This is a genomic window from Spirosoma utsteinense (assembly GCF_014282275.1).
Lineage (GTDB): Bacteria > Bacteroidota > Bacteroidia > Cytophagales > Spirosomataceae > Spirosoma > Spirosoma utsteinense.
This window is the reverse complement of record NZ_VFIA01000011.1, coordinates 115,344-173,014: the sequence shown is the minus strand read 5'-3', so window position 1 is coordinate 173,014 and position 57,671 is coordinate 115,344. Positions and strand designations below refer to the sequence as shown.

The 57,671-nt window shown below is 55.2% G+C and carries 45 protein-coding genes (1 of these 45 only partly in view); 17 read left to right on the top strand and 28 right to left on the bottom strand.

Translation table 11 applies throughout. The features are described 5' to 3' along the window. The 4 genes from araA to FH603_RS11130 all read left to right on the top strand — a co-directional run. Window positions 1-213, top strand: partial view of an L-arabinose isomerase gene (gene araA, locus FH603_RS11145; RefSeq protein WP_186737568.1) — the final stretch only. 1,278 nt of this gene lie to the left of the window's left edge; the window shows 213 of its 1,491 coding nt (coding positions 1,279-1,491); the start codon falls outside the window, past its left edge; the stop codon is at window positions 211-213. Between the two features lie 89 nt (window positions 214-302). Next, window positions 303-1,844, top strand: coding sequence for an alpha-N-arabinofuranosidase (locus FH603_RS11140; RefSeq protein WP_186737567.1), 1,542 nt, complete (start codon window positions 303-305; stop codon window positions 1,842-1,844). 131 nt (window positions 1,845-1,975) lie between these two features. Then, a complete protein-coding gene (locus FH603_RS11135; RefSeq protein WP_186737566.1) occupies window positions 1,976-2,674 on the top strand; it encodes an L-ribulose-5-phosphate 4-epimerase in 699 nt (232 codons plus the stop codon). A gap of 114 nt (window positions 2,675-2,788) precedes the next feature. Next, on the top strand, window positions 2,789-3,895 hold the full coding sequence (locus FH603_RS11130; protein WP_186737599.1) for an aldose epimerase family protein: 1,107 nt from the start codon (window positions 2,789-2,791) through the stop codon (window positions 3,893-3,895). A 148-nt stretch (window positions 3,896-4,043) separates the two neighbouring features. On the opposite strand, the gene FH603_RS11125 is transcribed toward FH603_RS11130, so the two are convergent. From FH603_RS11125 to FH603_RS11075, 11 genes are all read right to left on the bottom strand, one after another. Continuing rightward, window positions 4,044-5,498 carry a TolC family protein gene (locus FH603_RS11125; protein WP_186737565.1) on the bottom strand — a complete coding sequence of 485 codons (1,455 nt, stop codon included), beginning with the start codon at window positions 5,496-5,498 and terminating at the stop codon, window positions 4,044-4,046. After that, window positions 5,476-8,694, bottom strand: a complete 3,219-nt coding sequence (locus tag FH603_RS11120; protein ID WP_186737564.1) for an efflux RND transporter permease subunit — start codon at window positions 8,692-8,694, stop codon at window positions 5,476-5,478. The genes FH603_RS11125 and FH603_RS11120 overlap by 23 nt, the downstream gene beginning before the upstream one ends. Before the next feature lie 102 nt (window positions 8,695-8,796). Next, window positions 8,797-9,933, bottom strand: coding sequence for an efflux RND transporter periplasmic adaptor subunit (locus FH603_RS11115; RefSeq protein ID WP_186737563.1), 1,137 nt, complete (start codon window positions 9,931-9,933; stop codon window positions 8,797-8,799). 450 nt (window positions 9,934-10,383) lie between these two features. After that, entirely contained in the window at window positions 10,384-12,222 is a 1,839-nt protein-coding gene (locus FH603_RS11110) for a glycoside hydrolase family 9 protein (protein ID WP_186737562.1), read from the bottom strand. Window positions 12,223-12,335: 113 nt separating this feature from the next. Next, window positions 12,336-14,504, bottom strand: coding sequence for a plastocyanin/azurin family copper-binding protein (locus tag FH603_RS11105; protein WP_186737561.1), 2,169 nt, complete (start codon window positions 14,502-14,504; stop codon window positions 12,336-12,338). Between the two features lie 28 nt (window positions 14,505-14,532). Next, entirely contained in the window at window positions 14,533-16,419 is a 1,887-nt protein-coding gene (locus FH603_RS11100) for a 3-keto-disaccharide hydrolase (protein ID WP_186737560.1), read from the bottom strand. A 189-nt stretch (window positions 16,420-16,608) separates the two neighbouring features. Next, window positions 16,609-17,850 (bottom strand): glycan-binding surface protein, encoded by a 1,242-nt coding sequence (locus tag FH603_RS11095; protein WP_186737559.1) that lies wholly within the window; start codon window positions 17,848-17,850, stop codon window positions 16,609-16,611. 119 nt (window positions 17,851-17,969) lie between these two features. Continuing rightward, a complete protein-coding gene (locus FH603_RS11090) occupies window positions 17,970-19,622 on the bottom strand; it encodes a RagB/SusD family nutrient uptake outer membrane protein (protein ID WP_186737558.1) in 1,653 nt (550 codons plus the stop codon). Window positions 19,623-19,635: 13 nt separating this feature from the next. Further along, window positions 19,636-22,848 (bottom strand): SusC/RagA family TonB-linked outer membrane protein, encoded by a 3,213-nt coding sequence (locus tag FH603_RS11085; RefSeq protein WP_186737557.1) that lies wholly within the window; start codon window positions 22,846-22,848, stop codon window positions 19,636-19,638. A 281-nt stretch (window positions 22,849-23,129) separates the two neighbouring features. Beyond that, window positions 23,130-27,302 carry a hybrid sensor histidine kinase/response regulator transcription factor gene (locus FH603_RS11080; protein ID WP_186737556.1) on the bottom strand — a complete coding sequence of 1,391 codons (4,173 nt, stop codon included), beginning with the start codon at window positions 27,300-27,302 and terminating at the stop codon, window positions 23,130-23,132. A gap of 280 nt (window positions 27,303-27,582) precedes the next feature. Continuing rightward, the gene (locus tag FH603_RS11075; protein WP_186737555.1) at window positions 27,583-28,206 is read right to left on the bottom strand and encodes a hypothetical protein; all 624 of its coding nucleotides are present in this window, start codon (window positions 28,204-28,206) and stop codon (window positions 27,583-27,585) included. Window positions 28,207-28,435: 229 nt separating this feature from the next. Here FH603_RS11075 and FH603_RS11070 point away from each other — a divergent pair, with 229 nt between their 5' ends. From FH603_RS11070 to namA, 4 genes are all read left to right on the top strand, one after another. Further along, on the top strand, window positions 28,436-28,699 hold the full coding sequence (locus FH603_RS11070; RefSeq protein ID WP_186737554.1) for a hypothetical protein: 264 nt from the start codon (window positions 28,436-28,438) through the stop codon (window positions 28,697-28,699). A gap of 79 nt (window positions 28,700-28,778) precedes the next feature. Further along, entirely contained in the window at window positions 28,779-29,768 is a 990-nt protein-coding gene (locus FH603_RS11065; protein ID WP_186737553.1) for an alpha/beta fold hydrolase, read from the top strand. 108 nt (window positions 29,769-29,876) lie between these two features. Beyond that, window positions 29,877-30,908 carry an SDR family NAD(P)-dependent oxidoreductase gene (locus FH603_RS11060; protein WP_186737552.1) on the top strand — a complete coding sequence of 344 codons (1,032 nt, stop codon included), beginning with the start codon at window positions 29,877-29,879 and terminating at the stop codon, window positions 30,906-30,908. A gap of 18 nt (window positions 30,909-30,926) precedes the next feature. After that, the gene (namA, locus tag FH603_RS11055) at window positions 30,927-32,012 is read left to right on the top strand and encodes an NADPH dehydrogenase NamA (RefSeq protein ID WP_186737551.1); all 1,086 of its coding nucleotides are present in this window, start codon (window positions 30,927-30,929) and stop codon (window positions 32,010-32,012) included. 98 nt (window positions 32,013-32,110) lie between these two features. Here the strand turns inward: namA and FH603_RS11050 are convergent, their stop codons facing one another. From FH603_RS11050 to FH603_RS11015, 8 genes are all read right to left on the bottom strand, one after another. Beyond that, window positions 32,111-32,686, bottom strand: a complete 576-nt coding sequence (locus tag FH603_RS11050) for a phosphatase PAP2 family protein (protein WP_186737550.1) — start codon at window positions 32,684-32,686, stop codon at window positions 32,111-32,113. A gap of 60 nt (window positions 32,687-32,746) precedes the next feature. After that, on the bottom strand, window positions 32,747-33,661 hold the full coding sequence (locus FH603_RS11045; RefSeq protein WP_186737549.1) for a sugar phosphate isomerase/epimerase family protein: 915 nt from the start codon (window positions 33,659-33,661) through the stop codon (window positions 32,747-32,749). Window positions 33,662-33,687: 26 nt separating this feature from the next. After that, window positions 33,688-34,470 (bottom strand): deoxyribose-phosphate aldolase, encoded by a 783-nt coding sequence (deoC, locus tag FH603_RS11040; RefSeq protein ID WP_186737548.1) that lies wholly within the window; start codon window positions 34,468-34,470, stop codon window positions 33,688-33,690. A 16-nt stretch (window positions 34,471-34,486) separates the two neighbouring features. Beyond that, window positions 34,487-35,482 (bottom strand): tryptophan--tRNA ligase, encoded by a 996-nt coding sequence (gene trpS / locus FH603_RS11035; protein WP_186737547.1) that lies wholly within the window; start codon window positions 35,480-35,482, stop codon window positions 34,487-34,489. A 102-nt stretch (window positions 35,483-35,584) separates the two neighbouring features. Then, window positions 35,585-37,852, bottom strand: coding sequence for an NADP-dependent malic enzyme (locus FH603_RS11030; protein ID WP_186737546.1), 2,268 nt, complete (start codon window positions 37,850-37,852; stop codon window positions 35,585-35,587). Window positions 37,853-37,941: 89 nt separating this feature from the next. Then, entirely contained in the window at window positions 37,942-38,241 is a 300-nt protein-coding gene (locus tag FH603_RS11025) for a hypothetical protein (protein ID WP_186737545.1), read from the bottom strand. Next, window positions 38,198-38,719, bottom strand: a complete 522-nt coding sequence (locus tag FH603_RS11020) for a DUF6932 family protein (protein WP_186737544.1) — start codon at window positions 38,717-38,719, stop codon at window positions 38,198-38,200. Before FH603_RS11020 ends, FH603_RS11025 begins: the two co-directional genes overlap by 44 nt. A gap of 156 nt (window positions 38,720-38,875) precedes the next feature. Then, window positions 38,876-39,904 carry a hypothetical protein gene (locus FH603_RS11015; protein WP_186737543.1) on the bottom strand — a complete coding sequence of 343 codons (1,029 nt, stop codon included), beginning with the start codon at window positions 39,902-39,904 and terminating at the stop codon, window positions 38,876-38,878. Between the two features lie 204 nt (window positions 39,905-40,108). Between FH603_RS11015 and corA the strand changes: the two genes are divergently transcribed. After that, a complete protein-coding gene (gene corA / locus FH603_RS11010) occupies window positions 40,109-41,059 on the top strand; it encodes a magnesium/cobalt transporter CorA (RefSeq protein ID WP_186737542.1) in 951 nt (316 codons plus the stop codon). Window positions 41,060-41,128: 69 nt separating this feature from the next. Here corA and FH603_RS28945 read toward each other — a convergent pair whose 3' ends face one another. Then, on the bottom strand, window positions 41,129-41,260 hold the full coding sequence (locus FH603_RS28945) for a hypothetical protein (protein WP_262891260.1): 132 nt from the start codon (window positions 41,258-41,260) through the stop codon (window positions 41,129-41,131). A 154-nt stretch (window positions 41,261-41,414) separates the two neighbouring features. Here FH603_RS28945 and FH603_RS11005 point away from each other — a divergent pair, with 154 nt between their 5' ends. Further along, window positions 41,415-42,236 (top strand): mechanosensitive ion channel family protein, encoded by an 822-nt coding sequence (locus tag FH603_RS11005; protein ID WP_186737541.1) that lies wholly within the window; start codon window positions 41,415-41,417, stop codon window positions 42,234-42,236. 134 nt (window positions 42,237-42,370) lie between these two features. Then, the gene (locus FH603_RS11000) at window positions 42,371-42,820 is read left to right on the top strand and encodes a hypothetical protein (RefSeq protein WP_186737540.1); all 450 of its coding nucleotides are present in this window, start codon (window positions 42,371-42,373) and stop codon (window positions 42,818-42,820) included. Between the two features lie 89 nt (window positions 42,821-42,909). Here the strand turns inward: FH603_RS11000 and FH603_RS10995 are convergent, their stop codons facing one another. Continuing rightward, window positions 42,910-44,307 carry a vanadium-dependent haloperoxidase gene (locus FH603_RS10995; protein WP_186737539.1) on the bottom strand — a complete coding sequence of 466 codons (1,398 nt, stop codon included), beginning with the start codon at window positions 44,305-44,307 and terminating at the stop codon, window positions 42,910-42,912. A 261-nt stretch (window positions 44,308-44,568) separates the two neighbouring features. Further along, window positions 44,569-45,672, bottom strand: a complete 1,104-nt coding sequence (locus tag FH603_RS10990) for an SMP-30/gluconolactonase/LRE family protein (protein WP_186737538.1) — start codon at window positions 45,670-45,672, stop codon at window positions 44,569-44,571. Between the two features lie 198 nt (window positions 45,673-45,870). On the opposite strand from FH603_RS10990, the gene FH603_RS10985 reads away from it, so the two are divergent. After that, on the top strand, window positions 45,871-46,968 hold the full coding sequence (locus FH603_RS10985; protein WP_235985374.1) for a major royal jelly family protein: 1,098 nt from the start codon (window positions 45,871-45,873) through the stop codon (window positions 46,966-46,968). 122 nt (window positions 46,969-47,090) lie between these two features. Here FH603_RS10985 and FH603_RS10980 read toward each other — a convergent pair whose 3' ends face one another. Beyond that, entirely contained in the window at window positions 47,091-47,702 is a 612-nt protein-coding gene (locus FH603_RS10980; RefSeq protein ID WP_186737537.1) for a methyltransferase domain-containing protein, read from the bottom strand. A gap of 103 nt (window positions 47,703-47,805) precedes the next feature. On the opposite strand from FH603_RS10980, the gene truA reads away from it, so the two are divergent. Then, window positions 47,806-48,570, top strand: coding sequence for a tRNA pseudouridine(38-40) synthase TruA (truA, locus tag FH603_RS10975; RefSeq protein ID WP_186737536.1), 765 nt, complete (start codon window positions 47,806-47,808; stop codon window positions 48,568-48,570). Here truA and treF read toward each other — a convergent pair. Beyond that, window positions 48,559-50,151, bottom strand: coding sequence for an alpha,alpha-trehalase TreF (gene treF / locus FH603_RS10970; RefSeq protein ID WP_186737535.1), 1,593 nt, complete (start codon window positions 50,149-50,151; stop codon window positions 48,559-48,561). The genes truA and treF overlap by 12 nt on opposite strands. Before the next feature lie 79 nt (window positions 50,152-50,230). Here treF and FH603_RS10965 point away from each other — a divergent pair, with 79 nt between their 5' ends. From FH603_RS10965 to FH603_RS10955, 3 genes are read left to right on the top strand one after another with little or no spacing between them, the layout of a single operon-like run. Further along, window positions 50,231-50,446, top strand: a complete 216-nt coding sequence (locus FH603_RS10965) for a hypothetical protein (RefSeq protein ID WP_186737534.1) — start codon at window positions 50,231-50,233, stop codon at window positions 50,444-50,446. After that, window positions 50,406-51,818, top strand: a complete 1,413-nt coding sequence (gene uxaC, locus FH603_RS10960) for a glucuronate isomerase (protein WP_186737533.1) — start codon at window positions 50,406-50,408, stop codon at window positions 51,816-51,818. Before FH603_RS10965 ends, uxaC begins: the two co-directional genes overlap by 41 nt. 9 nt (window positions 51,819-51,827) lie before the next feature. Next, on the top strand, window positions 51,828-52,688 hold the full coding sequence (locus FH603_RS10955; RefSeq protein WP_186737532.1) for an alpha/beta fold hydrolase: 861 nt from the start codon (window positions 51,828-51,830) through the stop codon (window positions 52,686-52,688). 99 nt (window positions 52,689-52,787) lie between these two features. Here the strand turns inward: FH603_RS10955 and FH603_RS10950 are convergent, their stop codons facing one another. From FH603_RS10950 to FH603_RS10935, 4 genes are all read right to left on the bottom strand, one after another. Further along, entirely contained in the window at window positions 52,788-54,062 is a 1,275-nt protein-coding gene (locus tag FH603_RS10950; RefSeq protein ID WP_186737531.1) for a metal-dependent hydrolase family protein, read from the bottom strand. A gap of 81 nt (window positions 54,063-54,143) precedes the next feature. Then, window positions 54,144-54,590: a hypothetical protein gene (locus FH603_RS10945; protein ID WP_186737530.1), complete on the bottom strand. Its 447-nt coding sequence runs from the start codon at window positions 54,588-54,590 to the stop codon at window positions 54,144-54,146. 50 nt (window positions 54,591-54,640) lie between these two features. Beyond that, entirely contained in the window at window positions 54,641-55,003 is a 363-nt protein-coding gene (locus FH603_RS10940) for a hypothetical protein (protein ID WP_186737529.1), read from the bottom strand. A gap of 88 nt (window positions 55,004-55,091) precedes the next feature. After that, a complete protein-coding gene (locus tag FH603_RS10935) occupies window positions 55,092-55,547 on the bottom strand; it encodes a DUF4920 domain-containing protein (RefSeq protein WP_186737528.1) in 456 nt (151 codons plus the stop codon). Between the two features lie 60 nt (window positions 55,548-55,607). Here FH603_RS10935 and FH603_RS10930 point away from each other — a divergent pair, with 60 nt between their 5' ends. Then, on the top strand, window positions 55,608-57,656 hold the full coding sequence (locus FH603_RS10930; protein WP_186737527.1) for a M13 family metallopeptidase: 2,049 nt from the start codon (window positions 55,608-55,610) through the stop codon (window positions 57,654-57,656). The last annotated feature ends 15 nt before the right edge of the window (window positions 57,657-57,671 follow it).

Sequence of the window (57,671 nt, the reverse complement as noted above, 5' to 3'; positions counted from 1 at the left end):
CTCTGGAAACCCATGCCTGACCTGGCAACAGGCTGTGCGGCCTGGATACTGGCCGGTGGCGCTCACCACACGGTCTACAGCCAGAACCTCACTACCGATCATATCGAGGATTTTGCCGACATCTTCGGGGTGGAGCTTGTGGTGATCGACCGGAGTACCAACATCCGCCAGTTGAAAAAGGAGCTTCGCTGGAGTGAGGGGTGCTTCAAGTGAGCATCAACATAACGAATGAAAGACCGAATGGGTAAGCCAATTGACACACCTATTAATCGGTCCGGACGTAGCTGTCCGGCCAGCTAACCATGAAAAAACCATTATTTACCCTGGCGTTTGCCAGTATGGCCCTCGTGGCATCGGCCCAGACGAAGGTTACGGTCAATGCCGATCAGGGAAAACACCAGATCAGCCGTCATATCTACGGTCACTTTGCCGAACACCTCGGCCGCTGTATCTATGATGGCTTTTATGTGGGCGAAAGCAACACGAAGATTCCCAATAAAAACGGGGTCCGGCTTGACGTGGTGGCCGCCCTGAAAAAACTTAAAGTGCCTAACCTGCGCTGGCCGGGTGGCTGCTTTGCCGATACCTACCACTGGAAAGATGGCATCGGCCCCAAAGCCAAACGGCCCAAGATCGTAAATACCTGGTGGGGGGGCGTGACGGAAGACAACAGCTTCGGTACGCACGATTTCCTGAATATGTGCGAACTGCTGGGTACCGAGCCGTACCTGGCGGGTAACGTGGGTAGCGGTACGGTTCAGGACCTGACCGAATGGGTACAGTATGTCAATTTCGAGAAAGACAGCCCCATGTCCTCGCTCCGTCAGCAGAACGGCCGGGCGAAACCCTGGAACGTGCGCTACTGGGGTGTTGGCAATGAAGCCTGGGGCTGTGGCGGAAATATGAAGCCCGACTACTACGCCAATATTTTTCGTCAGTACAGCACGTTCATGAACCCGAAAGTAGGGGACGAGCGTATTTTTCGGATTGCGTCAGGGGCCAGCGACAATGATTATAACTGGACCGAAACGCTGATGAAAAATATTCCCAATACCCTGATGGAAGGTCTGGCCATGCACCACTACTCGGTGCTGTCATGGGGTGAGGGTAAAAAAGGGTCGGCGACGCAGTTTCCGGATGAGGAATACTTCAAAACCATGCAGCAGGCCCTGCTCATGGACGAGCTGATCGAGAAGCATTCGGCCGTTATGGACAAGTACGACCCGGAGAAAAAAGTGGCGCTCATTGTCGATGAGTGGGGCGGCTGGTATAATGTTGAGCCGGGCACGAATCCGGGCTTTTTGTACCAGCAGAATACCATGCGTGATGCCGTGCTGGCGGGTGCAACGCTCAACATCTTCCACAAACACTGCGAACGGGTGAGGATGGCGAACCTGGCCCAGGCCATCAACGTGCTACAGGCGGTGATTCTGACGAAGGGCGACAAACTGCTCTTGACCCCTACCTACCATGTGCTGGAAATGTATAACGTGCATCAGGATGCAACCATGCTGCCGGTAGCCGTGAAATCCGACGATTTTACGTTTGAGAAAGAGAAGCTGCCGGCGGTGTCGGTATCGGCCTCGCGTGATAAAGCAGGTAAGGTTCACGTATCGCTGGTAAATATCGACCCGACGAAGCCGCAGGAAATTTCGGTGGACCTGAAAGGACTGAACGCAACGGCGGTGACAGGCCGCATCCTGACCTCCGGCAATGTCCACGATCACAACACGTTCGAGAATCTCAACAAGGTAAAGCCTGTTGCCTTCTCCGGTGCCAAACTGTCGGGCAATACCCTGACGGTTACCCTGCCGCCAGTGTCAGTAGCCGTCCTTGAGCTGTAAAAGAATGATGAATGATGAACGATGAATGATGAATGATGAATGATGAATGAGGAATGATAAATGATGAACGAGCGGCCTGAAAGCATTTATCATTCATCATTCATCATTCATCATTAATATCTCCCTACCCTATGTATACGACCCTTAAAGAAGAGTGTTTCGAAGCGAATATGCAGCTTCCGAAGCTGGGGCTGGTGCTGTTTACCTTTGGTAACGTCAGTGCCGTAGACCGGCAGCAGGGTGTTTTTGCCATAAAACCGAGTGGCGTCCCCTATGAGAAACTGACCGCAGCCGATATCGTCATCTGCGATTACGACGCGCGGGTAGTCGAGGGGACAATGCGCCCCTCGTCGGATACCAAAACGCACGCCCTTCTTTACAAGACCTGGTCTGATATTGGCGGTATCGTGCATACCCACAGCACCTACGCGGTGGCCTGGGCGCAGGCCGGGATGGATATTCCCATCTTCGGGACGACCCATGCCGACCATACGCATCAGGATATTCCGTGTGCGCCCGCCCTGACCGACGAGATGATCGAAGGCGACTATGAACACGAAACCGGTAACCAGATCTTCGATATTTTTCGGGAGAAGGGCCTGTCGCATACCGAGATGGAGATGGTGCTGCTGCAAAACCACGGACCCTTTACCTGGGGTAAGACTGCCGAGAAGGCCGTTTATAACTCCGCCGTTCTGGAAGAAGTCGCTCGTATGGCTTACCTCACGCTCCAGATAAATCCGCTGACACCCCGTATCAAAGACACCCTCCGGCTGAAACACTATGCCCGCAAACATGGTAAAGATGCCTATTACGGTCAGGGCTGCTAACGGCAGTCGGGTGGGGTAGAATAGTGCCAACCATTCATTTACCAGTATAAACCCGTTTAACCTGTGAAATCGATCCATCAACTCCTGGGGCTCTTTGGGCTCGTTAGTTTAGCTATGATTACTTCCTGTTCCTCCGAAAAGTCTGGTGACAACCCTAAAGCGGGTATCGAAAAGTCGGCCTTTGGTACATTAGCCGATGGTCGCCCGGCCGACCTGTACACGCTCCGGAATGAAGCGGGCATGACCGCCCGCATCACGAATTACGGGGGCATCCTCGTGTCGATGACCGCCCCTGACAAAGCCGGTACATTTGAAAACGTAACGCTCGGTTTCGACTCGCTGGCGGCCTATGAGAAAGGGAGCCCTTTCTTTGGTGCGCTGGTGGGTCGGTATGGCAACCGCATTGCCAAAGGCAAGTTTACCCTCGACGGGAAACCCTATACGCTGGTGACCAACAACATGGGCAACCACCTGCACGGCGGCACCGTCGGGTTCGACAAGGTGCTGTGGACGGCTACCCCCACCGACGGTAATGAGCCTGCGCTTAAACTAACCTATACCTCGAAAGACGGGGAGGAGGGCTACCCTGGTAATCTGGCGGTGACGATGATCTACACCCTGCAAAAAGACAATGCGCTGCGGATCGACTACGAGGCCACAACCGATAAACCAACGGTGGTGAACCTGACGAATCACACGTACTTCAACCTGACGGGTGGCGTCAAACGGGATATTCTAGATCACGTCGTAACCATCAATGCCGACCGGCTGGTACCTGTCGACCAGACGCTGATCCCAACCGGGGTATTACAGCCCGTGGCCGGAACCCCGTTCGATTTCACAAAGCCGACCGTCGTTGGCAGCCGCATCAACGATTCCAGCGATGTGCAGATCAAGTACGGCCTTGGCTACGACCATTGCTGGGTGTTTGGTGATAGCAGCAGCAGCCTGAAGTCAGTTGCTACGGTGATGGAGCCCACCAGCGGGCGGGTGATGAACGTTAAAACGACCGAACCCGCCGTGCAGTTCTACACGGGTAATTTCCTCGATGGTACGCTGACAGGGCCGGGGGGCGTAGTGTATGCGAAACGATCGGGCCTGTGTCTCGAAACCGAACATTACCCCGATTCGCCCAACCAGCCCGCTTTTCCATCGACGGTTTTGCGGCCCGGCCAGACCTATAAAACCACCACGGTATACCAGTTTTCGGTCAATAAATAATCTGTTTGCCTGCATACGACGAGCCAGAACGGGCTGGCCTGATGTAGACCGGGGAATTCCGGTCTACATCAGGCCAGCACGTTCTGGCTCGTCGTAAATCCGATTTTAGGTCGGGGTTGTTCGGCTGGCTGCTCTGATTAAGTTCAACTTACTCCCAACCGCCCCCCAGTGCCCTATACAGGTCCATGAGGGATAAAAACTGAGCCTGTTTGGTATTGATCAGCGCCAGCTCGGCTTCGAGTACGGTGCGCTGGGCGGTTATGACTTCGAGGTAAGAGGCATAGCCGCCCGCAAACAGGTCGTTGGAGACGCTGACCGCCTGCCGGAGCACCCCAACCTCCTGCGCCTGCAACGCTGCCACGTTCCGGTAGTTTTCTACTCCCTTCAGGTTGGTGGTCACCTCGCTGAATCCGGTGAGGATGGTTTGCCGGTAGCGGTAAAAGGCTTCGCGGCTCAGCGCCACCGACTGCCCGTAGTTGGCCCGGATAAACCGCCGGTTGAGTACCGGACCCGATAACCCGCCCAAGAGACCGGCGGCTATGGAGGCCGGGTCCAGCAGGGTAGCGGCCCGAAACGAATTCAGACCCACATAGGCCGACAGGTTCAGACTGGGCAGGAACTGCGCGCGTGCTACGTCGATATCTACGTTAGCCGCCTGTAGGTCGAGTTCGGCCTGCTGAATGTCGGGTCGACGGAGCAGCATCTGGGCCGGAATTCCGGTTTCTACCTGACCTGGCAGGTCATGCTGCATCAGGGAGGCCCCCCGGGTAATAGGTTGCGGGTAGCGCCCCAGCAGGCGGTTCAGCTGGTTTTCGGTCTCGATTATCCGTTGCTGTACCTGCCCCTGCCGACCCTGGGTGTTGAGAAGCTGGGCCGTGAACTGCTGTACGGCCAGCTCCGTAACGCGTCCTGCCTGTTTCTGAATGCGAACCAGATTGACGGCGTTCTGCTGGAAGTCAATGTTTTTCTGAATAATTTCCCGTTCGCCATCCAGCGCCAGCAGGGTATAATAGTACCGGGCAATTTCAGCGACCAGCGACGTAACTACCGCATGGCGTCCCTTTTCCGAGGCCAGCAGCCGTAGGTAAGCCGCCTTGCGCTGGTTGCGGAGTTTACCCCAGATGTCTACCTCCCAGGTACTACGGGCACCCACAAAAAAGTCGGGGGTAGGGTTTGGGATGATCAAATTGCCCTGGATGTTATCCGATAAGTTCGTATCGAAATTACCTACGCCATTGAGCGTATTGCGTCCGAATCGGTCGACCCCCGCCGACGCTACGGCATTGACCTGAGGGGCCAGGAAACCCCGGCTGTAGGCATACGACGCCCGTGCCTGTTCGATGCGCTGGGTCGCAATCCGAAGATCGAGGTTACCCGCCAGTGCCGTGTCGATAAGCTGCACCAGTTTTGGATCGCCAAAGAAGCTGCGCCAGTTTTTGGACGCGATGCCCAGCGAGTCTGAACTGCCGTCGAAAGAAACGGGTACGGGCCGGGCCGTTGGCCGCAGAAGGGGACGAGGCATCTGGCAGCTGCTCAGCAGCAGCAGGGCGATGGAAACATACCCGGCGGGTCGGCGTACTTTATGAAACGATAGCGGTACCATTGACGTGAGTTTGGGTGGATACTGGATTCTGGCCGGGTTTGGACGGCTCCGGATGATGCGCCTGCGGTTCGTCGTCAGGCCGTTTTTTCGACCCGAAGCGCTCACCGAGTTTGGCGAAGATGACATACAGGCCCGGCACCAGGAGCAGGCCGAAGACGGTGCCGGTAAACATCCCGCCCGCAGCGGCTGTCCCGATAGACCGGTTTCCCATGGCCCCCGCCCCCGATGCGATACAGAGTGGAATCAGGCCCGCTATGAACGCAAAAGAGGTCATCAGGATCGGGCGCAGGCGGGAAACCGCGCCTTCCAGCGCAGCCTCTATAATGGGTAACCCTTCTTTCTGGCGCTGGTTGGCAAACTCAACGATCAGGATAGCGTTCTTGCCCAGCAGCCCGATGAGCATCACCAGGGCTACCTGCGCGTAAATGTTGTTTTGCAGGCCCAGCAACTGAAGAAACATAAACGACCCGAACACCCCCGTGGGCAGCGACAACAGCACGGGCAGCGGCAGAAAAATGCTTTCGTACTGAGCTACCAGCAACAGGTAAACGAAGAGCAGACAAATGGCGAAAATATACAGCGCCTGGTTACCCGACAGCACCTCCTCCCGCGACATCCCCGACCACTCGTAGCTATACCCTTTGGGCAGTTCGGTGGCTGCTACCTCCTGAACAGCCCGGATGGCATCACCACTGCTGTAACCCGGATTAGCATCCCCGTTGATCATGGCCGAGGTGTACATGTTGTAGCGGGTAAGCTGTTCGGGTCCATAGACCCGTTCGAGCCGGACGAAGTTGGAGTAGGGCACCATCTCGCCCTGATCGTTTTTGACGCGCATGTTCAGCACATCTTCGGGTTTGGCCCGGTAGTGGGGAGCCGCCTGCACCATCACCTTATACATCTGCCCGAAGCGGATGAAGTTCGACGCATAATAGCTGCCCATCAACGTCTGTAGGGTACTCATGGCATTATCGGTCGAGACGCCCTTCTGGGCTGCTTTGTCATGATCGACGTGCAGCAGATACTGCGGGAAACTCGGGTCGAAACTGGTGAAGGCGTTGCTGATCTCGGGGCGCTTCTTCAGGGCTGCGATAAAGCCCTGAGCGGCCTTCGCCGTTTTGTTCAGGTCGCCACTGCGGCCCTGGTCCAGCAGCCGGATTTCGAACCCGCTGGCGTTACCAAAGCCCGGTACGGTCGGGGGCGGGAAAAACTGGATACTGGCATCGGTAATGTGTTTCGTTTTTTCCTCCAGGATCGTGATCAGTTCCTGCATCGTTACGTCGCGGTCGTCCCAGTGTTTTAGGTTGATCATACCCATGCCGTAGGATGCGCCGGCCCCGTCGGTCAGCAGGCTGAAACCGGCCAGCGTCGACACGTTCTCGACCGATTTTTGTTTCGACGCTACCGCTTCGATGGCGTCCAGCACTTTTTCGGTGCGGCTAACGGTAGCCCCTACCGGTGTGGTTACGTTTACGTAGATCATGCCCTGATCTTCGGTCGGGATAAAGCCGCCGGGCAGAATGGTGCTGATGCCCCAGGTGCCCAGGATAAACAGCAGCAACAGACCCCAGGTGATGGCGCCCCGACTCACGATCCGGCGCAGCAGGGCCTCATACTTGCCCGCCAGCGATTCGTAGCCCCGGTTGAAACCGGCAAAGAAACGGCCCATAATCCCTGTTTGCTCTCCGTGAGCCGGGCGCAGCAGGATAGCACACAGGGCCGGGGTAAGCGTCAGGGCGTTTACCCCCGAGATGACAATGGAAATGGCCAGCGTCAGCGAAAACTGCCGGTAGAAAATGCCCACCGGCCCCGACATGAAGGCTACCGGTACGAACACCGCCGACATCACCAGCGTAATAGCGACGATAGCCCCGGAAATATCGCCCATGGCCGCAAAGGTGGCAGCCCGGGGCGATAGCTGCGTTTCTTCCATCTTGGCGTGGACGGCCTCCACAACCACGATCGCGTTGTCGACCACGATACCGATAGCCAGCACCAGGGCGAACAGGGTGAGCAGGTTGATCGAGAAGCCGATCATGTTCATGAAGGCGAACGTACCCACCAGCGCTACCGGTACGGCCAGCGCACAGATGAGGGTAGAGCGCCAGTCCTGCAAAAACAGAAACACGATGATGAACACCAGAATGAACGCTTCGATCAGGGTTCGGACCACCTCGTGGATAGACGCGTCCAGGAAGCGCGACACATCGTAGGCATAATTGTAGGTCATACCCGGCGGAAACGAGCTGACTTTTAGCTCGGCCATCCGTTTTTTTACGTTGGCAATGACCTCACTGGCGTTGGAGCCGGGTCGCTGCTTGAGCATGATCGCGGCCGAGGGTCGACCATCCGTCTTGGACAGCACGCCATAGTCGACCGAGCCGAACTCAACTTCCGCTACGTCTTTGAGTCGAAGCAGGGAGCCATCCGGATTTGCGCGGAGCACGATGTTTTCGTACTGTTTGGGTTCGAAGAACTTACCCGTATAACGCAGCACGTACTGTAGCATCTGCGGGTCACGGTCGGCGCTTTCGCCAGCTTTCCCGGGAGCGGCCTCTACGTTCTGTTTGCGAATGGCCCCGATTATCTCATCGGCCGACACCTCATAAACGGTCATACGATCGGGTTTGAGCCACACCCGCATGGAGTAATCGCGGTTACCCATAATGGCCGCAAAGCCGACGCCATCGATCCGCTTAAGCTCGGCCAGCAAGTTGATATCCGCGAAATTGTAGATGAACTTCTCGTCGACCGTTGGGTCGTCGCTGATGATGTTGAGGTACAGCAACATACTGTTCACTTCTTTTTCTGTCACTACCCCGGCCTTGATTACCTCTTCGGGGAGTTCGTCCAGCACGGTCGTTACGCGGTTCTGGACGTTGACGGCGGCCAGATCGGGGTCGGTACCTACCTTGAAAAAGATGGTTATCAGCGTTGTTCCGTCGTTACCCGAAATAGACGTCATATACGTCATGTCGGGCACGCCGTTGATGGCGCGTTCGAGGGGAGTCGCCACGGCTTTTACCGACACGTCGGCACTGGCTCCGGTGTACCGGGTCGTCACGGTTACCGAAGGCGGTACAATATCGGGAAACTGGGTAACGGGCAGGCTCGTCAGGGCCAGTACCCCCAGCAGCACGATCAGGACGGAAATAACCGTCGACAGCAGGGGCCTTTTAATGAAGGTGTTGAACATAAGCGTAGCGACGCCGGGTGACGTCTCGTTAACGGCTGTTTATCGGTTCGATAAATTCAGTAGGGTACGGATGCTGGTGGTGACCGTTTACGTGGTCTCTAGTTACTGAGCCGAGGCATAGAGTGTCTTCAAGGCACTGGCAGGCAGGGGTTTCGGTACGATGGTCATCCCGTCTTTCAGACTTTGAATGCCTTCGTAAACAATGCGGTCGCCGGGAGCCAGCCCCGACTTGACGATGTAGAACTGATCGACCCGGCTGCTGGGTACAAAACTTCGGGTTCTGACTTTATTGCCGGCATCGACGACATACACGAAGTTTTTGTCCTGTACTTCGAATACGGCTTTCTGAGGTACCAGCACGGCATCGTCCACATCGGTCGTCAGGCGAACCTTTCCCGTAGCCCCATGCCGGAGCAGCCGGTCGGGGTTGGGGAAACTTGCCCGGAAGGCAATTGTACCGGAGTTGCCTTCAAATACTGTTTCTGTGGTTTCGATCCTGCCTTTATGCGGATAGGCGGAGTCGTCGGCCAGCAACAGATCGACATCCTGGACGGTCAATTTCTGGGGGTTCTTCCGTTTCTTGATGAAGGCCAGGTATTCTTTTTCCGACACATTAAAATAAGCGTAGATCTCACTCAGGTCGGAGATGGTCGTCAGCAACGCCCCTGCTTCGATCAGGCTTCCCTGCTTGAAAGGGATCCGGTTGATAACACCGTCGAAGGGCGCGCGAATGCTGGTCAGCGATACCAGCAACCGGGCATGGGCCAGCGCTGCTCTGGCCTGGTCGATGGCTGCCCGGGCTGTTTCTCCTTTCGATCGGGCAAGTTTAAGTTCAGACGGGGATATGACGTTTTTATCGACAAGCAACTTTACCCGGCTCATTTCCACCTCGGTCGATTGTGCCTGCGCCGTGGCACTTTCCAGACTGGCCTGTGCTTCCGCAACTTTGACCTGATACTCTGCCGGATTGAGCTGAAACAGTAGCTGCCCTTTTTTAACGGACTTGCCTTCATCGACCAGGATTCTATCCAGGTAGCCGGCGGCCCGGGCGCGCACTTCTACGTTTTGTACGGCTTCCAGATTACTGGCATAGTCGCGGTCCAGGGTCGCATCCTGTTTCGTTAGCTGGATGATGGGCACGGCCGGGCTTGCCTCTTCCTGCTTGGTCTCGCTTTGGGCAGTACAACCCGCCAGCAGTATACTTGCGAGTAAAACGTTTACGCTTATATAGGAATCCATACGAGTTGGTCTGAAAACAGGTAAGTGTTTGCGACACCGAATGGACAAATAGCCCACCCAGCTACATCGGCAAGTAGGCCTTGACAAGTAAGGATAAGCTTAGAATACTATTAGAATTTGATTAGAATAGCTCCTGTAGGCAATGTTCGTATTTAAATAGTGCAACTTTATGTCGCTATTAGCTAAAAGAGAAGCGCTGTGTCAACAAAGACTTTCATATACCTCTACCGGCTTTTAAAAGGAATGTGAGGCCGAAAAGGCAAAATAAAAACCGCTACCGACGTCTGATCGTCGGTAGCGGTCTGTTTATCATCAACAGCCAGTACTTGGTTTAATACCATCCGGCCGATGGCAGCCGTCGTTATTGATCGGCCACCGGGGCGAGTCCAAATGAGTTACTTTGGGCAACTGAACACCGTTATAAACGAGAGCGATTCGCCAGAGTCAGCATTAATTGCCGGTATTTCTGGACGGGCTGAGCGCTTGTGAAAGCCCTGCTTTCTGATCGGTTTGCAGGGCCTCCAGGGCAGCTGCCAGGTATACGAGCGGAGCGTTCCAGTTGATGGCAATTTCGTTGGATGCATACGAACAGTCGGCGTCGAGGTAGACTTCGTCAGCGATTGTCGTCGTGTAACCGGCACATTTATCCTGTCGCGCAGCATTGGCATTGGTACCGCCCGACAGCAGACCCGGTACGGGCGCATCGATGCCATCGGCAACGGACGGACGATGGTGGGGATGCATCGGCGTTTTGTCGCCAAAACCCGTTACGAACGAGTAGCCAACGGCGTTGCGCCCCAGCAGGTAATCCAGGTTGCCAAGTGCATACTGGAGGTAACGACGGCGGTTGGGCGAATCCGTAAACCGGTAGGCTTGCAGGAGCGCAATACCCTGATTGGCGGCCTCAGAACTGCTGCCCCAGATAAAATCCTTTGCCGATTTTCCCATTACGGTTTGAAACGCCTGCCGGTCGGCCCCGTCGATGAGTGAGTCGGCCAGCGTCGTCAGGTGTTTCTTGACAACGGGCAGGTCTTTTTTGCCGAGAGCGGTCAGGGTATTGCCCGACCGGGCCAGGGTGTAGTAGGCCAGCGTCCGTACCTGCGGCCAGGATGGGAGCGGGGTCCTGTTATCCGGGAAAAGGTTGACCGCCGTATAATAGGCATCGTCTTTCGTGGTGACGTACAATTCGGCCGCAGCCCAGATCCATTCATCGTCGGCGCTCCGGTCTTCATAACCACCCGTCGACACATCGGGATCGAATTTGGTATTCATCTCCCGCTGGTTATACACTACGGTCGGGTTGGCTTTGGCCCAGCCCCAGGCTTTTACGGCGGCTGTCAGGCAGGAGTCGGCCAGGCCGGGGAGGGCGTTATTGTACGGTTTCAGCACACGGCTGGCCTGCGCCATGACGGCGGCAAAATCGAGCGTGGCCGTAATGCCTTTGGCCACCACATAACGGTCTTTGGTGGCTTTGTCGGGCATCACCATGCCGTCGAAGCTGGCGTTGGTCAGCTTGTGGTAAACGCCCCCGTCGGCGGGGTCCTGCATGGTCAGCATCCAGCGCAGGTTCCAGAGGGCTTCATCCAGCACGTCCGGCACGTTGTTGCTGCTTTCGGGAATGTTCGTGTTGAGCTTCTTCACATAGTCCGGAAAGTCTTCGCACAGCGAGAGCAGGGTGCCCATCGTGATACCGGAGTTGACGATATACTTGTTGTAATCGCCCGCGTCGTACCAGCCTTTGGGCGACGAAATGACCGTTCCCGCCGGGCGACCCGCTGAAGCAGCCGAGGGATGAACCAGCACCCGCGTGTCGGGGTGACCGGCCGGACGTGACCACTGCCCGGCAAATTTGGCCGGCAGCTCGATGGCGGTGCGCTGGTAATAAAAGCCTTTGATGGCACCGATGGCCAGCGCCCGGTGAACGTCGGCGCGAATCTCGAACGGATAGGAGCGGCCCAGGCCGGGTATGACGACAACGTACGTGCCGGGTTTGGTAAAGGCCGAAAAATCGGCCGCATGGGTCGTTTTTCCTGAGATAGCGTTTTTGCGGGCTTCGCTCAATGTGCCGCTAAAGACCACCTTTTTCGTCTCCGGTGTCATCACCTGAAACGGGCCGGTTGCCTCACCGACGACGACGGCAACTTTGGCGGCATTGGGATAGAAGCCCAGCTGATTGAGCCGGATAGTTTCTGAAAGAGGTAGCTCCTGCGCCAGTGCGCTGCCGGAAACTAAGGTGGCAACCAGCGCGGCTGATCGGAGGAGGTTGCTGGGAAAGCGTTGAGGTTTCATGAGTTAAACGAAAGGTAGTAGAGAAAAGGGCCAGTCCAGGATACGGCAGACACCTCGCCGGGCTGGCGTGCCAGCAGCCACAAATTTTAGATAGGTGGTTACTATCGCTGCGTTTATTTCACCACTTTCATGGTACCCTGCATGACGTAGAAGTGGCCGGGTACCGAACACTCGTACAGGTAGTCGCCAGGTTTGTCGGGCGCGGTGAAGAAGATGGATTCGTTGGTGTTGGGCTGTAGCAGATTGGTGTGGTGTAACACCTTGTCGGTTTGCGGAATGTAGTTTCGCTCCTGACCTTCCAGCCCTAGTTTCATCGCCAGTTCGCCCACCTGTATAGCCGAGCCGGGCATCACCACTACGAAGTTGTGAAGCATGTCGTCTTCGTTGTTGAAAACCACCCGCACCTTGCTGCCCGCCTTTACCTGAAACTGCTCGGGTGCAAACTTGAGGCCCGGCTTCGTACCCATGTTGATGGTATAATCCGGCTCGCCCCAGGACGCAGGCATCTCGGTAATGCGTTTGGCTACAGCCGCGGTTGCCGGTTTAGCCGCCGTACCAGGTTTCGCTACTGTGCCTTTTTTCGTACCTGCTTTGGTGTTTACCGGCGGTGTGTTGGCCGCAGAGGCCATCATCTCGTGGTCGTGTTTCGGGGCGGGTGCGATACTGGCTACGTTCAGCTTGTCGCCATCGGGAATGTTGTTCAGCGTATAGTAACCTACGTTGTGCAGCAGGGTGCGGCCTTTTGTCGACCGTATGCCCGGTGTGCTAATCTCGTGGATATATCCCAGTCGCAGACTATCGACCACCAGGCGGGCTTTGAGTCCGTCTTTCGATACGACGATGCCCCGGATAGGGCAGCCACCCCGGTTGATAACCGGACTGCCGTAGGTAGCATGGTACTTGTAGTTGAAACCCGTCACCTTGTACGAAGCGGGGTCGGCGGCTGTTTCAGCATCGACGGGCTCCGTGAATTCGATCTCGAACCCATCCGGCATGGCGTGAATCGTCTTCATCTCGAACGGCATCTTACCCGTCCAGACCACCCGCTGCAAACTGAACTGCTCTTTACCGGTCGACGACCAGCCCCGGCTCGTCATCCCCACAAACATCGATGCGTCGTGGCCCCATACCATCCGAAGTACGCCCGATGAGAATCCCTCCCGGAAGGGGAAAACAACCCCCTGGTATTCGCCTTTCACTTTCTCGAAATCGACCCGCGACAGGATACTCTGCCCCTGATCGCCAATGAATAACTGGTTCTCGAAAGGGCCGAACTTCCCTTTTGTGTTATCGGTCAGCAGGCCGGATGTAGAGATACCCAGAATGCCGTGGGGCAACCAGACGGCGGGGGCTTTCAAGGCCGTGAACTTCTTGGATACATCGTACAAAGGCTCGCCGGTGTTGGGCACCTCCTGCGGTTTGATTTTGAGGGGCGAGCCCGGTAAATCGGTCCAGCGCAGGCTTTCGGCATTGCCCAGGAAATCGCCTTTTTCTACCTGCGAGATGCGTCCCGACCCGACCCAGTCACCCTGGTTCTCGGTGTAGAAGAAGTCACCGGCTGCGTTCATGCCATAGCCAGCGGGCGAGCGCATGCCAGCCGCGAAGGGGGTCATCTTGCCATCGGGCGTGATTTCCAGCGTCCAGCCGCGCCAGGGCACCAGACTGACGCCGTGGCCCAGGCTGTTACTCCAGCCCACGTTCAGCGTGACGAGCATGTTGCCGTTGGGCAGGAAGGTAGGGCCATAGGAGTACTCGTGGTAATTGCCCGACAGGGGCCACGAATAGATTTTGTCGTAGGAGTCGGCGCGACCATCGCCGTCGGCATCGTGCAGGCGGGTGAGTTCGCTGCGCTGGGTCACGTAAATATCACCGTCCTTGTAGGCCAGTCCCAGTGGTTCGTGCAGGCCGTAGGCGAAGCGTTTGTAGGTAGGACGCGCCGAGCCGCTGATGTAGGGGTTGGAAACGATCCAGACCTCACCCCGGCGGGTACAAACGGCCAGGTTACCATCGGGTAGGGTGACCATGCCGCCCACTTCCAGAATGATATCCTCCGGTACGGGCAGTGAAATCAGTTTGTAGAAGTCGTCTTCCTTTTCGGGGTCGACTTCCAGTTTGGCCAGTCCTTTGGGCGCTGGGGCGGGCTGTTTGCTGCTGGAACTGACGGGCAGGCCGGTCTTGGATTGAATCTGTGCCTGAACAGCAAAGGGGCTGACACAGGCAAGGCCAGCCGCAAACAGGGCGGTTTTAGCCAGAATATGGAGGGGATGTTGCTTAACTTTCATGAGCAGGTACTGTCAGGGAAATGAGCGTTTACCAGATAAGTGAGTACGTGACCGTGCCACCGTTGTTCGCCGATTTTACCGGGAGCAGCAGCTCCCTGGTCTTTTGCGCCGTTGTTCGGATAACCGGTTTCTGTTTTCCCGGAAGCTCAACAAAATATTGCTTGTCGTTCACGGCATACAGGCCGTTGGGTAGTTCGGTGATGTCGCTGCCTTCGGCTATGCGGCACCAGATCTCACCCGGAGTACCCTGGGCGGTTACCGTAAATGAGTGGGATAGCTTATGACCATCCTCTCCGGCGGCAAACGACTCCCGGACCTGCGCCCCACCCAGCGTGTACTTGAAAACGGGACGGCCGTTTTTGTCGATGTCGTAGCCCAGGTTCGTATAGGTAGCGTTGGAATCGGGCCAGACCGTGTTCTGATCGGCCAGTACGCTCAGCGATGGCTTGCCCGATAGCTCGATCACACTGCCCAGGGGAACGGATAGCTGGGTTTCGCCCCGTCCGTACCACATGGGTGTCGTTTCGAGGAAGTCGCCCCGCCATATTTGCAGAAATTCGCCTTTGTTCAGATCGATGCTGTAGTTCACCTGACCCGGCTCGCCAACCGAAATGGTGTGGGTATGCTTCCGGCCGTGGTGGTTAACAAAGCCGCGCTGCATGACCGGCTCATTGCTGGCCAGGACCGATATCTCGCCCACGGGGTCTTCGGCCCGTATGATCTGGTTCAGGGGGGTGTACTGAACCCCCGGCCCTTCAACGGCCAGCAGGATGTCGTTGCTGCGGGCGTACCACAAACCAAAGTTTTTGTAGTAGGCCAGCACCACCGGATGGTCGCCTGCTTCCAGCGATACCATGGCCGAGGTTGTGCCCCCATTTTTGCCGCTGATGCTCATAACGGGCTTGCTGTCGATCTGTAACTCACCGGCTCCGTTCGGGTTAGCCGGGTTGGTTTCGGCGGGAATCCAGTTCAGGTTGAGGTTGAGCAGATACTGCCCGGTACGGGGAATGTGCAGCGTGCCAGTGATCTTGCCACCGAACTTATCCCGGCTGCCGGGTGCCGAATGGGCCAGCACATCGATATCCAGTTCACGTTTGGCGGTTAGCGAATTTAAGTCGCTGACCGAACTGAACTTGCCCTCATACGCGCTCAGCTTCATCTTCGTCAGCGTTACCGGCTCAATGCCGTACGACTTGTAGCGGATGTTGCGGATAGCTACGGCACCATGATCGCCCTGGATCATGAGCGGGCCAGTCGGTTTTTCGTCCTGAAAAGCCGCCGACCGGGTGGGGCCGAGCACTTCAATATTTTCCTGAACGGTCACGCCGTTGAGCACTACCTTGAGGAAGCGGGCATTGCTGGTTTTTTCGCCCGCTGCGTTAAACCGGGGTGCCCGGAAAACGACGCTCAGGTGCTGCCAAAGACCCGGTGCTTTGCCCACGTTTTGGGTGGGCGGGTGTCCTTCGTACCCTTTCCGGCCCTCGGGACGGCTTTCGTCCCAGCGTTCGTAGATCGCCCCGCAGTCGCTCGATTTCGGCACCTTAGCACCCCAGCTGTCGAACAACTGCACTTCGTAGCGTCCTTGCAGGAAAATGCCGGAGTTCGATTCTTTTTCCATCATGAAGTCGAGATCCAGTGCCAGATCACCGTGCTCCATGCTGGTGAAGAGGTGACCGTTGCTTTTCCCGGACGGGTCATTGACCAGAACACCCGTGCCGGACTTCGTACTGCCTTTCCCGGCCTTGTTCAGGTCGTAGAAAGCATCGCCCACAATTTTCCAGTTGCTGCCGGTGGATTTGAAGTCAGCCAGATTCTGTAGGGTAATGGGTACGGAGGGTAATTCATTGGGTTGCGCCGATACACCAAGGGCGTAGAGCAGCAGGCACAGAAGAGAACAACAAAAGGTACGTTGCATAATTAATGGGAAACAGATAGTAGGCACGGGTGAAGTCAGTAAACAGGCTGAATGCTCCCGTTTTCTGCGGGAGCATTCAGCCTGTTTACTGGTTTGAAAAGGTCAGTGATCGCCAAAATAGAACGAAGCAACGTATCGGAATAGTCGATATAGGGTTCCGCAGATCAAAAATACATGAATCTATTTACACTACTTGGCTTTGTTGGAAACTACCCGGATGTTATCGACTGCCATCGACACTTCGCCCATGCCGTCGGTGTCGGCAATGAGCCGCATCAGGATCGCGTTCGAGCCGGTATCGCCCAGCAGGGCAGTTAGCGAAGGGGCCGATTCGCCCAGGCCGTTGTTGGTTTTGAACTCGGTGAGCGGGATGGTTACCGTCTGCCAGCCGGGGGTGGTGAAATCGATCGACGCTGTGCCTATTTTCCAGGGTGTGTAATTGTATACGTAACTGGTAGGCATAGGTGTCCGGCTGGGCATAACTTGCAGAGTGCCGGTTTTCCAGGGCGCTTTCACGAAGATCTCGAACTTCAGGGCATAATCGCTTACCGGGTTTTTCAGGTTGGCCGGGGCTACCCAAACGCTGGGGTTGGTGTTTAGCGACCGGCCCTCGGTCCACCACTCGCCGTTGCCGCCCACAATGCCTTTCACCGAGAAGTAGCCGTAATTGCCGCGCGTACCCGGAAACAGTTTCGCGTCGTTCTGCATCTTGATCGACCAGGACTGGAACGTATTCTGATCGTCGAAGTTGCAGAGCACACCGGCTCCGCTGCTGTAATTGATGGGAGCGGGGGTGTTCACGGTCCCGAAAGTAGCCACCATCGATAGCGGGCCGCTCTGCGTCAGGTTTTTGGGGACCGCCACCGTAAGCAGGGTGCCTTCTTTATTGACGGTAAACTGGGTTGAATCAACGGCCAGATTGCCGGGGAAAACGACCTTGCTGACCCCGAAGAAGTTAGCGCCCGCGATGGTGATGGTCTCCCCCGGATTGGCGTTCTCATTGGAAATGCTGGTAATAGCCGGTGGTGCCTGAACGATGGTGAAGTCGAAGGTTGTTTCGCCACGCGTCGTCACGATGCGGAGTTTGTTCGACACCGAGGGGGCGGTCACGGCGGTTGGGGTGCTGGCCGGAATCGATACGATCAGGTTTTCATCCGTGTTATAGACCGGATTAAAGGCCGCCGGGAAATCGTTGAAAAAGACGTTAAGGGTTTTGTCCAGATGCTGACCCTGAATAACGATCAGCGTACCCGGCAGCGCGCTGGTGAAGGTGCTGTCTTTGCTGGCCGGGTTCAACAGCCGGACCTGTGTAACAATGGGCGGGGCGCCTACGTCTTCTTTCTGACAGCCGGACAGCCAGAACAGACCGGCCATCAGGGTTACTAAAGAGGCAAAACGACAGGCGTTTGCGAAACTAAAAAAAGCTTTCATTGGATATGCCAGGATTGGAGATCGGATGGATGTTGGCTGTGGGCGGTAGGGCAGTGGAGGTGTCGGGTTCGGGAGCGCCAGCCCGGTCAAACCCGACACCTTTACTACCTACTACGTCATCAATAGTTGCTGAAATCAAAAGGCACCGGTGCTTTGCGCAGGTTGGGCGCTTTGGTCAGTTCTACATCCGGGTAGGGGAGGAAGAACCGCGCATCGTCAACCGGATAGGTGGTTACCGTGGCCGGAAAGACAATATTCCACTGTTTCACTTTGCTGTTAGCCACTGGCGTGATGGTATAGGTACTCTTGTTCATACCGCTCAGCATCGTCTTCGCCTTGGCCGGGTTGAAGTAATACAGCCGCACGAACTCATACCACTGCGTGCCTTCCATGGCCAGTTCGATCCGCTTCTCTTTGAAGATATCATCGAACGTAATCCGCTCTTTCGGGGCCAGCCCGGCCCGTTTCCGGACGGCGTTGAAGTAGGTCAGGGCATCGGCGTTACTGGTCGATGCGGCATTGCCCATAATGGCTTCGGCATAAATCAGGTACACTTCGGCCAGCCGGAGCATGTAGCTGTTGATCTCCGTGTGCATGAAACTCACTTTGCCGTCGTTGTCTGAAGGAAGCCCGACAACGTATTTCTTTACATTGGCCCGCGTCGTGTTCGTAAGCGGCACCACCAGTTCCTGAGTAAGCTGCTTGCCCGGATTTGCCGGGTCGGGCACCAGCTGGTGGATGTATCGGTACTGGTCGCCGGGGAACATAAACGTCGCTTTCCGGCGGATCGAGTCGGCGGGTTCGTACGCTTTCAGCATATCGGCGGTGGCACCGTGGTCAATGCCCCACCCATCGCTGAAGCCCGTAATGCTCGAATTAAAAGCCAGGTAGGCCTGCATCGTGTTCTGCGTTCCCCACTGCGGCCCGTTCCACACCCACTGGAGCGCAAACAGACTTTCGGGGTTGTTGTTGTTCTGGGTCTTGAACAGGTCTTCGTAGTTGGGCATCAGACTGGCCCCGCTGTTCCTGATAACATCACCAGCGTAGTAGCGGGCGCTGTCCAGATCGGTCTGTGACCGGTTGCCTTCCGTTTTGCCCAGACCCGAACGGGCCAGAAACATCCGGGAGAGCATCCCCTCGGCCGACCATTTCGTCAGCCGGCCTTTCTGGACGGGTGTGGCGGGCAGCGTCTTGGCCGCATAGCGAAGGTCACGAATCACAAACTCCCATACGCTCTCAACCGTGTTACGGGTCTGGGTCGTGTCGGTCAGCAGTTTGGTGTTGTCCGTTATGATCGGTACCGCGCCGTAGTTCCGGACGAGGTAGGCGTAGGCCAGTCCCCGCATGAACCGCGCTTCGCCCAGCCCGTGCTGCTTGATGTTCTCCGGCACACCCGCGTCGGCATAGGTGTTGATGTTGCGGATGATGGTGTTACACTGGCCGATGATGTTGTAGAACGACTGCCAGGTAAGGGCCACTTCGGGCTCGCTCGCCGAGGTGTTGAACCGCACGTGTGAGGTCCAGCTACTGCCCGAAAACAGCGTTCCCCCCCGCGCATCGCCCAGGGCGAACGAGGCTTTATCGTTATAATCGAACCACACGATGTTGTACAGCGGGGCCGTCCCCATCAGCACCTGATCGGCGTTTTTGTAATAGGTGGCATCCACGAGCGTATCGAGCGGAAGCCGGTCCAGAAACTCTTTGTTGCAGCCGGTCATCATCAGGACGAAAGCGATGAAGGCGAAGTATTTTAAACGTATGTTCGTTGTCATGAGTTGCTCTTGGTTATAGGTCGATACCAACACTTAGCGTATACATGCGGGTAAGCGGATAGCGGCCGTAGTCGACGCCAATCACCGACGAGCCGGGGTTGGATCCGCTTCCTACGAAGGCACCCACTTCCGGGTCGTATCCTTTGTATTTGGTAAGGGTAAAGGCATTTTGGACGCCGGCCGTAACGCGCAGGCCCTGCACCACTTTTTGCCGGCTCACCAGCGATTTAGGGACCGAGTAGCTAAGCTGGATGTTCTTGATGCGGGTGTAGGAACCATCTTCTACGTAATCCTGGGTAGCCCGGTTGGCATTGCCGTTGCCATCGGCACCCGTGATCCGGGGTCGCTGGGCGTTGGTGTTGATCAGGGTTGGATTCACAGCGTCATTGGTCAGACGGGCATAGTCGATAGCACCGGCCAGCAGGCCCCGGCCAACGTTGGTACGGCCGGGATTCTCGTTGCGGAACCTGACGAAGTTATAGATGTCATTACCGTAGGAGCCGGTAAGCAGCACCGTCAGGTCGAAGTTCTGGTACGACAGGTTGTTGGTAAAGCCCAGGGTCATTTTCGGCCAGGGGTTGCCAATGAACGTCTGGTCGCGGGCGTCGATGATCTTGTCGCCGTTCAGGTCTTTGTATTTGATATCGCCTACCCAGGTGCTGTTGACGCCAACAGTGTTGCCCGCCGGAATGGCCGAGTTGTTGATCTCTTCAACGGTCTGGAAGATTCCCTCCCGCTGATACCCGAAGAACTGGAAGGCGGGCTGGCCGACTACCGAACGGGCCAGGAAGTTCTCCATGAACCAGTACGGCCGGTCGAGCGTCGCCGTTTCGGCGTAGAGCTTGCTCAGCTTGTTGCGGAAACCCGACACGTTGATGTTGCTGCTCCACTTGAAGCCGCCCCGGTCTACGTTGACGGTGTTGAGGGTCAGGCCGTAGCCCCGGTTTTCCAGCGCCCCGATGTTCACCAGCGGTGGCCCGATAGAGCCTGAACCAGTTGTGCCCATATAGGTTGGCAGGGGAATGTTCATGATCAGGTTGTCGGTCTTTTTCAGGTAGAAATCACCTTCCAGCTGAATCCGGTTGCTGAACATGTTGAGGTTGAAACCCAGGTTATAGGTCATGGTGCTTTCCCACTGGTAGTCGGGGTTGGCGTAGTTGCGGGCCAGGTAGCCGGTGCCCCAGGGGGTAGCCACGGGCTGAAGCGCCGAGAAATAACCGGGGTTGCCCTGGTTACCTGTCAGGCCGGTTTCGAAACGGATCTTGAACTCGTTGATCTGCGGAATCTGCTTCATGAACGGCTCTTCCGATACCCGCCACGCGGCTGATACCGACGGGAAGTAACCCCAGCGCTTGTTCGGGGCGAAGCTCGGCGACCCATCGGCGCGGAAAGCCGCCTGCACGATATACCGGTCGTTATACGTGTAATTGATCCGGCTCAGGTAGGACTCCATGCCCCACGAGCCTTTGCTACTGCTGTTGGTCGCCGTCTTGGGATCGCCCAGCGACAGTTCCGGAATGTTATTCGTCACAAAACCCTGTACCCCCGCCGATAAATTTTCGTAGGTGCTTTCCTGCGCTTCATGGCTGATCAGGCCACCAATGCTGTGGCGGCCAATCTTCGTATCGTACTGGAGTAACTGGTTGAGGTTCCAGTAGTAGTTGTTGCCGCTGCCTTTGCTGGCCGAGGCCGTGTTGTTAATGATGGTGCCCAGCTGGTAAGTCGGCGTAAACGTGTTGTTGGTACTGAACTGGGCGTTGCCATTGAACGAGTTCCGGAAAATCAGCCCCTTCATCAATGTGATGTCTGCGTTGATACCACCCAGCACATTCACCCGGTTGACCCGGTTGTCGATCAAGTTGGCGATGGCGATGGGGTTGTTAACGGCAAACTGCGGGTTGGTTGGTCCGCCCCATGACCCATCGGGATTTTTCAGCGGAATATTAGGCGACTGCTCGATGGCTAGGTTGATCAGGTCGTTGTTGGTCTGCGTAACGCGGTCCTCGGTTTTGCTTAGGTTCAGGTTCGTTCCGATCTTCAGCCAGCTGCGGGTCTGGTTGTCCACGTTCAGACGCATCGAGTACCGGTTGAACGCAGACCCAACCGCTACGCCCTGCTGGTTGAAGTATTCACCCGAGAGGTAGTAGGTCGTTTTTTCGGTTCCGCCACTCAGGCTCAACTGATGCTTGATGAGGGGTGCCTGCCGGAATAGCTCGCGCTGCCAGTTGGTGCCTTCGCCCAGCAGCGACGGGTCCTGAAATTCCGGGATGGGCGTCTGCCCGTTCAATTGCCGGTATTCGTTGACCAGGCCGGCATAGTCACGCAGATTCAGCGTGGGCAACAGCTTGGGTGTATCCTGTAAGGTGTACAGGAAATTATAGTTGATTTTGGTCTGCCCGGCCTTACCCCGCTTGGTCGTGATCAGCACCACCCCATTGGTAGCGCGTGACCCGTAGATAGCCGTTGCCGAGGGGCCCTGCAATACTTCCATCGACTCGATATCGGTCGGGTTCAGACCCGCCAGGGGGTTGATGGAACTGGAAACGCCATACGAACCTGCGGGTGAGCCTGGACTTCCGGGTGCGCCCGAGATCTGCACACCATCGACGACGTAGAGCGGCTCGTTGGAGCCATTGATGGTGTTGACCCCGCGAATATTGACCGAGATGCCGCCACCGGGCTGGCCCGTGTTCTGGGTAACATATACGTTGGCCGACCGGCCCTGCAAGGCCTGTTCCAGCGTTGTGTTAACGGTTTTCTGAATGTCGGCGGAGCTGATCGTCGTCTGCGCGCTCGAAAGATCGGCCCGCTTGATCTGACCGTAGCCAACGACCACAACTTCGTTCAGGTTATTGACATCTTCGAGGAGCCGGACACTCAGTTTCGTCTTGCCACCTATGGGGACTTCCTGCTTGACGTATCCGATATACGAAAAGATAAGCGTACCTGCGCGGGGCGCATCAATAGCGAAGTTGCCGCTGGCATCGGTCGTGGTGCCGGTGGCCGTGCCCTTTACCAGAATACTGACGCCGGGGATACCCTGTACATCCTGTTGCGAGGATACATTACCCGTAACCCGGATCCGGGACGTGGGCGTCTGGGCGAAGCTGGCGAGGCTGGCGAGGCTGAACAATACCAGCGGGAGAAAAAGAAGGAGTTTACATTGGTTACGGAAAAATCCGTGGTAAGGATCTTGTCCGTAGCTGGACCTGTAGAAAAGCGACATACTTAGTAGCAGTTTAATGAGGCTAGTGATAAGGATTTATACGCAGAGGCTGTTTACGCGGGGTTGAGCAGGTCGATCCACATCATTGTATAAAACCTATTTTTTTTGTATCAAAACTAATAGGCCCCGTCGTTTTGGGACGGGGCCTATTGTTAGGAAAAAGGGGCTGTTTTGTTAAGTGGCTGCTGAATTTGTTTCAGAAAGGGGGCTCAAATGTTAACAAGCCCGGTTCTTCTATAAGAAATAGTCAATTAAGCCACCAAAAATTGACGTTTTGGCACTCATTCCGTGGGCTGCTGCTGGTTCCCTACGGCATACTGAGAAGGAATAACACCAAACTCCTGTTTGAAGTACTTAGTGAAGTTCTTGGGATTGTTGAACCCAACCTGATACGCGATCTCGGCGACGCTCAACTGACTTTTGCCCAGCAGCTGAGCGGCCCGGCGCAGGCGGATGGTGCGAATAAATTCGATGAGCGATCGTTCGGTCAGGGCCAGTAGTTCCTTGTACAGATGGACCCGGCTCATGCCCAGTTCCCGGCTCAGTTCCTCTACCGAAAAGTCGGGGTTGGCTATGTTCTTCTCTACGAGACTCAGCGCTTTCTGAACCAGTTTCTCATCCAGCGATGTCACCGCTACCTCGCCTGGCGTTAGGTTCGGACCCGGCTGAAGGGCTTTTAACAGGAGATTCTGCTGAGCGATCAGGTTTCGGATGCGGGCGAGCAAAAGCTGGACGTTGAACGGTTTAGTGATGTAGTCGCTGGCACCGGTCTCGAAGCCCTCCAGCCGCTGCTCTTCGGCCGAGCGGGCGGTCAGCAACAGCACCGGTATGTGGGCCGTTCGCCGGTCGTCCTTGATCCGGCGGCAGAGGGCGATACCGTCCATTTCGGGCATCATCACATCGCTCACAACCAGATCCGGCAAGTGGGCCTGTGTCAGCTGCCAGCCTTCTTTTCCGTTGGCCGCTTCCAGAATCGTGTACTCTCGATTGAGATTATCTTTCAGGTAGAACCGGAAATCTTCGTTGTCCTCCACGACCAGTAACACCGGTTTTTTACCCCCTCTTTTTCCGGTTTGATTTCCGGGCATAACGGATGGCAACGCAACTTCGGCTGTCAGAACGGCTTCCCGAACCGGTTGATATAGCGCTGCCAGCTCCGTTTCTGTCCGCATCGGCAACCGAACCGTGAAGGTGCTGCCCCCGTCGGGCACGCTCTCTACCGACAGCGTGCCGCCATGCAGCTGAACGAACTCGCGGGTGATGGATAACCCGATACCACTCCCTTGGTTGATGAGAGAACCGGGCAGATCGCTTTGAAAGAAGCGCTCGAAGATCTTTTCCTGCTGGGCGGGCGCAATGCCAATACCCGTATCGATGACCTGAATGGTCAGCCAGCGCTCGGTCTCCGTGTCGGACGGCGGTTGACATGTCGGGTCCGGCACCTGGACTGTAATCGCCACCTGACCATGCTCGGGGGTGAACTTGAAGGCATTGGACAGGAGGTTGAACAGAATCCGTTCCAGCTTATCCTGGTCGAACACGGTTTCCAGCTCGGTTACGTTCGCGTCGAAGGTGAAATGAATATGCTTTTTCTCCGACAGGTCGGAAAAGGAGTAGAAGATCTCCCGGCAAAAGTCGACGATGTCGTGCCGTGTGGGGTGAAGCCGCAGGCCCTGCACCTCCATTTTGCGAAAATCAAGCAACTGGTTCACCAGGTTGAGCAGTCGTTTCGCGTTGCGGTAAATGAGCAGGAACTGTCGTTGCTGGCCGGGATCGTCTTCTTTTTTGATAAGCTGTTCCAGCGGGCTGATAACCAGCGTCAACGGCGTACGGAACTCATGGCTGACGTTGGTAAAAAACCGGATCTTCATCTCGTCCAGTTCGTGCATCTGCTGCGCATGCCGACGGTCCTGCTCCATACGGAAGTTGAGCCGCGCCCGTTCGAGCAGAATCCAGCGGGCGAGCAGCAGAATCCCGATGATGAGCAGGCCATACAGGACATAAGCCAGCGGGCTTTTCCAGAAGGGGGGTAAAATATGGATCGTCAGCTGACTGCCGTCCTGGTTCCAGCCCCGGTCGTTGTCGGCCACCCGTACCCGGAACACGTAGTCGCCGGGGTTCAGATTGGTGAACGTGGCTTTCCGAACCCGGCTGTCGGCGGTTAGCCAGTCGTCGTTGAACCCTTCCAGTTTGTACTGGTAGCGGCTTTTTTCGGGGTGAACGAAATTCAGGGCGGCAAACTCGATGGAGAAAACGTTCTGCTGGTGGGTTAACGTAATGCCGGGGGTTTTGGTGATGGACTGGTTCAGTGCCACCGACCCGTCGACCTCCTGACCGGGACGAACGGAGTGGTTAAAGATTTGTAGGTCAGTCAGGACGACCGTTGGCCGGGGCGCATCGGCCCGGAAGGTTTCGGGTCGGAAAATCGTGAAGCCACTGGCCCCGCCGAAGACCAGCTCACCCCGGCTGGTTTTGTAGGCTGCGTTATCGTTGAACGCCCGTCCCGGCAGACCGTCCGATTCATCATAATTCTTAGAGGTAAACGTATCCTGACCTGCCTTATTTTTTCGGATGATCAACTGCGACAGGCCGCTGGGTGTACCCAGCCACAAGGTATGGCTGGCATCTTCCACCAGCGTCAGGATGGTATTATCGGGCAGGCCATCTTCCTGCCGAAGCGCGCGAAACGTCCCCGTCGCCTGGTCGAACCGGTTGAGCCCTTCGTTGGTGCCGACCCAGATCGTACCGCGGCTGTCTTCCAGCAGGGTATTTATGTTGTTGTTGCTGAGGCCGTTGGGGTCCTGATTGTAGTTGACATACTGCCGGAAACGCCCCGACTGACCGTCGAGAACATCAATACCGTAAGCGGTGCCAATCCAGAGGTTACCCGCCTGGTCTTCCAGGATAGAGGAAATGTAATCGGAATGGATCGATTTGCCATCGGTCGTCCGGTAATGATAGAACCGGTTTTGCCGCCGGTCGAACCGGTCGAGCCCGCTTTCGAGGGTGCCAATCCAGAGATTTTGCTGCCGGTCTTCATAGATCTCCCAGATATTGTTGCTGGCGATACTGGCCGGATTGGCCTCATCATGTTTATAAGCCGTCACCTTGTCGCCCCGGATGGCATAGAGTCCACCCATGTAGGTGCCCACCCACAGTGTCTGCTCATGGTCGATCAGCATACTCACGATCACGCTGTTGGGACCGGCCGCCCGGGCAAACGCGGCCGATGGGATAAACCGATTGCTGGCCCGGTCGAAATAGCTCAGGCCCCCGCCGTTGCTGCCGATCCAGAGGTTTCCTTTTTTATCCTCCGCAAAGCGGTTCACATCGTCGTCGTTCAGGCTGGCCGGGTCCGAGGCCCGGTGGCGATAGAGCGAAAAGCGCAGGTTGTTTTTGTGGTAATAGCTAATGCCCTGCTTGAACGTGCCTACCCAGATGATACCATCGGCATCCCGATAGAAATCGTAGATGCTATTTTGCCCCACGCTGCTGTCGTCGGCGGGATTATGGCGCAGGTAACGGATGGTCCCTGTTTTCTTATCGAGCAGGTTGATGCCACCGTGGTCGGTACCAATCCAGATCAGGCCCTGTTCGTCCTGCGTGATGTCCCGAACGAGATTGTTGTTGAGCGATGCTGCTCCCACATTCCGCTGAATATGAGTTAGTTTGCCCGTGTGGGTGTCGATGAAATAAACGCCTTTGCCCTCGTTGCCTGTATGGACCCACAAGTCGTTATCGGCATCGATGAAGAGCTGATAGTCGTATAATTGATTGTTGTTTTTCTGCTGGAGGGCCTGGCTACGGTCGATAACCCGGTGGGTTCGGGCATCCAGTTTCTCCAGCAAACCGGACCGATGCAGGAGCCAGACTGCGCCCCGGCTGTCTTCCTGAAGGGCTGTCAGATTGTCGTCGGCAGGCGATTGTCGATCGGTTGGGCGGTGGCGAACGGCTTCGGTTTGCCGGGTTGCCGTTCGGTAGTAATACGCACCGGCCGATGTCAGCAGCCAGTAATTACCCTGTCTGTCCTTATGGATGTTGTTGAGCGTCGTGTTGGGCAGGCCCAGTGCCCGTAGCAGGGGAAGAGTGTTCTGGTCGAAGCGTTCGGTCGATGGGTCGTAAACCGCATCGCCGGTTCGGGTTTTGACCCACATACGCCCCAGCGGATCTTCGAACATTCGATTTACGTAATTGCCGGGGATAGACGTCGAATCACGGAACGCATGTCTGAACACCCGAAAGGAATACCCATCGTAGCGGTTCAGTCCCGACATGGTACCGACCCACAGAAATCCCTGCCTGTCTTTCATCAGGCAGTTTACCTGATTATTCGACAGTCCGCGTGAGGTTGTCAACCGGCTAAAGGCATAGGGGGGTGTTTGCGCGCAGGCCCCGGATGTCAGGCCCCAGAGCAGCCATAGACCCAGGCTTAGTGTATACGGTACAGATCGCATGGTTACCCCTTCTTGTCCTGCCAGATAGGGCGAATGTTGAATTGAATTGGTCAGGGAAGTTACTCGCTGCGTATCGTACGAATACGCCCGTTTATCAAAGCATTAAATATATAGGTTATATGTGTATGATTAGCATTTTTTCAATTGATGCCTGAACCAGCCGACGCCAGACCGCCCGTCGGCCTGTTTAAACCGCGGGACTCGTTGACTAGAGCGTGGTTCAGACAGGCTGGCGGGCGGCTTTCGACGGCGTATACCCCGGTAGGAAAGTGTTGCCTGCTTACAGATGGACCAGGTATTCGGTGAGCTTTTTCCACTGCATTTCCTGGAAGAAAGCCCAACCTCCGGCTGCTATCAGGGTATTTATAATGCCCCGGTCGCCCGCCGTCTTCTCGTCGTTATTGACCCGTTCATTACGACCCAGCTCCGATGCGATGAGCCGGTTGGCCTGGCGCTCGACGCGGAAGGTACTGCTGGCCTCCGGTCCGAAAAAGTGCTCTACGGGCGCGTTTTCGTCGGTTTGTTCAGCCTGCGGATTTTTGCAGGGAACTACCGTAAACTCTGCCAGCGTATCGGTAACCCGGAGAGCTGATACCTGCACCCAGTTCGCCGGTAAGTGGCCGGGGAGTGGTAACTCGATGCGGATATAGTCGCCAACGATGAGCGTATCGCTGTGTTTAGGTTTCCCCTGCGGGTCATGTAGCTCGAAGGTAGCCGTAGGTTCGGGCATGGTCGACCAGTCGTTGACGGCAAACAGCTTTGCCTTCGACCGCAGGAAAGCCTGAGCAGCCGTCCGGTCGTTGGAATAGGTATGGTCGCTTTGGTACGTGAGGTCCTTGGTCTGGTTTCCGGCCAGGGTGTCTACCTCCTGACCAATTTTATCGATTACTTTACGTAGGTTCATAACGTTTATCGGCTAGTCTGTGGGTTCAGGTCAACAGGCGGCTGAGTACAGCAAAATCAGTTATCCGGCCATTGGCCTGGGTTGTTACCTACAAGAGTAGGTAATGCGATAAATCCTCGTTTTGGTAGCTTTTGTTCTCTAATCATTAGGGAACGGCTGATTATTTCTTAATACGTCCCAGATAACAATACCTACTGGCGACAGGTTACTTCTGAAAAGGAACACCATCATGGCCCGCAGGGACACACACGTAGAGTACATCGTCAAGGAATCGGTTTATAAGGTGGCTTTAGCCAATTTGCCCGCTGGAACAGCAGCCAATCAGACCATCGAATTAGGACCTATAACGGTTCGGGAATACCGGCAGAATACCAGCCAGACGATCAACGCCGGCAAATGGGTCCTCTGGGGCATCTCGTCTGAAACATTCGTGTGCGAGTGGCGCGACGGAGCCTGGGAGCCGCCCGCCAATCTGGTCGTAATCAGCGATTGAGTCCTGAGAAGCCCCGGTAACTAAAAGTAAGAATGGGTAGGGGTGCGCTTTGGTAACTAGCTGCCAAACCCCCTTTTTCATGCATAAGTCAATTTTTTTGCTTTTGTTTTTACTGGTCTCGCTCACCACCTTCGCCCAGCAACGCTTCGCTGACATAGGTGATCTGCTGCTCGAAAACGGCCAGACGATCCGTAATTGCCGGATCGGCTACCGGACCTATGGGACGCTCAACCGAAGTCGCTCCAACGCTATTCTGGTACCGACGTGGTTTGGCGGTACATCGCAGCAAAAAGCGTTTGTAGCCAGTCCCGGTGGTGTGGCAGATAGTACCCGGTTCTACGCTATTGTCGTCGATGCTATCGGAAACGGCGTGTCGTCGTCACCCTCCAGCAGCACCGCTCAGCCAGGGGCGCAGTTCCCGACGTTTACGATTCGGGATATGGTCCGGTCACAGTATGGACTGGTCACGAAAACGCTGAAGCTGAGCCATCTCTACGCCGTTACGGGCATTTCGATGGGCGGAATGCAATCCTTCGAATGGATGGTTTCCTATCCGGACTTTGTCGACAAAATCGTCCCCATCGTAGGGACGCCGAAACAGAGCAGCTACGACCGGCTCTTCTGGGGAACGCAGCTGGCTATTCTGGAGCGGGGTAACTTCTCCGCCGAAGCTATGCAAATCGTGTCGGCCCTGCATCAACTGAACCTCTCGACACCCGGCTACTTTTTCGGGCATATGAACGCGGAAGAGGAACCGGAGTTCGTCCGGAAAACAGAGATCAACTCCGCCGAAACCAACCCCTACAACTGGGCGTCGCAGCTGCGGGCTATGATTGGCCAGGACATTTACCGGGGCCGGACAGTGGCCGAACTCAAATCGGCCATACGGGCGAAGCTCCTGGTGATCGTAGCCACGCAGGACCACATGGTAACCCCCGGTCCGGCGAGCGAACTGGCCCGTGCCTTACAGGTGCCGCTGGTCCAGCTGACCGGCGAGTGCGGGCACCTGGCTACGTCCTGCGAAGAAGCTACCGTTCGCCGGGAAGTGACGGCCTTTTTTAAGCCCTGATCAGGTACCATTCACTCAGACTTGCCAACCTTCCGCTCGAACACCTGTTGTTTGAACAGGCATCCGGTCTTTTGGACGGGTGTCTGTAACCCAACAACCTGATCGATTATGAGCGCTTCCCTCTCAACAAAAGCAGTATTATGGGGCCTGGCCGGCGTAGGGGCCTGGGCCGTAGCTAAAGCCTTTCTCAATCAAAAACGGAAAATCGATTTTGGGCATAAAACGGTTCTCATCACCGGTGGTTCGCGGGGGCTGGGGCTGGAACTGGCGCGCCAGCTGGCGGGCGAAGGTGCCAATGTAGCGATCTGCGCCCGCGACGAAGCCGAACTGGCCCGGGCCGAATCGCAGCTACAGCAATATGGTGTCGATATATTCGCTCAGGTCTGCGACATCACCGACAAGGTGCAGGTAGAGGTTTTCGTGGAGGCAGTCCGGCAGGCAATCGGTCCGGTCGACGTGCTCATCAACAACGCCGGGACCATCATCGTAACGCCGTATGAGCATGCTACCGAAGATGATTTCCGGGATGCGATGGATGTTAATTTCTGGGCGGCTTTTCACATGATCAACGCCGTACTGCCGCAAATGCTGCTGCGAAAATCGGGCCGTATCGTCAATATTGCCTCATTTGGTGGTAAAGTCGCCGTACCGCACCTGATGCCGTACTCAACCAGTAAGTTTGCGCTCGTTGGGTACTCGGAAGGACTTCGGGCCGAGTTGCTGAAAAACGATATCTACGTCACGACCATCTGCCCCGGCCTGATTCGGACGGGTAGCCCGCGCAACGCGATTTTCAAGGGACAGAACGAAAAGGAGTATGCCTGGTTCAAGATCGGAGATTCGCTGCCGCTGTTCACGATCGCAGCCGATGACTGTGCCCGCGAGGTCATCGATGCCTGTCGGTACGGTGAAGCCGAACGGATCATTACATTGCCTGCTAAGATCGGGGCGGCTCTGGAAGGGGTAGCGCCAAATTTCCTGAGTGAGCTGATGGCGGTAGTCAACGAAACCCTGCCCGCACCCGGCGGTATCGGTGAGCAGCGGGCTTTAGGCAAGGATAGCGAAACGGCCCTTACCGGGTCGGTACTGACAACACTAACAGACGAAGCTGCCAAACATAATAACGAGATACCCCGTTAGACCGATTAAACGGTAGCCATGTCATTTCTATTTTCGCCAATAACCATTCGGAGCATCCAGCTTAAGAACCGTCTTGTCGTTTCGCCGATGTGCCAATATTCCAGTGTCGATGGCTTTGCCAATGACTGGCACCTGGTTCATCTGGGAAGCCGGGCGGTAGGTGGCGCGGGCCTGATCATCTCCGAAGCTGCCGCCGTGTCGCCCGAGGGACGCATCACACCCGACGATCTGGGTATCTGGGCCGATGAGCACATCGCCAATCTCAAACGTATTACGCACTTTATCCAGCAAAACGGGTCGGTAGCGGGTATACAGTTGGCCCACGCGGGCCGTAAAGCCAGTCACCGAAGTCCATTGAAGGGCGGCACCGCCATTGCGCCCACCGAAGAGGGCGGCTGGCAAACGGTAGCGCCGAGTGCCATACCGTTCGATGAGGGAGGTCCGTTGCCGACAGCCCTGACGAACGACGGGATTGAAAAGGTGCTGGCCGATTTTGAGGCCGCTGCCCGCCGGGCGCTGGATGCCGGGTTTCAGGTCGTAGAGATCCACGCTGCCCACGGCTACCTGCTCCATGAATTTATGTCGCCGTTGAGCAATCAGCGTACCGATAACTACGGTGGCTCCTTCGAGAATAGGATTCGGCTGTTGCTGGACGTGATAGCCCGCGTTCAAACCGTTTGGCCAAAAGACTTACCACTATTTGTGCGGATATCGGCGACCGACTGGACAGAAGGGGGCTGGACAGCCGACGATTCGGTTCTGTTAGCCACGGTGCTAAAAGACAAAGGCGTTGACGTGATCGACTGCTCAACGGGTGGCAACGTGCCCCGGGCCAGCATTCCGACTGCACCCGGCTACCAGGTGTCGTTTGCTGACCGTATTAAAAACGAAGCCGGTATGACCACCGCTGCCGTGGGCCTGATCACGTCTGTTGAGCAGGCTGAAGCCATTCTGGCGAACGGGCAGGCCGACCTGATTCTGCTGGCCCGCGAGTTTCTACGGAGTCCCTACTTCCCGCTACAGGCGGCTCACGAACTGGAAGAAGACATGCCCTGGCCGGTACAGTACGAACGGGCGAAACCCAGAAAACACCAGCCTCGCTGAAAAACGTGCATCATGGATAAAGTAGGTGCGGCTTAACCTGTCAACAGATTACTGTCGATGCTGGCCCTGGTTCAGGTTAAAACAGCATTGGTTCTGACCTAAGCGGCTCCCTGTGGGTGCTGCCGTTTACGGAATTCGTTGTATAGCGTCACACAGATAACCGCCGACAGAACACCGACACCCGTACCCGCCAGTACATCGAGCGGGTAGTGGGCTGCTACGTAGATCCGGCTGTAGGAAACGAAGGCCGCCCACAAAAACGTCAGCCGTATCCAGGGGTGCTGCCGACCGAGGAGGAGCCATAAGGTGGTTGCCAGCGCAAACGTAGTGGCTGCATGAGACGACACAAAACCGTATTGACCGCCACAGTCCAGCACCGGGTGAATAAGTTTTTGCAGGGCTTCAACATGGCAGGGCCGGGGCCGGAGCGTCAACGGTTTCAGCACCGACGAAGACACCTGATCGCTCAGGGCTACGGCCGCAATGATCGTCAACAACAAACCAATGGCCTGCTTTCGGTAGCGGTAAATAAGCCAGCCAACGAGTAGTGCATAGAAGGGGAACCAACTGTTCCGCTCGGTTACCCACACCATAATGGGGTCGAGCCAGGGCGTGTAACGGCCATTGAGCCACAGGAACAGGTCGGTATCGAGTTGGTGAAGTTTCTGGATCACGGTGGACTGGTAATTGGTGGGAAATAACCGGCCCCGGTTTGGCAAATGAATTGGACCGTACTACAAAACCAGGAACTGGCTCAGGTAGTTGCGGGCGGTGAGGATAGCGGTCCGAACATCGTCGGGACTGCCTTCGAAAGCCTTGTCTTCGACTTCGATACAAACGGGTCCCCGGTAGCGCACATCGGTAAGGGCCGCAAAGAAGGCACCCCAGCGAACATCGCCCAGACCCGGTAGTTTGGGCGAATGGTAGTCGAGCGGATTCGCCATGATGCCCACCCGGTTGAGTTTGTCGCGGTACAGTTTCACATCCTTCAGGTGGATATGGTGTAGCCGGTCGCGGTAGTTGTAAATGGGCAGTACTTCGTCCATCATCTGCCAGATCATGTGGCTCGGGTCGTAGTTGAGTCCCAGCACCCGCGACGGGATGATCTCGAACATACGGTCCCAGATAGCGGGTGTGGTCGCGAGATTCTTGCCACCCGGCCACTCGTCGTCCGTAAACCACATGGGACAATTTTCGATACCGATCTTCACGTTGTTCTCTTCCGCTACCTTTACGATACCCGGCCAGTGTTCGGCGTATAGTTTCAGATTGTCGGCGATGCTCAGCGACGGATTGCGACCAATGAACGTGTTAACGACCGGAACGCCCAATTTCGCAGCTGCCCGGATAATTTTCTTGATATGCTCCCGGTAGAACTCTGCCTGCTCTGGATTCGGGTCGAGCGGGTTTGGATAGTACCCCAGCCCCGAGATCGACACGCCGTACTCAACCGTCAGGGCGTGAATATAGGTGATATCAAGATTGTCGACGTCGATATGTGTCACACCGGCATACCGGCGGGCATCGGCATTACCCGTTGGCCAGCACATGACTTCGACACAGCGAAACCGCTGTTCGGCCGCAAATTTGAAAACACTGTTCAGGTCGTAATCGGCCATAATCGCCGAAACAAAGCCAAGGTCGAGCATATAGGATAAAGGTTAGAAAATGGGTATCAGTAACCGACGTCACGTGAACCGTCAACGTCACGATCTTCATCCAAAGCAACGCTCAGCGGTACTTCGCCAAACTGGCGGTGGGCTTCGTCCAGGATCGCAGCGGTACTTGAGGTGCCCACCCGGGTGACGCCCATCTCCCGTACCGTCAGCAGGTCATTGAGGGTACGGATACCCCCCGACGCTTTCACCCCAACGGCAGGGCTCACATGATCGAGCATCAATTGCAGATCGGCCAGTGTGGCCCCGACCGTGTTGTAGGTACCGTCGGCGTCTTTTACGAAACCGAAACCCGTCGACGTCTTCACGAATTCGACACCCACGGCTGAGCAGATGGTACACAGGCCGATCTTTGACTGATTGTTGGTCAGGAAGTCGTTCTCGAAAATAACTTTCAGGATCGCTCCGTTCGCCCGGCAGGTTTCATGGATCGTCCGGATCTCAGCTTCCACATAGGTCCAGTCTTCGCTCAGTACCTTGCCAACGTTGACGACCATATCGATCTCGACGGCACCGTCGCGGCAGGCCTGCACTGTTTCGGCCACCTTGATAATGGTGGCGTTACTGCCGTGGGGAAAGCCGATAACGGTTCCCACCCGGACGTCGGAACCCGCCAGCAGGTCGGCGGCCAGCGGAATCGCGTAGGGCTTGACGCAAACAGAGGCTACCTCGTAGCGCAGCGCCAGCGCACAGCCCGCCCGCAACTCCGCATCGGTCAGGGTAGGGTGCAGCAGCGCATGGTCGATCATCCGGGCAATCGAGTGAATCAGGGTCGTGTCCATCGGGTAGGTTTCCTGCTTAAATAAAACCAAGCTTTTGCCGCACGCGCTGAATTGTCTGGCGGGCTACGGCGCGGGCTTTTTCTTCTCCCGCCTGTAGTTCGGCTTCCAGGGCGTCGTTATTGGTCATGTAGTAGTTGAACCGTTCCCGCTCAGAACCGAAGCGCTCCAGTAGCAACTCATAGAATGCTTTTTTCGCCGTGCCATAGCCATAGTTGCCACCTTCGTAATTGCTGCGCATCTGGGCAATCTGCTCTTCCGACGCCAGCAACGAATATAACTGAAAGGTGATATCGGTGGCGGGGTTCTTGGGCGCTTCGAGGGGCGTCGAGTCCGACTTTATTTTCTTGACAACTTTATACAGCTCATTCTCCGGCAGGAAAATGTCGATGTAGTTGTTATAGGACTTGCTCATTTTCGCGCCGTCGATGCCCGGAATGACCATGAGCCGCTCATCGATGCGCGCTTCGGGCAGCACCAGAATGTCTTCGCCTACAGACCGGTTCACGGCACCGGCAATGTCACGGGTCATTTCGATGTGCTGCCGCTGGTCTTTTCCGACGGGGATAAGCTCCGCATCGTAGAGCAGAATGTCGGCAGCCTGTAAGACCGGATAGGTAAACAGACCGGCGTTGCTGGTGTTGGCCGACCCGCCATCGGCCGTTAGTTTCGCCACTTTATCCTTGTACGAGGTTGCATTTTCCAACATCGGCATGGGCGTAAAGCAGTTGAGGTACCAGGCCAGTTCGGTATGCTCCGGCACTCGCGACTGCCGCCAGAAGGTAGTTCGTTCGGTATCGATACCAAACGCCAGCCAGGTCGAGGCAATAGCCCGGACGTACTCCTTGCGGGTGTCCCCGTCGCGCAGGCTGGTCAGCGAATGGAGGTCGGCGATGAACAGAAATGAGTCATTGCCGGGAATTTTCGATAGATCGATAGCGGGCTTGATGGCCCCCAGGATGTTGCCCAGATGCGGTCGTCCGCTGCTCTGGATACCAGTTAAAATACGTGCCATATGTTAAGAGTGGAGGAAAGGGAGGGGGGAGGAAGGAGAAAAGGGGTCGTGCATTGTATTCCCTTTTCTCCCTCCTCCCTTTCCTCCACTCTCCCCTTTTTATTACTTTCCTTGTGCTTCTACGACGGCGATGGCGACCATGTTCACGATTTCGCGCTCCGACGATCCCAGCTGCAGGACATATACCGGTTTGTGGATACCGAGCAGAATGGGACCGATGGCGTCGAAACCGGCCGTTTCGCTCATCAGGTTATAAGCGATGTTGGCCGCCGACAGGTTCGGGAAGATGAGCGTATTAGCGCCCTCGCCCACGAGCTTGCTGAACGGGTGATTCTGTTGCAGCAACTCCCGGTTAAAGGCTAAGTGAGCTTGAATTTCACCGTCGACGATCAAATCCGGGTGTTTACGTTGTAGGATTTCAACGGCCCGGTTCATCTTCTCGGCATCTTCTCCTTTGGCGCTGCCGAAGTTGGAGTAAGTGACCAGCGCAATGCGGGGTTTGATGTTGAAGCGCTCTACGGCGCGGGCTGTCATCTCGGTGATCTCCACGATCTCGTCGGCGGTGGGGTTGAAATTGACCGTCGTGTCCGAGAAAAAGAGTGGCCCGCGTTTGGTAAGCAGGATGTACATACCCGCTACTTTCTGCACGCCCGGCTCCCGTCCAATCACTTGCAGGGCGGGACGGATCGTGTCGGGGTAGGAGCGGGTCAGGCCTGAAATGAGGGCGTCGGCCTCACCCGTTTCCACCATCATAGCCCCGAAATAGTTGCGGTAGAACATCAATTTTCGCGCTTCGGTAGCGTTGACGCCTTTACGCTGCCGCTTTTTGAAATAGATATCGGCAAAGCGGTCGATGAGTTCCAGCTGTTCCGGTGCGCGCGGGTCGATGATGGGTATCTGGCCAAGGTCAAGGCCATTCTCCAGAATGATCTGCTGAATTTTCTCCTTTTCACCCAGCAGGATCGGGTAGGCGATACCGTCGTCACGCACCTGCTGGGCGGCTTTCAGCACCTTCAGGTTTTCGGCATCGGCAAAGACAACGCGTTTTGGACTCGTCTTGGCCTTGTTCAGAATCACCCGCGAGATCTGGTTATCCTGCCCCAGCCGACCGGCGAGTTGCGCCTGATACGCTTCCCAGTCAGAGATGGGCAAACGGGCTACTCCCGACTCCATGGCTGCTTTGGCCACGGCGGGGGCAATGGTCGACAGCAGGCGGGGATCGACCGGCTTAGGCAGAATGTACGTCCGTCCGAAGATCATGTTTGCCTCACCATAGGCCAGATTGACCAGGTCCGGCACCGACTTTTTGGCCAGATCGGCCAGCGCGTAGGTAGCGGCCAGTTTCATGGCTTCGTTGATTTCGGTAGCCCGAACGTCGAGCGCTCCCCGAAAAATGTACGGGAAGCCGAGTACGTTATTGACCTGGTTGGGATAGTCTGACCGGCCCGTCGCCATGATGAGGTCGGGCCGGGCGGCCATAGCCTCCTCATAGCTGATCTCGGGTGTGGGGTTAGCCATGGCAAACACAATGGCATCTTTGGCCATCGCCCGGATCAGGTCCGGCCCAACGATGTTACCTTTGGAGAGCCCAACAAATACGTCGGCATCTTTAAATGCATCGGCGAGGGAATTGATATCGCGGCTCGTGGCGAAGGGTTGGGTAATATGGTTGAGGTCGGTGCGGTCGGCACGGAGCGGCCCAACGACGTCGAACATGACGATATTTTCTCTTGTTGCTCCCAGCGCTACGTATTGACGGGCGCAGGAAATGGCTGCCGCCCCAGCTCCCAGAAAGACGAACTGCGCCGTCTCGATCTTTTTACCAACCAGTTCGAGCGCGTTGAGCAAAGCGGCTCCGCTGACGATGGCGGTGCCGTGCTGATCATCGTGCATGACGGGGATGTTCATATCCCGCTTCAGCCGCTCTTCGATTTCGAAGCACTCGGGCGCTTTGATATCTTCGAGGTTGACACCCCCGAAGGTAGGCTCCAGAATCCGGACCGTTCGAACAAATTCTTCGACGTCCTTCGTATTCAGTTCGATGTCGAACACATCGATATCGGCGTAGATTTTAAACAACAGGCCTTTGCCTTCCATAACGGGTTTGCTGGCTGCGGGACCAATATCGCCCAGCCCTAAAACCGCCGTGCCGTTGCTGATCACGGCAACGAGGTTTCCCTTGGCGGTGTAGGTGTAGGCATCGTCGGGGTTGGCTTCGATGGCCAGGCAGGGCTCGGCAACACCGGGCGAATAAGCCAGTGAAAGGTCGCGCTGGGTGCTGTATTCTTTTGTCGGGATGACTTCGAGTTTGCCCGGCCGCCCCTTGGCGTGGTAGTCAAGGGCATCTTCACGCCGGATTTTTTGCTGCATAATAAATGGGTCTGCTGATGTTGGGATGCTGTTCCCTTCGGGAGGGCGAAGGTACGGAAGTTTCAACGCCTGAAATGACGATGTGTATGTTACACGGTCTGGGCTAGACGCTGCAACTCGGCCCATTCGTCTGAAAGTGGGTGAGCGGGCGATTTTGATCCATAATATTTTTCGACCAGCTGCCTCACCAGTTGGTAACTGGCAGATGATGCCAAACCTGGCTTGGCTAGTATCGTCAGGAGTCTGGAAAACAACTTGTCTTTGAGCGCCAGATACTGATCGGTCATGAACGTATCTTCCGACAACTGCTGATGCCTTTTTAGGAGCGTATCGACCTCCTGTAGTTCACGAATCAGATCGTAGACTTTTAAGAGTTGTGCGTTCTTCATCCGAATAAATGAGTTCAAGAAATCCTTTCTTATAAACGATACCCCGGCGGTTTCTTTCCGTTTTTGTGAATTTATCGAGCCAGTAATCTCTATCGCCAACATATAAGGCGAACAACCGGTGTTCGGGCGGGAACACCCTAACCAGATAAGCATCCATGCCGTAACCAAGTGACTGAGGGTAGGTAAACGGCTTTAATGCTGGCCCTAATTTGTCAATATCGGCAAAAGAAAGAAACGTAACAATATCAATATCGCCTGGATGTGGTTCTGCTGTTGTGAAACTGCCATCTACCCATTGCGTGAATGATAGCTCACCCAGGCAAGCGCATAAATCAGTCATATAATCCAGGTAGCCTCTAAACAGAGCTAGACGCTGTGGGGTTGCCCTATCTTTCACAAAGACAGTCGCTAACTCAGGAACGGTCGACGGAACATTATAATCGGGTACTATTAGCCCCTTTTGGTTTAGTTCAATCAAGTCAGTGTTAGGTTAGACGTTAGATAGGTCCGCGTACAAGGGTAGTAGAGGGCGTTTTTACGCCTGTTTTTTCTTCTGGCTAAGTAGTCTGCTGATGTAAACCGGTTGTCCGGTTTGGGAGGGCGAAGGTACGGAAAAAGTTAGCGGGCTGCTGTATCAAGTTGCCCGAAGCAGCCGGTGCTGATCGACATAGACCCAGCCTGTCCAGCACAGGATCAGCAGCATACCAAGCAGCATTGTTCGTAGTATGGGGTTGGTACGTTTTGGTTCGTAAACGGGCGACTGGCTTTCAATGTGGAAACGAGTGGTTTGCTGCGCTGCAAAAACGTCGACCATCCGAAAATCGCTGTACTTATCGCCAAATGTGAGGGGTTCTGTTTGGGAAAGTTTCCGGCGGAGTTCACTTTCCCGGATCGTTAATTCGATAGGCTGCCCCATGTCGACAGCCCAGACCAGGTACGCTAGTGAATCGGTATACTCCCGGCGTGACAGATAGAACGAGAAGTTGGGGTAAGTAATCAGGGAGATGGTTACGCCCTTCAAACGCCCCTTATTTCGGATCTCTTTTGCCTGGCTGACCCCATCTCTGATGGTGACCAGATGGGCGGGTGTGCTGTCAGTGTCGTTATGAGCCAGGAAACCGAAAACAATATTTATTAGTATGATAAGGGCTGTTGCGCCGATGAGCCATCGGATCAGATTCCGTTCGGGCACCGTTATCACGTTCTGATGCTGACCGGCTTTACCGTACTGCGTAAACAGGTCTTTTAAATCAGCGTAGTCTCTGTACTCATTCGATCGAAGCACGAACCAGGCATCGGTCAGGTATAGGGTCAGCTCATCGAACGACTCCATCCTGGTTGAATTAGGACGCTCGTTATAGGCCATAATCGCGGAGTAGGGATGCCATCTCGCTTTTTGTCCGAGCTTCTTCAGCCAGAAACCATCCGACGTTGTTTCGATGTACGCCGTTACGGTCCAGGAGTCGAACGGGGCCACGATCCACAGAAAACCCGCAATCGAATAGCAGGTCAGCAATAAATTGAGATCCGGGTAAGCCTGTCCATCGGTAGCTATCTTGTATGGGATAACGAGTGAAGACAGGAGCAGTAGTGCCATGATGCCCCAGCGTCCATATAGATAGGCGGCCTTTATGCGGTAAACTTCTTCGTGAACACCTACCATTGACAGAGTCGCAATGAAATGGAAATTAGGTTAGCTTGGTACGAACCTATAGCGGTTTAGCCAGCTGAAAGCCGTGAGTTTGTCCAGCGGAACAACGCCGGTAAGAACGGTTATTTGTTTACCTATTCGCCAGATTCGATGTAAGCGAATTTAGCCAATTTAACGAACTTCGCGGCCACACAGCCGTACCCACTCAACTACGCTATGATCCGTATCTTTCAACAGGACGAAACGTCCGTCCGTAAAATCCGCGACATCGACTCCTTCTCCGACACCGAGCGGACGTTATGGGTCGACTTGCAGAATCCGACACCCGCCGAGATCAAAAGTGTAGAGGAGAAGTTTGACGTCGATTTTTTGAGCCAGCAGGAGCAGCTGGAAATTGAAAGTTCGTCGCGCTACATCGAAGAAGATGACTTCATGATCGCCAACTCTAACTTCCTGGTGCCCGACGAAGACCAGCGCTACGTGACGGTACCGGTAAGTTTTCTGCTCAAAGACGATACGCTGTTCACGTACCGCAATGCTGATCTCAAGTCCTTTGCCGATACGGTGAAGCGGATCAAGTCGCGCCGGGCCATGTTCAGCGATGGAGCCCAGATCCTGATCTATATTTTCGAGTCCCGCATCGATTACGACGCCGATTTGGTCGAGATGGTGTCGAGTGAGATCAAGGCCATTAACAAGATGCTCGATCTGGACGCGAACCTCGACCGCGAAATGCTGCTCAACATCAACGATTACCAGGAACTGACGATGTCGATCCGGGAAAATGTTGTCGATAAACAGCGGGTGATCTCAGCCATGATACGGTCTGCTGGCTGGTTTAACGAAGCGGAGCAAATCCGGTTACGAACGCTGATCAAAGACATCAATTCGCTCATCGACCACACGAACTTCATTTTTGAGCGGCTGGAGTTCCTGCAAAATACGTATCTGGGTTTGATTGATTTGGAACAGAACCGGATCGTTAAAATATTTACGGTGGTGTCGCTGGTGTTCCTGCCGCCTACGCTGCTGGCCAGTATATGGGGCATGAACTTCGATAACATGCCCGAACTGCATCTGTCTTTTGGCTATCCTCTGGCGCTGGCCCTGATTGTGTCGTCGTCGTTATTAACGCTCTATATTTTCCGCAGGAAGAACTGGTTGTAAGGCTACCTTGCCGGGCAATGGAGCGCGCATAGTTTCGTTCTGGTGATAAACCTCAACTAAATGAAACGCTTATTTGTCGCCTGTTTTGTCGTGCTTATGCTGGCCGTGGGTTGCAGCCGCCCGGTGTCTGTATATTACCCGCCACCGCGCCATGACAACGGCCTGCATAAGGGTTGGTATAAGCACGGTAACGTGAAGCATATACCTCCCGGACAGGCTAAAAAGATGAATCGTCGAGGGTATTGATTATGGCAAAAACGGGCAGCAGGCAATAAAAATCATTTCCTGATTGCAGGTAGGTTGTTACTATCCGGCGATTATCCGTCTGATAAGCGTACTTAACCACCTGACTTTCATGGAAAATGCTCAGTCTTCTGCCCAGCGCGTCTACGACCAGATGCTTACTTTTGCCACTATTTACGGCGGCAGTGTTCTGCTCGCTATTGTCACCCTCATCGTTGGTCTATGGCTAATCAGCTGGATCATTAAGGTTCTTTCGTCGGTAATGACCAATCGGCACGTCGACCGGGACGTACAGCCGTTCCTGCTCTCGCTGGTGAGTGGCCTGCTGCGCGTGTTGCTGTTACTCAGTATAGCGAGCACATTAGGGGTGGCTACTACCTCGTTCGTAGCTATCATTGGTGCGGCTGGCCTAGCGGTGGGACTGGCACTTCAGGGTAGCCTGGCCAATTTTGCCGGTGGCGTCCTCATCCTTATTTTCAAGCCCTTTCGTGTCGGCGATCTGATCAATGCCCAGGGTTTTACCGGTAACGTGGAAGCCATCCGTATTTTCGATACGACGCTCGTCACGCTCGACAACAAAACGATTATTCTGCCCAATGGCCCCTTATCGACCTCAGCTATTACGAACATAAGCACGAAGGGGACTATTCGTGTCGATCAGGTCTATACCGTGGGAAGCCAGAACGATATCGACGCGACCGAAGCGTCTATCCGGCGAGTGGTCGATGCCTGTCCGTTTGCACTCAAGGATCGCACCCACGATGTGTTGATAACGAAACTGAACGCCAACTCGCGCGATTATGACGTTCGAGTCTGGACCAAAAGCGAGACGTACTGGGAAACCCACTATTACATGCTCGAAAACGTGGCCCGGCAGTTTGGCAAAGACGATATTCTGGCTCCCAAACCGCAACTGTTCGTTACCAGCGAGTAAGACAACCAAAGGAATAGCCCACCGTAAGAGAAGGCCCGAAGGGATTATCCGTTCGGGCCTTCTGTATACTTAAACAAGTTGTTGGCTGGCCGGTTGATTCATGTAATTCGTTTCTCGTTTTATCGCAACGTACCATGTCAATACTTACCAGTTCGTCACTCATCCGGTCGCTTGTCAGCGGTCTTGCCGGAGCCATTGCGTTAAATGTTCTCCACGAAACCGTCCGGCAGTTTGTGCCCGAAGCGCCCCGCGCCGATATCCTCGGCATGCGCAGTATCAAAAAAGGCTACGAAAAAGCGGGTGAGCAGCCGCCCACCGGCGACAACCTATATGGGCTGGCCATGCTCGGTGATGTCACATCGAATGCGGTCTATTACAGCCTGGTAGGTATTGGTCCGAAACAGCCACTACTGGTGGGGGCCGGGCTGGGCGTCCTGGCTGGCGTTGGTGCCGTAACGCTGCCCGGTCCAATGGGGCTGGGCGAGGCACCTACCACCCGTAGTTCGGCGACTATCGCTATGACGGTGGCCTGGTATCTGTTTGGGGGCGTGGTTGCCGGTGGCGTTTATGAACGCCTGAAATAACGTTAACCGAAAACGTACGTTTTTTTCACAGTTGAGGGCCGGTTGCATTGCTTTTGTCATGCAACCGGCCCTCAACTGTGAAAAAAAACTCAGGATTCCGTAACGGCGGTATCAGGCGATTCAGTGATAAGCATCGGCACGGGTGGTGGGTTTAGTTGCTTGAAGAAATTAGTGGCAACGAATTTACCAACTTTAGTGCCCGCCAGGAACCCGTTATCGCCATCCCACTGGAAGTGTACGCCCAGATATACCCGGCTGCGGCCATTTTCCAACGCTGCGGCCATCAGGCTGTTGAAGGTGCGCGTAACGCCCACGGCATTAGGGTCTTCGGTTGTGAGGGTAAAGGTGATATTATCGGTACCCAGGGCAACGCGCATGGCGGCTGCATGGGCTGCACCAAAGGTGGCATGGCCGGAGACGTAAGCCGGGAAAGGGGGCGAGAAACGAGTGACGCTCGTTTCTGACATGACCTGGCCCGGTGTGCTGGTCATACCGCGTTGAGGAGCAGTACGGGACAGCGGCTGCCAGAACGGATCGGCTCCTGTGTGGGTATTCCCGTCTGAGTTAGCTTCCCGGACAGCCGATTCGGGTCGCCATAAATCAATACCGGTTTCGTACTTGACATCCCAGGCTACAATGGCCGCGTCAGCCATAGCCATGCCGGCCAGAGCAAAGAGCCGGGCACTTTCTTCCAGGGTCAGATTACGTTGCTGCGCAATGATGCTGGTCATAGTATACAACTGCCCCGGCGGTTTCGAGGTACCGTCGAGGTCGTTAGCCCAGAAGAAGCCGATCTGGGTTTGCTCGGCCGTACGATGGGTGGAGTCACTACTTCCCAGCAGTTTCACTTCATTCAACTGGGCTGCATACTCCGGGCTGGCCAGCATTTCGCTCATGGTTTCAAACCCTGCCGGTAAACTGGGACGAAACTTTTTGTTGGGTGACCACTGGCCAAAAGGATGCAGAAGGCCCCATTTAGGGGTCACCCCGCTAGTGCCTGGCTGGGTTGGACGCCATTGACCAGGCGTAGCCGAGCCCGGATACGTGGTGGCGTTATCATACCCATCCGATTGACGGGAGTTGATCATGGCCTGAGCGATACATTCGCCAAAGTCTTTACTGGCCGTATGCTGGACATTCGATCCGCCTTCGTCGTTCAGTAACGTACCGAATGATGCGTCAAGATTGGTCTGAATTTCGAAGCGTTTGGCCCCCGGTACAAGGTGGGCATCACCACTGACTGTCATGAGGATGTGGCGAGCGGCATAAATAGCGGAGAGCCTCTGCAGCGCATCCGGGCCCGGTATGCAGGCAATTGGGTTCAGGTACGTCTCATACGTTGGCACACCGGCTGGCGCTAACGCATTGATCACCTCAAACATGGCAATATGCAACATGGCACCCGTCCGGGAAATAGGACCCGGCGCACCACCTGCCTGGCGGACCATTTGCAAATAAATCTCATTACACTGACTGACAATGTCCATACTCGTAGAAAGGTTTAGGATTAATACCACTGACAGCAACGCGCTGGAATGACAAAAGTAGAAGGACTTATGGCCAGTTAAAAGGGGGAAATGCCGGGATATTTAGCGTATAAATACCTGAAATACAATAGGTTATATGATACTATGGTCGTCGTAAAAACAAGCACATCATTATGGCCATCGCAATGGTTGAAAACATAAACGCGTCGTAACCGGATGAGCTTTCATCTGGTTACGACGCGTTTATATAGGGTGGTTTGCTTACTTGTCCAGCTCAATTACCGAGAGCGTATGCGGAGCATCGAACCGCTGGTTCCTGAACGCTTTTTCCGGCATATCGTAGTTTGCAATAAACAGGCGTTTTCCTTTCAGAAGGACTTCGGCCGGTTGATCGAGCAGGCCATTGCTGCCGTTGGTATCGCCATTTTCGGCCAGTGTGCTCACCTTACCATCAGGAGAGACCAGACGAATGGCATTACTTTTGGAGTCGCACACATACAGTTGATCGGTCGTCCGGTCAACGATCAGCCCGTCGACGCAGGCCAGGGTCGCGAACTTTGTTTTTTCGGCGAGTGAACCGTCTGGCTTGAGCGTCATTTTATAGATAATGCCGTCGCCGAATCCCCCCGTGAAGAAATTGCCTTTACTGTCATAATCCAGTCCGTCGGCGCCGTTGTCGAGGGCGCTCGGGTTATCCTGTGTCGTGAAAGTTGTCAGGATATGCGGGTCGGTAAAGCCGGCTTTGAGTTTTACCGGGGTTCCGTTAAGCTCGCTGAGTGAAAAATGAAGGATAGCACTCTCGCGGGGTTTTTCGGGCGTATCCCACTGGCTGTCGGTGACGTAGATGGTGTTGCCTTTCCAGACGACAGCATTCGCCAGCCGGAAGCCTTCGACCACCATTTCGGCGGTTGTTGGTTTGCCGTTCTGTATTCGGATGCGCATCAGCCGCGACTTCCGTTCTTTGCTATACTGCCACTGGTTGTCGGCATAATACAGGTTACCATCGGGTCCGTAGGCCAGATCCATTGGGGCGGCATGTTTGGTGTCGGGGTGCTTCGGCGGTGCGAAGAAAAAGCCAATCGTGTCGTTGGCCATACGCAGCAACACCGGTGTAAAGCTGGGATTGCCGAAGTTGGGTACCGACAGAATTACGCTGCTGTCGGGTGCCAGTGCCATACCGTCGGGGGTGTTGTACATTTCGGGCAGCGAGTGGAGCAGGGCAGGCCGCTTGCTGCCGGTAATCTGCACCGATGTATCGGTTGTTGCTGCTGCCGATGTAGCGTCACCTTGTTTATCTTTCTGGTTTGACTGACAACCCGTCGCCAGGGCTGCGACCAGCAAAGCCAATGGAATGGAATAGTTCATGTAGTTTCTTCGTAACGTTTCGTGTCATTTATCTGAGTCAGTAACGGCGGGTGAAGACGAATGTTCGTTAACCTTAGCGTACCGGGAATACAGCCTTCTACATCCAAAAGACCAGGCGGGATCAATTCCCGCACACTAGTGAACGCAAACCTTCCGGCAAACACCGGGTTAGCGAAAGAGAGAAAACACTCAACATAAATGAAAACGATGTATAAAAATGCGGGTCGTCTAGTGGCCCTGTTGCTGGCAACCGCGCTAAGCGGCCAAGCGCAGCAAACACCCGTGGAATCGGTCTTTAAAGACGATACGTACCAGCTTACGGGCGTAGCCGTATCGAAGTCAGGCCGGATGTTTGTCAATTATCCCTACTGGACCGATACCTACCGGTATGCCGTGGTTGAAGTAGCCAAAGATGGTTCGGTAAAACCATATCCCGATGCGGCCTGGAACAGCTGGAAGCCCGGTCAGGACCCTACCAATAAATGGGTATGTGTGCAATCCGTATTTGTCGACGATAAAGACCGGTTGTGGGTGATCGACCCGGCCAGTCCCAAGCAGGAGGGGGTTTACAAGGATTCGCACAAGCTGGTTTGCTTCAACCTGACGACGAATAAAGTAGAACGCACCTACCCCATGAAAGGGATTGTGGGAAAGGATAGTTACCTGAACGATATCCGGGTCGACACGAAGCGCGAACTGGTTTATCTGACCGAGTCGCAGCAGGGCGGAATCGTGATTGTCGACATCAAAAGCGGAAAGACGCGCCTGACGCTACAAGGGCACCCATCGGTCGTGTCGGACCCTACCTACAAGTTCATTATCGATGGCCGCGAACTCCGCGACCCCAAAGGTCCTGTCAAGTTCAACTCCGACGGGCTGGCTCTGACACCCGATGGAAACACGCTCTATTACAAACCGCTGACGGACAACAAACTCTACCGGATCAAGACGGAGTATCTGCTGGATACGACAATTGCCGACAAAGCGTTGTGGGCGCAGGTAGAGGATCTGGGTAAATTCACTTCGACAGATGGCATGATCATCGATCCGGCTGGTTACCTGTATTTGGGCGATATTCAGAACTACACGATGTATCGCCTGAACACAACTGCCGATCTGAAGCGTGAAAACCTGCTCACCGACCGGGTCCGGCTGCAATGGCCGGATAGTTACGCGGTCCAAAATGGCTACCTCTACATCACGACGTCACAGATCGACCACATGGCCAAGCATAACGGGGGTAAGTCGACCAGAAAGAGTCCCTACGAGGTGTTTCGAATGAAGATTGGGAAGTAGTTGTTTAAAGATAAGTAGCCACTACCAGGGTCTTCGACCACTGGCAGGACATAATGAGCGATGCCCTGCCAGTGGTCGAAGACCCTGGTAGTGGCTACTTACCTCCAGGTAACTACTTATCGTTAAATTCGATACCCTACCACCGCAAACAGCGGATCGCTCCAGCCAGCCGGACTACGGTCGAGCACCTCAATCTGATCGAACAAACCCGTTTGTTCATAATAGCTGCGTACCAGCCGTTGATGTCCCTTATCGTCCAGCGATTGCCAGATGGCTACCGCTTTGGTGGGGAACATCCGGTTGGAGAATACGGTCATGAAAGGAGCGCCCGGCCGTAAGACCCGTGCCACCTCACGGTACACCGTAAATGGATCGGTCAGATACTGCACGGATACGGTTACCATGCCGCCGTCGAAACTGGCGTCGGAGTAGGGGAGCCGTGCCTGCCGGTTCAGGTCCTGAAGGACATAATCGGTCAGTTGTGGATTCTTTCTTAGCTCGGTTTCATTCATGCCCAGGCCCGCCACCCGGCTGTAGGCCACATCGCCGGGCAGATGGCTCACCCAGCTGCTCATCAAATCCAGAATGGCACCCCTGGCGGGTAAATACTCCCGAAACAGATCGGTGGTGGCGGCAATAGCCGCGTCATCGATATGCGCAACCAGTCGCGGCTGGACATAAAAATTGGCGTCGTCGGTTTCGTCGTAGCGTTGAAAAGGATTATTGGCTGTCATGGAATAACCGGTTTGCTGATCCATCTCCAACTGCCCGTTCGACACGAAGGTTTGACTGGCCGCTGTGTTTACAAACGCCTGCCGGGTGGTACTTTTGCGCGATATGCGTTATTTCATTGAACTTTCATACCGCGGTACGGCCTATCATGGCTGGCAGGCGCAGGCCAACGGGGTTAGCGTCCAGACGACCATTGAAGCGGCCCTGTCGCAACGATTCGGGTACCCGATGTACATTCTGGGTAGCGGCCGTACCGACGCCGGTGTCCACGCCGAACAGCAGTTTGCCCATATCGATGTGCCGGAGCCACTGGCGCTATCCGATTCGCTGATCTACTCCCTCAATTGCATCCTGCCTGAGGATATTGCCATAAAAACTATTTTTCCCGTACGCCCCGCCGATCACGCCCGGTTCTCGGCTACGTCCCGGTACTACCAGTATCACATCACACGGCACAAAAACGCCTTTCAAAGTGGGCTAACCTATCATTTCAGGCCGGAGCTGGACGAAGGGCTGATGAATGAGGCCTGCCAGTTATTGCTGCATACGAAGGATTTCAAAAGTTTCAGCAAGGCCCGCGCCGACGTAACCAATTTCCTGTGTCGGCTGGATCTGGCCTACTGGGAGCGTAGCCGCGACCGGCTGACCTTCCATATCAAAGCCAATCGATTTTTGTGGGGTATGGTCCGGACGATAGTAGGTACTATGGTGGAGATTGGTCAGGGGCACATGAACCTCGATCAGTTCGAAACTATTATCGAGGCCAAAGACCGCAACAGGGCGGGGCGGGCCGCACCGGCCAATGGACTGTACCTGGTTGAAGTAACCTACCCGCCGGAGGTACTCGCTGAGCGGATTCTACTGGGCTAAGGAACGATCGGGGGGTGACAGGAGGGCATCCTCTTTCAGTAATCGCAACAATACGCCATTGGTGGGGCCGTACCCATCGGGAATAGGGAGGTCTTTGTCGCCCGAGGACCGGGAGCCGACTACATTGTAAACGGAAAGAAAAGTGCCGGTGGCTTTATAAGCCTTCAGGGTTTCGGCCTGCCAGTTCCGTTTGATCTGACTGGCGGGTTCGGTGAGGTTGTAGTTCCGAAGCCCCTGAATGGCGAACCACTGTACGGAGGCATAGCCATTGGGCGAATCCCATACCTGACTGGTTCGGGAGGTGGTTGTTGCCAGCAGACCGCCAGCCTTCAGGAAGTCGCGTTGAAGTGTCTGGCCAACGTATCGGGCCTGGTCGAGTGTCGCTATCCTGACAAACAACGGCAGGGCAGCCGCGGCAGAGTAGACAGACGTGGTTTTCTGGTCTACGAAATCATAATCGAAATAGAAACGACGCCGGTCATTCCAGCAATACTGCTGGATGGCGTCGTGCCGTTTCTGGGCCTGGATCTGGTACATTCGCATCCGGCGTTTGTCGCCTTTAAGCCGGTATCCTTCGGCCAGCGTTCGTTCCAGGTTGAGCAGCAGGCAGTTGAGGTCTACCGGGATAAGGTCTGTGGTATGGATGCTGCGGAGTACCTTGCTGTCTTTGAGCCAGCGGCTGCTGAACGTCCAGCCCGATTCGGCCCCGGCGCGCAGGTTCCGGTACAGGGCCGGGGCATCTTTCCGGTTCTTCACCAGGGCCATATCTTCCCGGTACGCTTCGGGGCGGGGGGTGTCACGGTCATCATAATAGCGATTGAGAAAAACGCCGGATGCCATCCGTACCACCCGCCGGTAAGCCGGTGCTTCCTCCGTCGTCTTATCCCGGCCATCCATCCAGAAATTGTATTCCTGCTGCAGCGCGGGCAGGTACGTAACCAGCACCCGCCGACCCCGTGTTTCGCTCAGCAAGCCTACCATCAGCGAGAACACCGGCGGCTGTGATCGGCTCAGGCAGTAGGTCCGGTTGCTGGACGGAACATGGCCGACGGTTCGGATCAGGTAGGCAAAATTATCGACCATGTGCCGCATCAGGGCCGTCTGGCCGGAGGCCTGCAACCCCAGCATCGTAAAATAACTGTCCCAGTAGGGGAGTTCGCCCGACCGGCCGTCTGTTGTAACATACGGGTTCGGGAGCGTTATCAGGGAACCCGCATCAGCCCGATCGCCGGACTGTCGGGTCAGCAGGGGCCATAGACTCGTCAGGGTCTGCTGAGCCGACCCCGTCGGCCGGACTTTGCGGGCAGGCGTTGGCAGGGTTGGTACGGTGAAGTGCTGCTCCACAAACGATTTCAGAGAGAAGCCACGCGTCTGACGGGCCTTTTCATAACTTTTTAGAATGACGGGCGCAGGAAATTTTGGTACACAGTCGGCAAAGGTTTTAGAGTCGGGGAAGATCATCCGGGTTTGCACCTCAGCGAACAGGTCGCCGTATTGCTCATCGGGTGCCAGTGGCTGGGCAAAAGAACCGGTAGGCAGGGTGAGAAATAACAGGAATATAAGACAGATTCGTTGGCTCATGGTGTACTGGTTAGCCGGAAATCGTGATCATTTTCGCAAAATCCGGGTTTCTAGTCTGTAACGTGTAACACGATGGCCGATGCCCCGTATTAGTCTGGTTGTTTTATGGGACAACGAACAAATTTTTACGGCTGGTATATCCAATACCGGATGGGTTGTTGAAGAAGGGGCCGAAACAGAAAGCGGGCGCGTTGCGATCGACAGAAAAATAACCATCAGGCGGGAGAAACCCGACGAACTTTGCTTTAACGAACATGAACACACTCGCATCTGCGCCCACGTTTTTATCCGATGATTTTCTGCTCCAGACCGAAACGGCCCGGCGGCTTTATCATGACTATGCCCGGTCGATGCCAATCATCGACTACCACTGTCACCTGCCACCCGATCAGATTGCGCAGGACAAACGATTCGATAATATGACCCAGCCCTGGCTCTACGGCGACCATTACAAGTGGCGGGCCATGCGGACGCACGGGGTTTCCGAAAAATACTGTACCGGGGATGCCAGCGACTGGGAGAAGTTCGAGAAATGGGCTGAAACCGTTCCGTATACCCTGCGAAATCCGCTTTATCACTGGACGCACCTGGAACTCAACAACCCGTTTGGCATCCAGGAACTCCTCACACCAGCTACGGCCCGCAGTATCTACGAAACCTGCAACGAGCAACTGCCACAACTGACGGCCCGTCGCCTGCTCCAGCATTTCGATGTGCGGGTGGTCTGCACTACCGATGATCCGCTCGACTCGCTGGCGCACCACGATCAGATTGCCCGCGATGGGTTTGCGGTCAGGATATTGCCAACGTTCCGGCCCGACAAGGCCATGGCTGCCGATGATCCGCATGCCTTTCGCGCCTATGCCGACCGGCTGGCCGAGGTCACCAACCGGGATATCAGCACCCTCGCCGACTATATCGACGCCCTTAAATCCCGGCACGACTATTTCGCCGAACGGGGTTGCCGACTGTCGGACCACGGGCTGGAAATGGTCTATGCCGAGTCTTATACCGACGGTGACGTGCAGAGGCTGTTCAATCAGCTTCGCCGGGGAGTTGCTATTGCGCCCGCCGACGTCCTGATGTTCAAGTCATTTATGCTGGTACAGTTTGCCGAGTGGGATCATGAGAAAGGCTGGACTCAGCAGTTTCACCTGGGCGCACTCCGGAACAACAACGTCCGGCGGCTAAGGGAAATAGGGCCCGACACAGGTTGGGATAGCATCGGGGATTTTCCGCAGGCAGCCTCTCTGTCCCGTTTCCTGGGCGGTCTGGACGATCGGGACAAACTGGCTAAAACGATCGTGTACAACCTCAATCCCGCCGACAATGAAGTAATGGCGACCATGGTCGGTAACTTCAACGATGGCTCGGTGCGGGGTAAGGTTCAGTTTGGCTCGGGCTGGTGGTTTCTGGACCAGAAGGATGGGATGGAGCGCCAGATGAATGCTCTGTCGAACATGGGGCTGATCAGCACGTTTGTCGGTATGCTGACCGACTCACGTAGTTTCCTGTCCTACAGCCGCCACGAGTATTTTCGGCGCATCCTGTGTAATCTGTTTGGTAACGATGTGGAGAATGGCGAACTGCCCGCCGATATTGACTGGATAGGCCAGATCGTACAGGATATCTGCTACCGGAATGCCGATCGCTATTTTGGTTTTTAACCCCGTTCCATGACCCACGCTTTCGTTGAGATCCATGGCCGCTCCGGCGCACCGGTAACGCTTCATGTTGTGCAGGCCGGGCCAGCTGACGGACCACTTATGATTCTGCTCCATGGCTTCCCTGAGTTCTGGTACGGCTGGAAGAAGCAGATCGGCCCGTTGGCCGAAGCGGGCTATCGCGTCTGGGTACCCGACCAGCGTGGGTATAACCGTAGCGACAAGCCCGACGGCATTGGAGCTTATACGGTCGACGTTCTGGCGGCTGATGTGGTGGAACTGATCGATGCCGCTGGTCAGCAGAAGGCAATCGTCGTGGGCCACGACTGGGGAGCTGCCGTGGCCTGGTGGGTAGCGGCTACCCACCCCGAGCGGGTCGAACGACTGGTCGTATTGAACGTGCCGCATCCGGCAGTGATGAAGCAATACGCCAGTCGAAACATCGGTCAGATGCTGCGAAGCTGGTATATTGGTTTCTTCCAGCTACCGGTCATTCCGGAACTGATGGCCAAACTGGGAAACAGGGCCATGTTGGTCCGAACACTACGCGGCAGCAGCCGTCCCGGTACTTTCTCTGATGACGATATTCATGAATACAAACAGGCATGGTCGCAGCCTGGAGCCTTTCGGGCAATGGTGAACTGGTACCGGGCCGCGCTACAGCGCCCTCCTGCTCATGCCCTATCGATTCGGATTACTGTACCAACGCTGCTTATCTGGGGTGTTCGCGACCAGTTTCTCAAGCGGGACATGGCCCAGCCCAGCATCGATCTGTGCGACAACGGCACCGTCTTTTTTTTCGAAACCGCGACTCATTGGGTACAGCACGAAGAACCGGAGCGAGTCAGTGAGTTGATAATAGAGGGGGGGTGAGGGGAGGGAGGAGGGAGGAAGGAGGAAGGAGGAAGGGCAGTTGACGCACTCTGGCGAAAGCAATCCCCTTCCTCCCTTTCCTCCTTCCTCCCTTTCCTCCTATTTATAAACCTTCCCGTCTTTCATTACGAATTTGACAGCTTGAAGGGTTTTGATGTTTTGGATCGGGTTTTCATCGACGGCTATGATATCGGCGAATTTGCCTGTTTCGATAGAACCGATCTGCGTGTCCATACCCAGCAGTTTCGCGTTCGTCATCAGGGCCGCTTTGATTGCTTCGACAGGGGGCATTCCGGCTTCGACCATGTACTCGAACTCCTTGGCGTTATAGCCATGGATATATACTCCTGCGTCGGTACCAAAAGCGATCTTAACGCCTGCCTTATACGCCTTGGCAAACGTAGCCTGGATTTTTGGACCAATCGCCAGCGCTTTCGGTGTTACCAGCGCCGGGTAGTACCCAAACCGCCGGGCTGAGTCGGCTGCGGTCTTGCCGGCGATAATGGTCGGGACGTAGTAAGTGCCGTATTTTTTAAATAACTCAATAGCTTCATCGTCCATCAGGGTGCCGTGTTCGATGGTTTGAACCCCCGCCCGGATGGCCCGCTTCATTCCTTCGGCACCGTGGGCGTGGGCCGCCACGGCAAACCCGTAATCTTTAGCTGCATCGACAACCGCTTTCACTTCTTCTTCTGTGAACTGAGCTCCGGAGCCGTCTTTCGCATTACTCAGTACGCCACCCGTAGCCGTGATTTTGATCAGGTCGGACCCATCTTTATAGCGTTGCCGAACGGCTTTACGGGCATCTTCGGGACCGTTGATAACGCCCTCCATCGGGCCGGGATCACCCATCAGGTCCTTACGGTAGCCGTTAGTCGGGTCGGCATGCCCCCCGGTTGTGGCAATGGATTTACCAACGGTCAACACCCGAGGCCCATCGACCAGGCCGTTATTGATCGCATTACGAAGTGATACATTGACGCCCGAGCCGCCCAGGTCACGGACGGTAGTGAATCCTGCCAGTAAGGTTGTCTTCGCATATTGAGCTGCCTGGTAGGCGACGTCGGCGGGGTTGCGCGTGAACCCATCGATGGCACCACCCCGGCGGGTCTGGCTTTCCAGATGGACGTGCATGTCGATCAGGCCCGGCAGCACCGTCTTCGCCTTCAGGTCTACTACACGATCCTGACCGGCAGGCGTGGTAAATCCTTTTTGGACCGCCGTAATTTTGTTGCCTTCAACCACAACCGTCATCTGCGGTTGCAGTGTGTTGCCAATCCCATCGAAGAGGTTTCCGCAGTGGATAAGGGTACGTTGGGCAATCAGAGGTGATGCCAGCAGCGACAGGCTCGCCAGCAGGTACAATTTTTTCATAGAATAAGTATTGGACGGATATAAAAAAGCCGCAACGGAAGCTGCGGCCTTCAAATTACGGAAAGTTGCCGTTAAACGCGCCTACAAGCGGGAAACTTGCACCACAGCTTCGGGCAGATTTGCGTTTTCGGGCCCTTTTCGGAACCCGCCATCCCGAAGGATAACCTTATACTGTTGGCCCTCGAACGCAACCGTTACTGAGTCGGCCGGTGGATTGATCGACGACATCCGTTTGTAATTGGGAATGAACGTCCATAAATAAACGGACTGTGTCTGGGCATTTTTCGACAGCTGGAGTTTGACGCTGGCGCTGTTTGGCGCAAAACAGTTCGCGTTGGACGGGCAAATGGATACGTTAACCGAATCGGCCAGAACGGTAATGCCAGCGGTTGTTGTTATCGATTCACGGCTGATCAGCGCGACATGGTCGGGTGGAATTGCCGGAACCAGAGGGTTTGGCTGACAGGCGCAAAAAAGACAGATTACAACAAAGACACAACCGAGCGTAGATTTAAGGTGATGTGACATAGTTATACCGGTTTTTAACAGGACCGCTTTGACTGCCAAACCGTTGTAGTTCACTTTTTGTCGGTTAAAAGTTTTAGGATCAGCAACTGAGTTTGCTGCATCTCATCGAATCGAACAAAGACCTGCTCAAACCGGCGATCGATCTGCTCAAACCGTCGGTCCATTTGTTCGAGCCGTTGATCGATCTGTTCAAACCGTTGATCAACCTGTTCGAATCGTCGGTCGACCTGTTCGAACCGTTGATATACCAGTTCGAATTCCTGTTTGACCTGATTGAAGCCAGTTGTTACATCCTGCCGGATGGCTCGTACTTCAATAGTCAACACTGCCAGACCACTGGCCACGCGTTCTGTTTGGCGACCCTGATCGGCGGCTAAATTTTCAAGTTGCTCAACTCGTTCTTCAAGAAACATAATTGGTGGGCTGCCGAAGCGATAAATTAGTTTCGCAATGATACAATATTTAGCAACTTGTTTACATAAACTCCCCATCAGATGGGCGCTAGTTTTTCACAACAACCCCATCGGCTACGAACGTGAGGGCTTTTTCGGGTTCGGTAATTTTCTCGATCTCTTCTTTCGATTTGCCGGCATCCTGCGCATAATGCCGCAGTTCGGAAATGGGCGTTGTCGTGGTTTCAGCCACACCTTCCATCACTACCGTTTTGCCGACAATATCTTTTGGTACGAAGAATCCGTAATCTTTAAAGCTTACCCGCATCACCTGACCGTCGCCGGTTTTGACGTTCATCCAGCAACCTTTCATCTTGCAGACCGATTCGACGGTGCCTTCTACTTTAGCCGGCATTTTATCTTTACCGTCCATTTTGGCGGCTAACTGTGTAGCGGGCAGGGCACCTTTGTCGGAAATTTTTTTGCCGTGGTAACTGGCGCTGGTTTGGGCTACGGCCCCAAAAGACGCACCCAGGATCAGTCCAATAATCAGAAGATTTTTCATACAGTCAATGCGTTATATTTACCCAAAAGTACCCATTCAAACGCACTTTTAAAATAAGCTATGGTACGTGTCAAACAAATTATAGGGTTCGGGTTGAGCGTGTTATGCGTGATAGCCTGCCAGAAAAAAGAAAAAGCCGATCAGGTAAATCGTCGTACCACCTTTTTCGACAAAACGGGTATGGATACGACCGTTAGCCCCGGCAACGATTTTTTTACGTATGCCAATGGTGGGTGGGTCAGGAAAACGGCAATTCCCGGCGACCAAACCGGGTGGGGGTCCTTCTATCAGATTTATGAAGACAACCAGATAAAAACCAGAACCATACTCGACGAAGCGGCAGGGTCCAAAGCGAAAGCCGGTAGCGTGGAGCAGCAGGTTGGCGACTTTTACGCCAGTGGTATGGATACGCTGACGATCGAGAAACTCGGTTATGAACCCCTGAAAGCCGAACTCGCCCGTATTGCCGCCCTGACCGACTACAAGGGTGTTTTGAACTACATTGCTTCGGATAAAGCCAATCGGGGCGGGGAGTTTATTGGCCTTTACGTTGGAGCCGATGACCGGCAAAGCTCACTGAATCGCATCAATTTTGGTCAGGCAGGTCTTTCGTTGCCGGAAAAAGACTACTATACTAAAACCGACTCCTCGACCCGCAAGATCAGAGCCGCTTTTGTGGCGTATGTGGCGAAGCTCTTCACGATGGTCGGCGTAGACGCAGCGACAGCCCGGACGAAAGCCGACGCTATCCTGGAGTTTGAGACAGCGCTGGCTGCATCGCACAAAGCACCCGCCGACCTGCGCGACCCTGTTGCCAACTACAACAAACTTGCCGTTGCCGACCTGACGAAACGTATGCCTAACCTCGATTGGCGAACGCTGCTGACGGCTATGAGTCTCGGGAAAATTGATACTGTACTCGTTTCGCAGCCGGGGTACTACCAGGCGCTGGACAAGCTTTTGCCGGCTACGCCCATCAGTGTGCTGAAAGACCGGCTCGTGTTCGATCTGCTGGATAATAACGCCAGCTTATTGAGTAAACCGTTCGAACGGGCCAGCTTCGAGTTTAACAGCAAAACGCTTTATGGCCAGCCTCAGCAAAAAGAGCGCTGGAAACGGATCGCCAGCCGGGTCGATGGGTCGCTCGGTGAAGCCCTGGGTCAGTTGTGGGTCAAGAAGTACTTTCCGGCAGAGGCCAAAGAACGCATGCTGACGCTGGTCGATAACCTGCAAAAAGTGTATCGCGAACGGATTGAGAAGCTGGACTGGATGGCCCCTGAAACTAAAAAAGTGGCGTTGATCAAGCTGGATAAGTTCGCCAAGAAGATTGGCTACCCCGATAAATGGAAAGATTATTCAGACATAGACATAAAGCGGGACGACTACTTCGGTAACGTACAGCGCGCCCGGGAGCATTATTATAACGAAGAGTTTGCAAAAATCAATGAGGCTGTCGATAAGGCCGAGTGGGGTATGACACCCCCTACGGTGAATGCCTACGCGAATCCAACCAATAATGAAATTGTGTTCCCGGCGGGTATTCTTCAATTCCCGTTCTTCGACAAAGATGCCGACGACGCCATCAACTACGGTGGGATAGGGATGGTAATTGGCCACGAGATGACGCACCTATTCGATGATCAGGGCCGTCAGTATGATGCGCAGGGCAATCTCCGCGACTGGTGGACCAAGCAGGACGCTGAGCGGTTTTCGGCCAAAACGCAGGCGGTTGTAAACCAGTACAACGGCTATACCGTGCTCGATAACCTGCATCTGAACGGTCGACTGACGCTGGGCGAAAACCTGGCTGACCTGGGTGGGATTACGCTGGCCTATCAGGCGTTTAAGCTGACGAAGCAGGGGCAGGGCACCGAAAAGATCGACGGATTTACCCCCGACCAGCGATTCTTTCTGGGTTTCGCGCAGGTATGGCGTATCAAGGTGCGCGACGAAACCGAGCGGGTGGGCGTCGCTACCGATCCGCACTCACCCGCTAAATTCCGGGTAAATGGTCCGCTAACGAATTTTGCGCCCTTCTATCAGGCGTTTTCGGTGAAGGCGGGGCAGAAACTGTTTAAGCCGGAGGTAGAGCAGGCAAGGGTTTGGTGACGTAGACAGGCTCCT

Bases quoted from the DNA above. Each gene is read 5' to 3' on its own strand.
- FH603_RS11140 (WP_186737567.1), top strand. From the start codon at position 303: ATGAAAAAACCATTATTTACCCTGGCGTTTGCCAGTATGGCCCTCGTG.
- FH603_RS11135 (WP_186737566.1), top strand. From the start codon at position 1,976: ATGTATACGACCCTTAAAGAAGAGTGTTTCGAAGCGAATATGCAGCTT.
- FH603_RS11130 (WP_186737599.1), top strand. From the start codon at position 2,789: ATGATTACTTCCTGTTCCTCCGAAAAGTCTGGTGACAACCCTAAAGCG.
- FH603_RS11125 (WP_186737565.1), bottom strand. From the start codon at position 5,498: ATGGTACCGCTATCGTTTCATAAAGTACGCCGACCCGCCGGGTATGTT.
- FH603_RS11120 (WP_186737564.1), bottom strand. From the start codon at position 8,694: ATGTTCAACACCTTCATTAAAAGGCCCCTGCTGTCGACGGTTATTTCC.
- FH603_RS11115 (WP_186737563.1), bottom strand. From the start codon at position 9,933: ATGGATTCCTATATAAGCGTAAACGTTTTACTCGCAAGTATACTGCTG.
- FH603_RS11110 (WP_186737562.1), bottom strand. From the start codon at position 12,222: ATGAAACCTCAACGCTTTCCCAGCAACCTCCTCCGATCAGCCGCGCTG.
- FH603_RS11105 (WP_186737561.1), bottom strand. From the start codon at position 14,504: ATGAAAGTTAAGCAACATCCCCTCCATATTCTGGCTAAAACCGCCCTG.
- FH603_RS11100 (WP_186737560.1), bottom strand. From the start codon at position 16,419: ATGCAACGTACCTTTTGTTGTTCTCTTCTGTGCCTGCTGCTCTACGCC.
- FH603_RS11095 (WP_186737559.1), bottom strand. From the start codon at position 17,850: ATGAAAGCTTTTTTTAGTTTCGCAAACGCCTGTCGTTTTGCCTCTTTA.
- FH603_RS11090 (WP_186737558.1), bottom strand. From the start codon at position 19,622: ATGACAACGAACATACGTTTAAAATACTTCGCCTTCATCGCTTTCGTC.
- FH603_RS11085 (WP_186737557.1), bottom strand. From the start codon at position 22,848: ATGTCGCTTTTCTACAGGTCCAGCTACGGACAAGATCCTTACCACGGA.
- FH603_RS11080 (WP_186737556.1), bottom strand. From the start codon at position 27,302: ATGCGATCTGTACCGTATACACTAAGCCTGGGTCTATGGCTGCTCTGG.
- FH603_RS11075 (WP_186737555.1), bottom strand. From the start codon at position 28,206: ATGAACCTACGTAAAGTAATCGATAAAATTGGTCAGGAGGTAGACACC.
- FH603_RS11070 (WP_186737554.1), top strand. From the start codon at position 28,436: ATGGCCCGCAGGGACACACACGTAGAGTACATCGTCAAGGAATCGGTT.
- FH603_RS11065 (WP_186737553.1), top strand. From the start codon at position 28,779: ATGCATAAGTCAATTTTTTTGCTTTTGTTTTTACTGGTCTCGCTCACC.
- FH603_RS11060 (WP_186737552.1), top strand. From the start codon at position 29,877: ATGAGCGCTTCCCTCTCAACAAAAGCAGTATTATGGGGCCTGGCCGGC.
- namA (WP_186737551.1), top strand. From the start codon at position 30,927: ATGTCATTTCTATTTTCGCCAATAACCATTCGGAGCATCCAGCTTAAG.
- FH603_RS11045 (WP_186737549.1), bottom strand. From the start codon at position 33,661: ATGCTCGACCTTGGCTTTGTTTCGGCGATTATGGCCGATTACGACCTG.
- deoC (WP_186737548.1), bottom strand. From the start codon at position 34,470: ATGGACACGACCCTGATTCACTCGATTGCCCGGATGATCGACCATGCG.
- trpS (WP_186737547.1), bottom strand. From the start codon at position 35,482: ATGGCACGTATTTTAACTGGTATCCAGAGCAGCGGACGACCGCATCTG.
- FH603_RS11030 (WP_186737546.1), bottom strand. From the start codon at position 37,852: ATGCAGCAAAAAATCCGGCGTGAAGATGCCCTTGACTACCACGCCAAG.
- FH603_RS11025 (WP_186737545.1), bottom strand. From the start codon at position 38,241: ATGAAGAACGCACAACTCTTAAAAGTCTACGATCTGATTCGTGAACTA.
- FH603_RS11015 (WP_186737543.1), bottom strand. From the start codon at position 39,904: ATGGTAGGTGTTCACGAAGAAGTTTACCGCATAAAGGCCGCCTATCTA.
- corA (WP_186737542.1), top strand. From the start codon at position 40,109: ATGATCCGTATCTTTCAACAGGACGAAACGTCCGTCCGTAAAATCCGC.
- FH603_RS28945 (WP_262891260.1), bottom strand. From the start codon at position 41,260: ATGCTTCACGTTACCGTGCTTATACCAACCCTTATGCAGGCCGTTGTC.
- FH603_RS11005 (WP_186737541.1), top strand. From the start codon at position 41,415: ATGGAAAATGCTCAGTCTTCTGCCCAGCGCGTCTACGACCAGATGCTT.
- FH603_RS11000 (WP_186737540.1), top strand. From the start codon at position 42,371: ATGTCAATACTTACCAGTTCGTCACTCATCCGGTCGCTTGTCAGCGGT.
- FH603_RS10995 (WP_186737539.1), bottom strand. From the start codon at position 44,307: ATGGACATTGTCAGTCAGTGTAATGAGATTTATTTGCAAATGGTCCGC.
- FH603_RS10990 (WP_186737538.1), bottom strand. From the start codon at position 45,672: ATGAACTATTCCATTCCATTGGCTTTGCTGGTCGCAGCCCTGGCGACG.
- FH603_RS10985 (WP_235985374.1), top strand. From the start codon at position 45,871: ATGAAAACGATGTATAAAAATGCGGGTCGTCTAGTGGCCCTGTTGCTG.
- FH603_RS10980 (WP_186737537.1), bottom strand. From the start codon at position 47,702: ATGACAGCCAATAATCCTTTTCAACGCTACGACGAAACCGACGACGCC.
- truA (WP_186737536.1), top strand. From the start codon at position 47,806: ATGCGTTATTTCATTGAACTTTCATACCGCGGTACGGCCTATCATGGC.
- treF (WP_186737535.1), bottom strand. From the start codon at position 50,151: ATGAGCCAACGAATCTGTCTTATATTCCTGTTATTTCTCACCCTGCCT.
- FH603_RS10965 (WP_186737534.1), top strand. From the start codon at position 50,231: ATGCCCCGTATTAGTCTGGTTGTTTTATGGGACAACGAACAAATTTTT.
- uxaC (WP_186737533.1), top strand. From the start codon at position 50,406: ATGAACACACTCGCATCTGCGCCCACGTTTTTATCCGATGATTTTCTG.
- FH603_RS10955 (WP_186737532.1), top strand. From the start codon at position 51,828: ATGACCCACGCTTTCGTTGAGATCCATGGCCGCTCCGGCGCACCGGTA.
- FH603_RS10950 (WP_186737531.1), bottom strand. From the start codon at position 54,062: ATGAAAAAATTGTACCTGCTGGCGAGCCTGTCGCTGCTGGCATCACCT.
- FH603_RS10945 (WP_186737530.1), bottom strand. From the start codon at position 54,590: ATGTCACATCACCTTAAATCTACGCTCGGTTGTGTCTTTGTTGTAATC.
- FH603_RS10940 (WP_186737529.1), bottom strand. From the start codon at position 55,003: ATGTTTCTTGAAGAACGAGTTGAGCAACTTGAAAATTTAGCCGCCGAT.
- FH603_RS10935 (WP_186737528.1), bottom strand. From the start codon at position 55,547: ATGAAAAATCTTCTGATTATTGGACTGATCCTGGGTGCGTCTTTTGGG.
- FH603_RS10930 (WP_186737527.1), top strand. From the start codon at position 55,608: ATGGTACGTGTCAAACAAATTATAGGGTTCGGGTTGAGCGTGTTATGC.